43 protein-coding genes (2 of these 43 only partly in view) are annotated in these 57,671 nt (G+C 72.8%); 21 read left to right on the plus strand and 22 right to left on the minus strand.

What is annotated here, in order from left to right; translation table 11 throughout:
* Window positions 1-3,256, minus strand: the 5' portion of a protein-coding gene (locus ACH4TG_RS23465) for a lectin (protein ID WP_398244408.1). It extends 113 nt beyond the left edge of the window; 3,256 of the gene's 3,369 nt are visible here — the first part of the coding sequence; it begins with the start codon at window positions 3,254-3,256; the stop codon falls past the left edge of the window.
* A 411-nt stretch (window positions 3,257-3,667) separates the two neighbouring features.
* Here ACH4TG_RS23465 and ACH4TG_RS23470 point away from each other — a divergent pair, with 411 nt between their 5' ends.
* The 6 genes from ACH4TG_RS23470 (at window position 3,668) to ligD (ending at window position 8,779) form a co-directional block, all read left to right on the plus strand.
* Window positions 3,668-4,204: an NUDIX hydrolase family protein gene (locus tag ACH4TG_RS23470; RefSeq protein WP_398244409.1), complete on the plus strand. Its 537-nt coding sequence runs from the start codon at window positions 3,668-3,670 to the stop codon at window positions 4,202-4,204.
* Window positions 4,201-4,668: a GNAT family N-acetyltransferase gene (locus ACH4TG_RS23475; protein ID WP_398244410.1), complete on the plus strand. Its 468-nt coding sequence runs from the start codon at window positions 4,201-4,203 to the stop codon at window positions 4,666-4,668. Before ACH4TG_RS23470 ends, ACH4TG_RS23475 begins: the two co-directional genes overlap by 4 nt.
* 304 nt (window positions 4,669-4,972) lie before the next feature.
* Window positions 4,973-5,329 carry a YciI family protein gene (locus ACH4TG_RS23480; protein ID WP_398244411.1) on the plus strand — a complete coding sequence of 119 codons (357 nt, stop codon included), beginning with the start codon at window positions 4,973-4,975 and terminating at the stop codon, window positions 5,327-5,329.
* 123 nt (window positions 5,330-5,452) lie between these two features.
* On the plus strand, window positions 5,453-6,685 hold the full coding sequence (locus tag ACH4TG_RS23485) for an RNA polymerase sigma factor (RefSeq protein WP_398244529.1): 1,233 nt from the start codon (window positions 5,453-5,455) through the stop codon (window positions 6,683-6,685).
* A gap of 421 nt (window positions 6,686-7,106) precedes the next feature.
* On the plus strand, window positions 7,107-7,865 hold the full coding sequence (locus ACH4TG_RS23490; RefSeq protein WP_398244412.1) for a DNA polymerase ligase N-terminal domain-containing protein: 759 nt from the start codon (window positions 7,107-7,109) through the stop codon (window positions 7,863-7,865).
* Window positions 7,862-8,779, plus strand: coding sequence for a non-homologous end-joining DNA ligase (gene ligD / locus ACH4TG_RS23495; RefSeq protein WP_398244413.1), 918 nt, complete (start codon window positions 7,862-7,864; stop codon window positions 8,777-8,779). The genes ACH4TG_RS23490 and ligD overlap by 4 nt, the downstream gene beginning before the upstream one ends.
* A gap of 320 nt (window positions 8,780-9,099) precedes the next feature.
* Here ligD and ACH4TG_RS23500 read toward each other — a convergent pair whose 3' ends face one another.
* From ACH4TG_RS23500 to ACH4TG_RS23515, 4 genes are all read right to left on the minus strand, one after another.
* Window positions 9,100-12,096: a beta-galactosidase gene (locus ACH4TG_RS23500; RefSeq protein WP_398244414.1), complete on the minus strand. Its 2,997-nt coding sequence runs from the start codon at window positions 12,094-12,096 to the stop codon at window positions 9,100-9,102.
* Window positions 12,097-12,458: 362 nt separating this feature from the next.
* Complete coding sequence (locus ACH4TG_RS23505; protein WP_398244415.1) at window positions 12,459-12,986, minus strand: DUF1062 domain-containing protein; 528 nt, start codon at window positions 12,984-12,986, stop codon at window positions 12,459-12,461.
* Between the two features lie 257 nt (window positions 12,987-13,243).
* Window positions 13,244-13,678 carry a hypothetical protein gene (locus tag ACH4TG_RS23510; protein ID WP_398244416.1) on the minus strand — a complete coding sequence of 145 codons (435 nt, stop codon included), beginning with the start codon at window positions 13,676-13,678 and terminating at the stop codon, window positions 13,244-13,246.
* Window positions 13,675-14,580, minus strand: a complete 906-nt coding sequence (locus tag ACH4TG_RS23515) for a helix-turn-helix transcriptional regulator (RefSeq protein ID WP_398244418.1) — start codon at window positions 14,578-14,580, stop codon at window positions 13,675-13,677. Before ACH4TG_RS23515 ends, ACH4TG_RS23510 begins: the two co-directional genes overlap by 4 nt.
* Before the next feature lie 58 nt (window positions 14,581-14,638).
* Here ACH4TG_RS23515 and ACH4TG_RS23520 point away from each other — a divergent pair, with 58 nt between their 5' ends.
* Window positions 14,639-15,070 (plus strand): cupin domain-containing protein, encoded by a 432-nt coding sequence (locus tag ACH4TG_RS23520; protein ID WP_398244419.1) that lies wholly within the window; start codon window positions 14,639-14,641, stop codon window positions 15,068-15,070.
* A 154-nt stretch (window positions 15,071-15,224) separates the two neighbouring features.
* Here the strand turns inward: ACH4TG_RS23520 and ACH4TG_RS23525 are convergent, their stop codons facing one another.
* The gene (locus ACH4TG_RS23525) at window positions 15,225-16,370 is read right to left on the minus strand and encodes an RICIN domain-containing protein (RefSeq protein ID WP_398244420.1); all 1,146 of its coding nucleotides are present in this window, start codon (window positions 16,368-16,370) and stop codon (window positions 15,225-15,227) included.
* 87 nt (window positions 16,371-16,457) lie between these two features.
* Window positions 16,458-18,698 carry an RICIN domain-containing protein gene (locus ACH4TG_RS23530; RefSeq protein ID WP_398244421.1) on the minus strand — a complete coding sequence of 747 codons (2,241 nt, stop codon included), beginning with the start codon at window positions 18,696-18,698 and terminating at the stop codon, window positions 16,458-16,460.
* A gap of 306 nt (window positions 18,699-19,004) precedes the next feature.
* On the opposite strand from ACH4TG_RS23530, the gene ACH4TG_RS23535 reads away from it, so the two are divergent.
* Window positions 19,005-19,997, plus strand: coding sequence for a polyprenyl synthetase family protein (locus tag ACH4TG_RS23535; RefSeq protein ID WP_398244422.1), 993 nt, complete (start codon window positions 19,005-19,007; stop codon window positions 19,995-19,997).
* A 137-nt stretch (window positions 19,998-20,134) separates the two neighbouring features.
* Here the strand turns inward: ACH4TG_RS23535 and ACH4TG_RS23540 are convergent, their stop codons facing one another.
* From ACH4TG_RS23540 to ACH4TG_RS23550, 3 genes are all read right to left on the minus strand, one after another.
* A complete protein-coding gene (locus ACH4TG_RS23540) occupies window positions 20,135-21,166 on the minus strand; it encodes a polysaccharide deacetylase family protein (protein ID WP_398244423.1) in 1,032 nt (343 codons plus the stop codon).
* 42 nt (window positions 21,167-21,208) lie between these two features.
* Complete coding sequence (locus tag ACH4TG_RS23545) at window positions 21,209-22,264, minus strand: glycoside hydrolase family 11 protein (RefSeq protein ID WP_398244424.1); 1,056 nt, start codon at window positions 22,262-22,264, stop codon at window positions 21,209-21,211.
* Window positions 22,265-22,686: 422 nt separating this feature from the next.
* Window positions 22,687-23,697, minus strand: coding sequence for an ADP-ribosylglycohydrolase family protein (locus tag ACH4TG_RS23550; RefSeq protein WP_398244425.1), 1,011 nt, complete (start codon window positions 23,695-23,697; stop codon window positions 22,687-22,689).
* Between the two features lie 93 nt (window positions 23,698-23,790).
* Here ACH4TG_RS23550 and ACH4TG_RS23555 point away from each other — a divergent pair, with 93 nt between their 5' ends.
* On the plus strand, window positions 23,791-24,255 hold the full coding sequence (locus ACH4TG_RS23555) for a GNAT family N-acetyltransferase (protein WP_398244426.1): 465 nt from the start codon (window positions 23,791-23,793) through the stop codon (window positions 24,253-24,255).
* A 33-nt stretch (window positions 24,256-24,288) separates the two neighbouring features.
* On the opposite strand, the gene ACH4TG_RS23560 is transcribed toward ACH4TG_RS23555, so the two are convergent.
* From ACH4TG_RS23560 to ACH4TG_RS23590, 7 genes are all read right to left on the minus strand, one after another.
* Window positions 24,289-24,618: a hypothetical protein gene (locus tag ACH4TG_RS23560; protein ID WP_398244427.1), complete on the minus strand. Its 330-nt coding sequence runs from the start codon at window positions 24,616-24,618 to the stop codon at window positions 24,289-24,291.
* Window positions 24,619-24,861: 243 nt separating this feature from the next.
* Window positions 24,862-26,937, minus strand: coding sequence for a beta-galactosidase (locus ACH4TG_RS23565; RefSeq protein WP_398244428.1), 2,076 nt, complete (start codon window positions 26,935-26,937; stop codon window positions 24,862-24,864).
* Window positions 26,934-28,982: a TIM-barrel domain-containing protein gene (locus ACH4TG_RS23570; RefSeq protein ID WP_398244429.1), complete on the minus strand. Its 2,049-nt coding sequence runs from the start codon at window positions 28,980-28,982 to the stop codon at window positions 26,934-26,936. Before ACH4TG_RS23570 ends, ACH4TG_RS23565 begins: the two co-directional genes overlap by 4 nt.
* Before the next feature lie 80 nt (window positions 28,983-29,062).
* On the minus strand, window positions 29,063-30,073 hold the full coding sequence (locus tag ACH4TG_RS23575) for a LacI family DNA-binding transcriptional regulator (RefSeq protein WP_398244530.1): 1,011 nt from the start codon (window positions 30,071-30,073) through the stop codon (window positions 29,063-29,065).
* A gap of 11 nt (window positions 30,074-30,084) precedes the next feature.
* The gene (locus ACH4TG_RS23580; RefSeq protein WP_398244430.1) at window positions 30,085-31,032 is read right to left on the minus strand and encodes a carbohydrate ABC transporter permease; all 948 of its coding nucleotides are present in this window, start codon (window positions 31,030-31,032) and stop codon (window positions 30,085-30,087) included.
* Entirely contained in the window at window positions 31,029-32,030 is a 1,002-nt protein-coding gene (locus ACH4TG_RS23585; RefSeq protein ID WP_398244431.1) for an ABC transporter permease, read from the minus strand. Before ACH4TG_RS23585 ends, ACH4TG_RS23580 begins: the two co-directional genes overlap by 4 nt.
* Before the next feature lie 88 nt (window positions 32,031-32,118).
* Window positions 32,119-33,804, minus strand: a complete 1,686-nt coding sequence (locus ACH4TG_RS23590) for an ABC transporter substrate-binding protein (RefSeq protein WP_398244432.1) — start codon at window positions 33,802-33,804, stop codon at window positions 32,119-32,121.
* A 424-nt stretch (window positions 33,805-34,228) separates the two neighbouring features.
* On the opposite strand from ACH4TG_RS23590, the gene ACH4TG_RS23595 reads away from it, so the two are divergent.
* From ACH4TG_RS23595 to ACH4TG_RS23620, 6 genes are all read left to right on the plus strand, one after another.
* The gene (locus tag ACH4TG_RS23595) at window positions 34,229-37,150 is read left to right on the plus strand and encodes a glycoside hydrolase family 3 C-terminal domain-containing protein (RefSeq protein WP_398244433.1); all 2,922 of its coding nucleotides are present in this window, start codon (window positions 34,229-34,231) and stop codon (window positions 37,148-37,150) included.
* Window positions 37,151-37,768: 618 nt separating this feature from the next.
* Window positions 37,769-38,056, plus strand: coding sequence for an antibiotic biosynthesis monooxygenase family protein (locus tag ACH4TG_RS23600; RefSeq protein ID WP_398244434.1), 288 nt, complete (start codon window positions 37,769-37,771; stop codon window positions 38,054-38,056).
* A gap of 806 nt (window positions 38,057-38,862) precedes the next feature.
* Window positions 38,863-40,146 carry an SH3 domain-containing protein gene (locus ACH4TG_RS23605; protein ID WP_398244435.1) on the plus strand — a complete coding sequence of 428 codons (1,284 nt, stop codon included), beginning with the start codon at window positions 38,863-38,865 and terminating at the stop codon, window positions 40,144-40,146.
* Window positions 40,147-40,213: 67 nt separating this feature from the next.
* On the plus strand, window positions 40,214-41,050 hold the full coding sequence (locus ACH4TG_RS23610) for an alpha/beta hydrolase fold domain-containing protein (RefSeq protein ID WP_398244436.1): 837 nt from the start codon (window positions 40,214-40,216) through the stop codon (window positions 41,048-41,050).
* A gap of 117 nt (window positions 41,051-41,167) precedes the next feature.
* Window positions 41,168-42,310, plus strand: coding sequence for an alpha/beta fold hydrolase (locus ACH4TG_RS23615; protein WP_398244437.1), 1,143 nt, complete (start codon window positions 41,168-41,170; stop codon window positions 42,308-42,310).
* 315 nt (window positions 42,311-42,625) lie between these two features.
* On the plus strand, window positions 42,626-44,884 hold the full coding sequence (locus ACH4TG_RS23620) for an alpha-L-rhamnosidase C-terminal domain-containing protein (RefSeq protein WP_398244438.1): 2,259 nt from the start codon (window positions 42,626-42,628) through the stop codon (window positions 44,882-44,884).
* Window positions 44,885-44,977: 93 nt separating this feature from the next.
* On the opposite strand, the gene ACH4TG_RS23625 is transcribed toward ACH4TG_RS23620, so the two are convergent.
* The 5 genes from ACH4TG_RS23625 to ACH4TG_RS23645 form a co-directional block, all read right to left on the minus strand.
* Window positions 44,978-45,151, minus strand: a complete 174-nt coding sequence (locus tag ACH4TG_RS23625) for a hypothetical protein (RefSeq protein WP_398244439.1) — start codon at window positions 45,149-45,151, stop codon at window positions 44,978-44,980.
* 72 nt (window positions 45,152-45,223) lie between these two features.
* The gene (locus ACH4TG_RS23630) at window positions 45,224-46,492 is read right to left on the minus strand and encodes a glucarate dehydratase family protein (protein WP_398244440.1); all 1,269 of its coding nucleotides are present in this window, start codon (window positions 46,490-46,492) and stop codon (window positions 45,224-45,226) included.
* Window positions 46,489-47,496, minus strand: a complete 1,008-nt coding sequence (locus tag ACH4TG_RS23635) for a 5-dehydro-4-deoxyglucarate dehydratase (RefSeq protein ID WP_398244441.1) — start codon at window positions 47,494-47,496, stop codon at window positions 46,489-46,491. Before ACH4TG_RS23635 ends, ACH4TG_RS23630 begins: the two co-directional genes overlap by 4 nt.
* A gap of 123 nt (window positions 47,497-47,619) precedes the next feature.
* Window positions 47,620-48,648, minus strand: a complete 1,029-nt coding sequence (locus tag ACH4TG_RS23640) for an acetylxylan esterase (protein ID WP_398244442.1) — start codon at window positions 48,646-48,648, stop codon at window positions 47,620-47,622.
* A 78-nt stretch (window positions 48,649-48,726) separates the two neighbouring features.
* Entirely contained in the window at window positions 48,727-49,764 is a 1,038-nt protein-coding gene (locus ACH4TG_RS23645) for a LacI family DNA-binding transcriptional regulator (protein ID WP_398244443.1), read from the minus strand.
* Window positions 49,765-50,068: 304 nt separating this feature from the next.
* Here ACH4TG_RS23645 and ACH4TG_RS23650 point away from each other — a divergent pair, with 304 nt between their 5' ends.
* From ACH4TG_RS23650 to ACH4TG_RS23675, 6 genes are all read left to right on the plus strand, one after another.
* On the plus strand, window positions 50,069-51,052 hold the full coding sequence (locus ACH4TG_RS23650) for an ABC transporter permease (protein ID WP_398244444.1): 984 nt from the start codon (window positions 50,069-50,071) through the stop codon (window positions 51,050-51,052).
* A 35-nt stretch (window positions 51,053-51,087) separates the two neighbouring features.
* Window positions 51,088-51,972 (plus strand): carbohydrate ABC transporter permease, encoded by an 885-nt coding sequence (locus ACH4TG_RS23655; protein ID WP_398244531.1) that lies wholly within the window; start codon window positions 51,088-51,090, stop codon window positions 51,970-51,972.
* A gap of 67 nt (window positions 51,973-52,039) precedes the next feature.
* Entirely contained in the window at window positions 52,040-53,698 is a 1,659-nt protein-coding gene (locus ACH4TG_RS23660; protein ID WP_398244445.1) for an extracellular solute-binding protein, read from the plus strand.
* Window positions 53,699-53,752: 54 nt separating this feature from the next.
* The gene (locus ACH4TG_RS23665; RefSeq protein WP_398244446.1) at window positions 53,753-55,378 is read left to right on the plus strand and encodes a xylan 1,4-beta-xylosidase; all 1,626 of its coding nucleotides are present in this window, start codon (window positions 53,753-53,755) and stop codon (window positions 55,376-55,378) included.
* Window positions 55,375-56,064, plus strand: a complete 690-nt coding sequence (locus tag ACH4TG_RS23670) for a hypothetical protein (protein WP_398244447.1) — start codon at window positions 55,375-55,377, stop codon at window positions 56,062-56,064. Before ACH4TG_RS23665 ends, ACH4TG_RS23670 begins: the two co-directional genes overlap by 4 nt.
* Window positions 56,061-57,671, plus strand: partial view of a beta-galactosidase gene (locus ACH4TG_RS23675; RefSeq protein WP_398244448.1) — the 5' portion only. It continues 423 nt past the right edge of the window; only the first 1,611 of its 2,034 coding nucleotides appear in the window; it begins with the start codon at window positions 56,061-56,063; its stop codon lies beyond the right edge, outside the window. Before ACH4TG_RS23670 ends, ACH4TG_RS23675 begins: the two co-directional genes overlap by 4 nt.

Below are 57,671 nucleotides of genomic sequence, written 5' to 3' on the forward strand. Positions count from 1 at the left end.
CGTACGCCTTGACGGTGTCCCGGCCGCCGCTGCCGGTGTTCCGGTAGCCGGTGGTGACGGCTGCGGTGTTGCCCGCGACCGGCTGGCTGGAACCGCCGTTGAGCGTCCAGTCGGAGAACGTCACCGTCGCCTTGGCGGTGCTGCCGTCGGTGTAGGTGACGGTCAGCTCACCGGGGACGCCGCTGCCGTCCGTCGGGGCGTTGGTCGCCGCGCCCAGCAGGCCGAGGAACGCGCCGGAGCTGCCCGCGGGCTGCGGGAGGGTCTGCCCGGCGACCTCCAGGTTGTCGAACTGCCCCGCGGCCGGCGTGGGCCAGGTGTAGGTGACACCGTCCGCGGTGACGTGGCTGCCGCCGGTGACCCCGGCCGCGCTCAGCGCGTCCTGCGAGTACGCCCAGCCGCCGTCGTCGAAGCCGCCGGAGAAGTGGGTGCCGTCCGGGTAGATGCCCTCGTTCGTCTCGTACGGCCACAGCTCGCCGGGCTTGGCGATCGCCACCCGCAGCGTCGCACCGCCGAGGTCGGTGCCGCCGGCCCGGTTGGTGAGCGAGAACGTCACCGCGTACGAGCCCTCGCTGCCGCCGGCCGTGACCGGCACCTGCGCCTCGGCGCTGCCCTCGGGCGGGACGGTCACCGAACCGGAGGCGGTCCCCACGGTGACCCCGTCGGGCGCGTGCGCGGCCCAGTCGACGGTCACCGCCGAGGAGCCGAGGTTCGTCAGCTTCAGCGTGCCCTGGCTGCTGGTGCCGGGCGGCACGATCAGCCCGTCGCTGGTCGGCCCGGTGGCCGCCAGCACCCGGCCGCCGCCGGTGGTGTCGGACGGCGGGACCGCGTCCGCGGCGGACCCCCACGACGTGTTCGGCGTGGTGCCCAGGGTGAAGTCGAGCGAGCCCGCCTTCTGGAACTGCCCGAACGTCAGCCAGTTGTCGGCGTAGGCCTTGCCGCCCACGTTCAGCGACTGCACGTACGGCGCGTCGGGGGCCGCCTGCGGCGCGTTGATCCGCACCTCCTTGCCGTTGCCCAAGGTGACCTGCGCGACCGGGAAGGCCGGGCTGCCCAGCACCAGGGTGTCGGTGCCCGGCGTCTCCGGGTACATGCCGAGCGAGGACCAGACGTACCAGGAGCTCATCGCGCCCAGGTCGTCGTTGCCGAACGAGCCGACGGGCGCGTTGAAGTAGAGCTTCTGCTGGGCCTGCCGGACCGCCGCCTGCGTCTTCCACGGCTGCCCCAGGTAGTTGTACTCCCAGGGGATCTCCAGGCTCGGCTCGTTGCTCAGGTCCGCGTTGGTGCCGCCCGGGTCGCTGATGTTGCCCAGCAGGCCGTCCAGGTACGAGGAGTAGGCCGCCGCACCGCCGCGGGCGACGATCAGCTGGGAGACGTCGAACGGCACCATGGGCGTGTACTGCGCCGAGGTGCCCTCGACGAAGCCGTTGGACGTGCCCGGGGTGAAGCCGCCCGCGAACTGGCCGTTCTTGTTCTTGCCCTGCATGTAGCCGGTCTGCGGGTTGAAGACGTTCATCCAGTCCTGCGCCCGGGCGGCGAACTTCTGGTAGTCCGCGGCCTTGCCGAGCGACTTGGCGAACGACGCGATCGCATAGTCGGCGGTGTCGTACTCCAGCTGGGTGGACACCGGGCCGTAGAAGTTGCAGCACGGGTAGCCGGACTGGTCCAGCGGCAGGTAGCCGTAGGAGTCGCGCACGGCCTGGCCGGGGCGGTTCTGGTTGGGCGCGGTGGCCTCGTGCTCCATCGCCTCCAGGGCGTGGGCGGTGTCGAAGTCACGGGCGCCGAAGGCGTACGCGTCGGCGATGATGCCGTCGGCCGGGTCGCCGACCATCACGTAGCTCTCGCCGTTGTTCGACGCCCACTTGGGCAGCAGACCGGTCTGGTCGTAGCCGTTGAGCATCGAGGTGACGATGTCGCTGGTCTGCCGCGGCGCGACCATCGCGATGGCCTGCGTCTGCGAGCGGTAGGTGTCCCAGCCGGAGTAGTTGGCGTACTGCGCCAGCTGGCCCTTGGCGAGCTTGTGGACCTGGTCGTCCATGCCCATGTACTCGCCGTTGACGTCGGAGAACGTGTTGGGGTGCAGCAGCGTGTGGTACAGCGCGGTGTAGAACTGCACCTGCTGGTCGTGGCTGCCGCCGCCGATCTTCACCCGGCCCAGGAGCGCGTTCCACGCGTCGTGGTTGGCCTGGCGCATGGCGTCGAAGTTCCAGCCCTTGACCTCGGAGGAGAGGTTGGCCGCGGCGTTGTCGTCGCTGGTGTAGGAGATGGCGACGGCGGCGGTCACCGTCGCGTTCTTCGACGTGTCGAACGTCAGGTACATCCCGTTGGCGCCGGTGACCGGCGCGGCGGCCGCGGCCGCGGTCTGGCTCCCGTGCACGACCGGCGCGGGGTGCGACGGCACGGTGAAGTGCTTCTCGTGCAGCGGGCCGGCGGCGTGCGAGGCGGGCGTCTGCGCGGCGCGCCCCTGGCTCAGCGAGGTCGCGTCCGGGTTGACGGTGCTGCCGACCCAGGTGCCGCTGCCGGTGAAGGACTGGTTGAACTTGATGTCGAAGTGCAGCGTGTAGCGGTTCTTCGCGCCGCAGAAGTGGCCGCTGTCGACCGAGCCGCTGACCTCGTGGTCGCTGACCGTCTTGACCCGGGTGCCGTCCACCGTGGTGGCGCCGCTGCTCAGCTTGAGCAGCAGGTTCGACTGCGCGCCGGCGGGGAACGTGAACCGGCCCAGCCCGGAGCGGGTGGTGTCGGTCAGCTCGGTCTTCACGCCCGAGGCGTCGGTGACGCCGTAGTAGCCGATCCCGGTCTGCTCGTCCTTGTGGCTGAACGAGGCGGAGGTGTCGGACAGGTTGCCCGACAGGGCGCCGCTCACCGGCAGGATCGGCACGTCCCCGGCCACGTCGCAGCCCGGCCCTGAGACGTGAGCGAGGCTGAAGCCGGAGATCTTGCTGTCCTTGTACTCGTACCCGCCGCCCTGGGTGCGGTGCGGGGTGGTGTCCGGACCCCACTGCAGCATGCCGAACGGCATGTCGGGCCCGGGGAAGGTGTTGACCGCGCCCGAGGTGCCGATGATCGGGTTCACCAGGGACGCGGGGTCCTTCACGAAGTCCGGCCCGGAGGCGGCGAAGGCCGAGCCGAGCGAGCCGAGGGACGCAAGCGGCAGAGCCATGATGCCCAGGACGGACACCACGGCAAGGCGCCGGCGGAATCTGCTGCTGGAACCTGGTGCGTTCAAACGCCGTTGTCTGACCACAGATTGCCTCCGCACAGAGATGCCTCGCGCATGGCGGTGCCAGGGGACGGATGGCCTCCCCGATCGACAACGTTGTCATTCGTGCTGATGGAACGGACAACGTTGCCAACCTGCACGAGGGTTGAGTAGAGCGCGGATGGTGAGGGTGTGTCAATGGCGGCGGCAGTGAACCCTGATGACTTCACCCGCGTGGCACGCGGGACCTGCGCCCTTCCGGGTGGCGCCCCACCCGCACCCGACCAACGCCCCCGGGCACCCCAGACACCCAGGACACCCGGACACCCCCGGGCACCCACACCAATCCCCCCGGGTTCGCTTGCAGGGTGCTGAGGTACAAGGGGGCTGAGCACGATCGACCGGCAGACACCGGATTTAAGGGCCCGGAGGCGAGAAGCCGGCAAAAAAAATTGCACGTACGATCACCCAATGGCTGACATGACCCAGACCACGCCCGGTTGGCTCGCGCCCGACGAGCTGGAGATGACACGCGCCCGCATGCCGATCCTGTACGTCGACGCCGTGCCCGTGCGGGTCGACGACAGCGGGGAGGTGACGCACGTCGGGCTGCTGCTGCGCATCGGGCCGGACGGAGCGGTCAGCCGCGCGCTCGTCTCCGGCCGGGTGCTGCACCACGAGCGGGTGCGCGACGCGCTGCTGCGGCACCTGGAGAAGGATCTCGGGCCGGTCGCGCTGCCGCGGATCCCCGCGTCGCTCCAGCCGTTCACCGTCGCCGAGTACTTCCCCACCCAGGGCATCACGCCGTACCACGACCCGCGGCAGCACGCGGTGTCGCTGGCGTACGTCGTGCCGGTGGCGGGCGACTGCATGCCGCGGCAGGACGCGCTGGACCTGGTGTGGTTCACCCCGCAGGAGGCGTCGTCGCCGCAGTTGCAGGCGGAGATGCCGGGCGGGCAGGGCTTCCTGCTCAAGCAGGCGCTGGCCCACGTGGGATGCGCGTCGTGATCGTGCTCCGCGAGGTGCGCGACGAGGACCTGCCGGTCTTCTGGACGCACCAGTCGGACCCGGCGGCTCAGCAGATGGCGGCCGTGACGGGCGCGTACCACTACGACCGGGAGCTGTTCGACCTCCACTGGGCGCGGGTCCGCGCCGACCCCGAGTGTCTGCTGCGCACGGTGCTGGACGGTGACGCGGTGGTCGGCCTCGCCGGCGCGTACGGCCCACCCGGCGAGCGGGAGGTCACGTACTGGATCGACCGTGCCCGGTGGGGCCGCGGCATCGCGACCGCCGCGTTGGCGGCGCTGCTCAGGATCGAGACCGGCCGCCCTCTGTTCGCCCACGCGGTGGCCGACAACACCGGCTCGATCCGCGTCCTGCAGAAGTGCGGTTTCGTCATCGCGGGACGCGAGCGCGGTTTCGCGCAGGCGTGCGGCGGCGAGGTCGACGAGGTGCTCCTGACGCTGACGTGAGGTGACCGCGGTCCCGCGCGATGGGTGGGCCGGCTCGCCACGATGAGCCGGCCACCGGCGGCACGCGGGGCCGACGGGACGGGCGGGTCCGCCCAGTGCGGCGCCCTTCCCCTCGCCGTCCCCTCGCCACGCCGTGCCCCTGCTGCCACTCCCGCTATCGCCCTCCCCCGCAATCGCCCGCCTCACGGATAGGCCGGCCGGCGGTGTCGATCGGGGGGCGGCGGGTTCGTCGTATGGGTGAGAGGGTCCGCAGAGGGGCCCGCAGGAGGGCCCGGCGGCGGGCCCGGACGAGGGGACGGACGCAATGGCGAAGTACCTGATCCTGATCTACGGCGACGAGCAGCGCTGGAACGCGATGTCGGCGGAGGAGCGGGCGCAGATCGACGAGGGCCACCGGGCCTTCCGGGCGCGGGCCGGGGCGGCGGTGCTGGCGGCGGGCGAGTTGGAGACCACGGCGACCGCGACCAGCCTGCGGGCCGGATCCGGCGGGAGTCCGGCGATCACCGACGGTCCGTTCCTGGAGAGCAAGGAGGTGCTGGGCGGCTTCTACCTGCTGGAGGCCCGGGACCTCGACGAGGCGATCGCGCTCTCCAGCGGTCTGGCCGAGGTCGCGCACGACCACAGTGGGGTCGAGGTGCGTCCCCTGGTGCAGCACGGCTGACGCGGGGCGGTGGCTGACGTGACGGTGCCTGCCGGGGACTCCCCCGGACCCGATCCGGCCGGGTCCCCCGCCGCAGACCTCCCCGGGCCCGTCGACGGGGACCTCGGGTCCGTCGCCGAGGCCGTGGCGGAGGCGCACCGCCGGGACTGGGCCGCGGTGCTCGCCTCGACGGTGCGCCTCACCCGCGACCTCGACCTGGCCGAGGAGTGCGCGCAGGACGCCTACACCCGTGCGCTGCAGACCTGGCCGCGCACGGGTGTGCCGGCGCGCCCGGGCGGCTGGCTGACCACCGTCGCCGGGAACCGGGCCCGTGACCTGCTGCGCCGCGAGTCGGCGTGGCGGCGGGCGCTGCCGCTGCTGGTGGTGGACGACCCGGTGCCCGGTCCCGAGGACACCGCCGAGCGGCCGGTGATCGCCGACGACCGCCTGCGCCTGGTCTTCACCTGCTGCCACCCGGCGCTGTCCCGCGAGGCGCAGGTGGCACTGACCCTGCGGCTGGTGTGCGGGCTGTCCACGGCGGAGGTGGCACACGCGTTCCTGGTGCAGGAGTCGACGATGGCCGCGCGGATCACCCGCGCGAAGAAGAAGATCGCCGCGGCGGCGATCCCCTACCGGGTGCCGTCGCGCGCCGAGTTGCCCGAACGGATCGACGCCGTCTGCGAGGTGGTGCACCTGCTGTTCACCACCGGCCACGCGCCGCCGGTCGGTGACCGGCTGGTGCGCGCCGACCTGGTGGACTGCGCGGTCCGGCTGGCGCGGATGCTGCACCGGCTGCTGCCGGGCGCCGCGGACGTCGCCGGGCTGCTCGCGCTGCTGCTGCTCGTCGACGCCCGCCGCGGCGCGCGCGAGTCGGCGTCCGGCGGCCTGGTGCTGCTCGCGGAGCAGGACCGCGGCCGCTGGGATGCCGACGGTATCGCCGAGGGCGTCGACCTGCTCACGCGCGCGCTGTCCGCCGGCCCGCCCCACCGCTATGCGGTGCAGGCGGCGATCGCCGCGGTGCACGCGGAGGCGCCGTCGTGGGAGTCCACCGACTGGGCGGAGATCGTCGCGCTGTACGACGTGCTGCTCCGGCTCTGGCCTTCCCCCGTCGTGGAGTTGAACCGAGCGGTGGCGGTGGGCCTGCGTGACGGGCCGAGGGCCGGGCTGGACGCGCTGACCCCGCTGCTCGACGAGCCGGCGCTCGCCACCTACGGATATCTCAGCGCCGCCCGGGCCGACTTCCTGCGCCGGCTCGGCAAGTGGGCCCAGGCGCTCACCGCGTACGAGGAGGCTCTGGCCCTCACCGACAACGCCGTCGAGCGGGACTTCCTGGTGCGCCGTCTCGACGAGGTGCGGGCGCGGCTGCAGGGGAGTTGAGCGGGACGCGCGAGACGGGGGCCCGGGCCGGACCGCGCAACGACGGCTGCGGATGGGGCGCGTGACGCGAAGTCCATGGGCGCGCGGTGAGGCGCCGACCCCTGCGGGGGGGTGCGGCCCAGCCTGAGCGCGGGGTCCAGGGCCGGGTCCGGGCCTCGGTGCCGGATCCCCGGTGGACGATCCTGGATGGCCGGATCTCGCGCACCGCGTCAGGACCCCGCCCCGGGGGAACGTCGTGCCTTCGAGCCGCTCGGCCCGGCATCGGGCGGCGTCCTGCGGGCACCGAGCGCCGCGCCGCATTCACCCTGAGCCAGGGGAAGGGCAGGTCAGCGGCCCGGGCCCGTGGATAGCCGGGGCGCAAGGGGGTACCCGCAGGCAGAACGGCCGGGCCGCACGGCCGCGCCGCACGAAGGAGGCCGCCATGGCCGAAAGGGGCACGCTGGCCGAGTACCGCCGGCGCAGGGACTTCTCCAGGACCGGCGAACCCCGGGGCGACGCCGCCGGCGCCGCCGCGGACCGGCCCGGGTTCGTGGTGCAGATCCACGACGCGACCACCACGCACTTCGACTTCCGCCTGGAGGTGGACGGCGTGCTGAAGTCGTGGGCGGTGCCGAAGGGGCCGTCCAGCGACCCGCACGACAAGCGGCTGGCCATGCCCACCGAGGACCACCCGCTGGAGTACCGCGACTTCGAAGGCGTCATCGCCAAGGGCGAGTACGGGGCCGGCGCGGTGATCATCTGGGACGAGGGCACCTACCGGAACCTCACCGAGGACCGGCGCCACCGGCCAGTGCCGCTCGCGGAGGCGCTCGACGGCGGCCACGCGTCGTTCTGGCTCGACGGCGTCAAGCTGCACGGCGGCTACTCCCTGACCCGGCTGCGCGGCGACCGCTACGGCGACCGCGAGGCGTGGCTGCTGGTCAAGCGGGGGGACAGCCGGGCGTCCCGCGCCGGAGCACCCGATCCCCGGCGGGCGCGCTCGGCCCGCAGCGGCCACACGCTGGGGCAGGTCGCGGCGGAGGGCGGCCCGACGTGGACCCGCGCGGACGGCATGAGCCAGGACGTTCCGGGCGGCGAAAGCGCGAGCGGGCACGGTCCTGCCGGCGAAAACCAGGGCCGGCGCGCTTCGGGCGGGCACGGTCCTGGCAGGCACGCTCCGAGCGGGGACGGCGCTTCGTGAGCGGCGCCGAGCGGACCATCCGCGCCGGCGGCCGTACCGTCGGGATCCACCGCCCGGCCAAGGTCCTCTTCCCGCAGGACGGCTTCACCAAGGGCGACCTCGCCGAGTACTACCGCGGTGTGGCCCGGCGGATGGTGCCGCAGGTGCGCGGCCGGCCGCTGATGCTGGAACGCCACCCCGGGGGCATCGGCGACCACGGGTTCATGCAGAAGGACGTCCCGCGGCACTTCCCCCGCTGGGTGCACCGGGTGGAGCTGCCGAGGCAGGAGGGCGGCACCGTCACGTACACGCTTTGCGACGACAAGGCCACGCTGCTGTACCTCGCCGACCAGGCGTGCATCACCCCGCACCGCTTCCTGTCGACGGCCGGCCGGCCGGACCGCCCGGACAAGATGGTCTTCGACCTGGACCCGGCGAACGGAGGCTTCGCGCCGGTCCGCACCGCCGCCCTGCTGCTGCGCGATCTGCTGGACGGCCTCGGGCTGCCGTCGTCGGTGATGACCACCGGGTCCCGGGGGCTGCACGTGGTGGTGCCGCTCGACTCCCGGGCCGGGTTCGACGAGACCCGCGCCTTCGCCCGCGACGTGGCCGGCCTGCTCGCCGCTCGCCATCCCAAGGCGCTGACCACCGAGGCGCGCAAGGAGGCCCGCCGCGGGCGGCTGTACCTCGACGTGCAGCGCAACGCCTACGCGCAGACCGCGGTGGCCCCCTACGCCGTCCGCGCCCTGCCCGGTGCGCCGATCGCCGCGCCCCTGGCCTGGGAGGACGTCGAGGACCCGGACCTCAACGCGCAGCGCTGGACGATCGACACCGCCGACCGGCTCCTGACGGCCGATCCCTGGCGCCGCGCCCCGCGCGGACGTTCCCTGCGCCCGGCACGCAAGCGTCTGGACGCGCTGCTCCACGAGGACTGACGGCCGCGGCGCGGCCTGCGGTCATCTCCGCCCGCCGCCCGCCTCCTTCGGGGTGGCGGGCGTGACCGCCAGGTGGGCGGACTCCTGGCGGGGCACGGGGGCGATGAGGCCGAGCAGCGCGTCGCGACCGCGCTCCGCCAGGGCCCGGCGCCGACCACCGCGCGGGCTCCCGACGGCACCTGCGGACGGCCCATCCGGCCGCCGCCGCGGTGCCGCCCCGGGTGCCCGCGTGCGGCAGCCGGGTGGGGCGCCGCAGCGCAGGACGCCGGGTGGTCCGGCCGCGACGGTACGTCGCCGCGGGCCGGCTCAGCCGGCCGGTCTCAGCCGACCGGACGGACGAGCTGGGCGTAACCGGGCGCGTCGACCAGCGTCAGCGGGACACCGCCGGCCGCGCTGCCCAGCAGGGTGAGCGAGACGGCCGCGGGCCCGGCCGGCGTGGTGCCGTCGGACAGGACCGCGAGCGCCAGGGTGTTGCTGCCGCGCGGGCGCAGGATGCCGTTGGGCAGCACGAACGTGTGCTGCGGGCCCGCGTCGTTGATGTACTGGCCCATGTTCCAGCCGTTGAGGAATATCTGCACCCGGTACGCGCGGGCCGGGTCGTCGTCCAGGGTGAGGCCGACGGACGCGTCGGTGCCGCGGTCGACGTCCAGCCGGAACTGGGTGCGGTACCAGGAGACGCCCTGCCGGGGTTCGGCCTGAAGGTCGGCGGCGGGCGCCCAGTCGCGGTCGGGGAAGCCGGGCAGGTGCCAGCCGGCGCGCTCCCCGTACAGGCCGCCGGTGTTGAGCGGGCCGCGCGCGGCGTCGGCGGCGGTTCCGCCCTGGATGCGCCAGGCCAGCGCGGACGCGTCGCCGTCCAGCCGCGCCGAGGTCAGGCCGCGGGCCGACTTGAACGCGTCGTTGGCGCCGCCGTCCTCCTCGTGGGCCATCCTGCGCACCAGCACGGCCACGGTGTGGCGTCCCTCGCCGGCGAGGTCGGCGGGCACGGCGAAGTCCGCGGTGGCCGCCCATGTGCCCTGCGTGTCCTGGGCCTTGGCGGGGACCGGCTGGCGGTGCACGCCCAGCGGGCGGCCGTCCCACCAGGCCATGAGCAGGCCCTGGGTGCCGCTGGCGTACGACAGGCTCAGCGTGCCCGGGGCGGCGGTCGCGTCGACCTCCGCGCGGTACCAGACGTCGCCGTAGTGGAAGCCGTAGTCGTCGGCGAAGAGCACCGGGCCGCCGGCGGGCACCGCGGTGGTGCTGGAGGAGGTGGTCAGGTCGCAGACCCGCCAGGCCGAGTCGTCGAAGGCGGGCTCGGACTCGGGGTTCTCCGGGGACTGCAACCAGCCGGTGAGCGCGGGCAGTTCGACCGGCTGCGGGCCGGCCAGCAGGCTGCCGGCGAGCAGGCTGCCGGAGGCGGTGGGGGCGACCGCGACGCGCCGGGCGTTCCAGAACACCTCCCGCACGGCGGGCTCCGCCCAGACCTCGAGCGGGCAGTCCTGCGTGGTGTCGCCGGTCAGCTTCAGCACGGCGCCCTCGCGTTCCGCGGTCCTGACCAGGGCGGGGCCGCTGACCAGGACCGGCTCGCCGGCCGCCGTCAGCAGGCGGAGCACCGCCGAGGCGTCGTCGTCGGCGAACAGCAGCAGCATCGGGGTGGCGGTGCCGCCGCCCTCGACCAGGACCCGGGTCAGGCCGCCGAGGACGGTGTTGATCCGCAGGGTGCCGGCGGCCGCGTCGTAAACGGTGTCCGCGGCACCGCCCACGACGGTGACCGCGGGCTTCCCGGACACGGCGAGCACGACCTCGGCGGGGTCGCCGGGCCGGCCCGCGAAGGCGGCGACGTCCAGGGCGCCGCCGGTGGTGCGCAGCATCGGCTGGGCGGTGGTGTAGCGCAGGGTGCGGCGGCCCAGGGACAGTTCGGTCGCGACGACCTTCATGTCCTTGGAGGCCACGCGCATGCCGCCGGGCGCGGCGGGCACCGTCGCGGTGCCCGCCGCGGTGGCCACCGGCAGGGTGCAGGTCGCGTCGGCCGAGGTGTCGTTGCGCAGGAAGTAGACGTGGGCGCCGCTCTCGGCCGCGGTCAGGTGGTAGACGCGCACGGCCGTGGAGTCGGCGGCGGTGTCGGCCGCGCGGTCCAGCGCCGCGAACTCCGGGAAGGCTTCGAGCATCGCGCCGGTCTGGTGCATCGGCACCACCTTGGAGGTGGCGTTGCGGGCCTCGTCGATCGCCGCGCCGTAGTCGTACGAGGTGTAGACGACGGGGGCCGGCAGCCAGCCCCAGGAGGTGCCGCCGAACGTCATGTAGACGTTGTGGATCTTGACGCCGTTGGCGAGGTTCGTCAGGTAGAAGCGGCGCTCGTAGGCGGCGTCGCGGGTGCGGCGGGACTCCGCGTAGCCCTTGCCGCCGAACTCCGCGCCGCCCCACGGGTCGAACCAGCCGCCGCCGAACTCGGCCATCAGGCCGGGGGTTCCGGGGCTGGCGGTGGAACCGCCCTTGGCACCGCCGGTACCGAAGTACCCCCAGTCCGGGGGGAGTCCGGTCGGCGACGGGTAGCCGTCGAAGCCGTACAGGTACTGGCCGGTCTCGCCGCCGGTGTCGAAACTCCCCGGGATCCAGTAGCCGTTGCGGCCCTTGTCGTTGTGGAACAGCGGCACGTCGATGCCGTCGGCCCGCACCTTGGCGTACAGGTGCGCCATGTACCCCTGGCCGATCGCGTCCGCGGTGTGCGACGCGTACTCGTTCTCCAACTGGTACAGCACGACGCTGCCGCCGCCGTCGGTGTACAGGTGCCGGGAGATGACCGCGTTCACAGCGGTGAGCCACTCGTCGACGTACCCCAGGTAGGTGGGGTCGTTGCTGCGCGCCCGGCCGGGGGTGGTGGCCAGCCAGCCCGGGTAACCGCCCGCGTCCACCTCGGCGTTGATGTACGGGCCGGGCCGGGCGATGACGTACAGGCCGGCGTCGGCGGCCATCTCCAGGAACAGCCCGAGGTCGCGCACGCCGGTGAAGTCGTAGTGGCCGGGCGCGGGCGAGTGGTAGTTCCAGGAGGCGTAGATGCTGACGGCGTTGTAGCCGTTGCCCCGCATCTTCTGCAGCACGTCCCGCCACAGCGACGGGCTCGGCAGCCGGAAGGGGTGCACCTCGCCGGACCACAGCGGGACCCGGCGGCCGTCGATGATCAGCGAGTACGGGTCGAAGGTGACGGTGCCGCCGGAGCCGGAGCCGGCCCCGGCGGGGCGCGGCGCGGCGCCCGCGGCGGCGGCCGCGGTGCCCACCGGCAGGGCGAGCGAGAGCAGAGCGGAGCCGGTGAGGGCTCCGAAGGCACGACGAGACAGTTCCACAGCGGTCCCCTTGAGCACGTGGGCGGAGCAGCCGGGTGAGGCCGGCGACGAGCGGCCGCTTGCGGCCATGGCGTCCCGGCACACGCCAACACCCAGCCGGGCGTTCGACTTTGTCGAAAAATGTTGGAACGTGAGCGTGTGAACGCTAACGCCGCGATGAGGGCACGTCAATGCCCGTGCACGGACTTCACAGGGGGGCTTTCCGGAAGGGTCCGGCACGGCGGGAACGCCTGGGGAGCAGGGAGTTCGACGGGGGCTCGCGAGGACCCGGGGACGGCCGGGATACGGCGGGCGGCGGGGCCGGCCCCGGGGGGCCTGCCCGGCGGAACGCGCCGGGCAGGGCCCCGAGTCCCGAGGAGGGCTCAGCGCTTGAGCGTGAAGGTGAAGTCGCCGGAGAGCTTGCCGCTCAGCCGGACGGCCGCGACGAGTTTCCCCTCCTCGTTCAGCCGCTCGACCTCGGCCCGTGTCAGGCCGCAGCCGTCGGCGATCAGACGCAGCGGCCGGACGGGGATCCGGGCCGCGAAGCGGACCGAGACGTCGATCACCTCGCGGTCCAGGTGATCCGTTCCACCGGTGTCCAGGCGCCAGGCACCGTCCCAGTCGAGCGCGATGCGGTTGCGGCGCTGCAGAACCGGATCCTGGAGCAACTCGGCTGCCAGAGCGAGGTCGTTGTCGTGCATCCGGTCGAGCAGTTCGGGACGCACGGAGCGCACGTTCACCCGCTCAAGGACCGTGATTTTCGCCGTGTCGCCGCACCCGGTGCAGAGCACGAGGAGCCAGGCGTCCAGGACCTTGTGGTGGGCGTTGACGCGGAACTTGCCGTTCGCGCGGAAGCGTCCGGACGCGCAGGTGTGGCAACGGCGGAGGACGAGCGGCAGGCAGGTGGGCATGACCACCCAGCTTTTGAGCACAGAAGTACACCGGTTTCAGTGAGAAAGTCCGCAGCAGGAAGCAGCGCGGCGCACAGGTGCGACGCGCGACCGATCAGCGCTTGGGAGGTCTCACAGGGTGTACAACGGCTGTCCTTCGTCCGACGGCTGGTTCGGCAGCACGGTAGGGGCGCCCGGCCACGGTGCGCCACTGGTTTTCGCCCGCCCGGCAGCCCACGGCCCCGGCGCTGTCCGCCTCGGCGGCCGGGACATCCGCCTCACTGGGCCAGGAGGACGCAGCCGAGCGCGATCAGCGCCGCCAGCTTCAGGGTCTCCAGGCCCACGTAGTACAGGTGCGCGCGGGAGCGGTGCAGTGCCGGGTCCTCGCCCGCGAGGACGGCGTCGGACCGGCGGTTCAGCGGAGGCCGTACGGCGACCAGTTGCACCAGCAGCAGGACCACCGCGGAGGCGGTGAGCCCTGAGGCGGCCGCAGTCGGGGAGGCCGTCGCCACGACCACGGCCACGACGACCGCGAACACCGCCTCGACGAGGTTGAGCGCCCGGAAGACCAGCCGGCCGATGCCGAGCCCGATCGGGATGGTCACGCCGGGCGCGCGGAACTTCAGCGGCGCCTCCAGGAACGAGATCGCCAGCACCATCCCCACCCAGACGAAGGTGACGGCTCCGGCCACGGCCGCCGAGGCGCTGTTCATCGCCGCGTGGTCTTCCTGTCCGAGGAGGTGCCGCGCCGCGGCGAGCGCCCGGGGCGCGAGGTGACGGACGACAAGTGGGCCAGGCACGCGCCGGGTTCGGCGAACGGCTCCAGGCCGGTGGCGGCGACGGGCGCCCGCAGCTCGTCCAACGCGCCCTGCATCAGGCCGAGATGCAGGGGGCAGACGATCCGGCCGTACTCCTCGGCGAGTTCGAGGAACGGGCAGTGGCGCAGCCGGATCCGGTCGGGAACGGCACCTGCGCCGACCTGCTGCGGGTCGAAGCCGAGGTCGTCGAGCATGGCGGTGAGCCGGCCGACCGCGTCCTCGGCGGTCGGCGGGCCGGACGGCGGCAGCTGCTCGACGAGGTAGCGGCCCCATGCGCGACCGGTCTCGGTGACGGCCGCCGCGGTCCCGGCGTCGATCCCGTCGTCGCCGGCGGCCCGGCCTCCCGCGTCCGCGGCGTCGTCCGTCCCGGCTTCGGCGCCGGAGCCGGTGCCGGGTCCGGCCGACGCGGCCAGCCGGCTGAGCAGCATCCGTGCGAGGAGGCGGTAGCTGCGCGCTCCCCCGCGGTCCATCCCGCGTCGTGCCGCGTAGACGGTGCGGGGCCGTCCCGGTCCCGAGGGGTCCTCCAGCGTCCGCTCGACGTGGCCGTCGGCGACGAGGGCGTCGAGGTGGAAGCGCACCGTGTTGGGGTGCACGGCGAGGCGTTCCGCGACGTCGTTGATGCCCTGCGGGTCGGCGGCCGCACGCAGCGCGTCCAGCACGGCGCGGCGGCGCGGGCTCAGCTCGGCGGCGCCCGGGTCCGGCACCTCGCGGCGCGCGCGGTCGGCGGCCGGTCCCGCGGTGGACGGTCCTGCGGCGGGCGGCCGGGGCGACGGCGCCCGGCCGGCGGATGTGGCCATGGTCCGCTCCTCACCTCCGGGGGAGTTTCTCCAAATACTACCTGTCATAATTGGGGGCATGAACCCGCCCTCCGAGATCCCCGGCGGAGCGACCGGAACCGGGCCCGCTCCGCTCCTGCTGTGCGACGTGCAGGCCCTGGCCGGTGGCGCACCCGCGTCCGCGGGCGCGCTGTGGAAGCTCGCCGAGTCCGGCCGCCATCTGGACGCCAACCTGGTCCACCTGCCGCCGGGCGAGAGCGTGGCGACCCACCGCGAGCCGGACCTCGACGTCCTCCTGCTGGTCGTCGCGGGCGGCGGCACCCTGGGCTCGCCGGTCGGCGTCCAGCCGCTCGGCGCGGGCGGCCTGGTGTGGCTCCCGCACGGCTCGACCCGGCGCATCGACGCGGGCCCCGGCGGCCTGTCCTACCTCACCGTCCACCGCCGGCGGCCCGGCATGCGGATCGGACGTCGCGCCGCGGACGCACCGCCGGCCGGGCCGCCGGGGACCTGAGACCGGACGCCACCCGGGCGGGGGCGCGAAGCGCGCCCCGGCCCGGACAGCGGGCTGCCGCCCGTGGGGCGCGGCGCACCCCACGGGCGGCAGGCCGGGCGTCACCGGGACCGGCTCCGGCCCCGGTCCCTGAGCGGGGCCCGGTGCGGCCGGTTCAGCCGCGGGTCCAGACCTGGCCGGCCCGCCCGTCGCAGGTCTGCAGCTCCGTCCCCGTGCCGTTGCCCGTCGCGTTGCCGGTGAGCCCCAGGCACAGACCGGACTGCACGCCACGGACCGTGCCGTCGCCGGGGAAGGTCCACTGCTGGTTCGTGCCGCCGTGGCAGTCCCAGATCTCCGCCTTGGTGCCGGGGCTGGTGCTGCCGCCGGTGGCGTCCAGGCACATGCCGCTGACGGTCAGCTCATTGCCGCCGGGCGCCGCCCACTGCTGGTTGGCGCCGCCGCTGCAGTCGTAGATGATCACCGGATTGCCCGCGGCGGTACTGGAGTTCGCGTCGTCCAGGCAGCGCCCGGAGGCGGTGTTGACGAGCGGCGCGGCGTTGCTCACGAAGCCGCGGGTGACGTGCGTGCCGCTGCCGACCTGCTGCGCCTGGTAGCCGGACTGGCCGACGCAGTCGCTGTACTCGTAGTTGGCGGTGCTGGTGCCGCTGAGCCCGCCCGCGTCGGTGCTGGTGGGTCCGCCGAACACCGCGTCGGAGCGGGGCATCGTCGCGCAGCTGGGGATCCCCAGGTAGTACTCCACGAACCCGCCTTGCGAGCCCTGGAGGTTGCCGCTGCCCGCGGGCACCGAGTAGGTGCCGATGTGCACCGAGGTGCCGGTCACCGTGTCCCGCGCGGTGCCGCTCCAGGTGTCGGTGCCGGTGCGGGCGACGGTCAGCGCGTACTGGTGGCCGTAGACGCCGTCGAACTCCACCGCGCAGCTGACGCCTGAGCCGCCGTCGGCGCCCGCGTGGCAGTTGGCGTCGCTGGTCGTGGTGCCGTCGCCGAAGACGGAGAAGACGCCGTGCAGCCGCTCGTGCCCGCCGCTGTTCTCGCGCGGTTGCAGACCGGTGTAGCCGGCGACGTTCTGCTGGAAGCTGAACTGCTGGGCGAAGTAGATCCCGTCCTGGTGGGCGGTTGCGGGGTTGACGGTGAGGGGGAAGGTGATGTTGGTGAGCCCGGAGGAGGGGACGTTCGGGATCGACCAGCCGATCGAGACGTTCCCGCCGCCGACCGACGCTTCGGCCTGCTGCGGGGCGACGGCGAGAAGTCCCGCGGCGGCGAGGGCGGTTGCGGCGATACGGAGGTGCCGGTGCTGTGACATGGGCGGTCCGTTCCGTGGGGGGGTGGGGGTGGTGGGGGTTGGCGCACGCGGGTCCTGAACGACCCGCAGGTGAAGGGGACTTGGCGGTTAGCCGATGGTCCAGTGCTGCAGCGCCGATCCGCTGTCGGCCTGCTGGGTCACCAGGGCGCCGTCGGCCGTGGAAGCGGTGGTGAGCAGCAGCCCGGACGTGGCGGAGGCCAGCGTGTAGCCGCCGTCGGGCCGCAAGGTGACCGTCCAGTGCTGGTTTCCGCCGCCGGTGCAGGTCCACTGGCTGACGGCGGCGCCGGCCGCGGTCGATCCGCCGTCGACGTCCGCGCAGAGCCCCGACTGCGCGTTGGCGAGCTGGTAGGTGCCGTCGGCCTGCTGGGTGAACGTCCAGGACTGGTTGCTGCCGCCGTTGGGGCCGTAGGTGATGAGCTGGGTGCCGGCGGTGGTGCTGTGCCCGGGATCGTCGAGCGCCTTGCCGGACGCGGTGAGGGTGTGGGTGCCGTTCAGGGATCCGCCGGTGGCGGTGCCCACGGGGGTGATGCCCAGGGTCTGTTCGGCGGCCGTGCGGCCGCCGCCGACGCCGCTGCCGCCGGTGTCGCTCCAGGCCCGGGTGGGCGTGGTCTCGGCGAGCCGGCCGGTGGCCGCGGACAGGCCGATCACCAGCCCGCTGTACCGGTTGACGAGCCGGTAGGTCCCGGTGGCGCTGCCGTCGGCGGGCGAGGTGCCGGGGAGGACGAACCACTGCTGCCCGACGGCGGGTCCACCGGTGCCGGCCGCTGTCGCGGTGGGCGCGGTGCCCCAGGCGCGGCCGGCGGTGGAGCCGGAGTCGACGCCCAGCAGCTGCCCGGTGGCGGCGTTGGCGATGCGGTAGGAGCCGTCGCCGTTCGCCGTGAACGTCCAGGCGTCCAGGCCGGTTCCGGCCGCCGCGGCCAGCGAGGTGGTGGCCGAACTGCCGGACTGCTGCGCGAGGACGCGCCCGTTGCCGGCGGCGATCCGGTACGTCTTCGCGGGGTCGAACAGTGCGGCCGCGGGTGCGGAGGAGTCGACCGTGACGTTGACGTACTCGGACGAGGAGCTGCCGGAGCAGCCGAACGAGCAGTACGAGCGGAAGGACTTGCCGACGATGGCGGAGCTGGTCCTGTTGGCGCTGTCGAGGAACCAGCGGTACCAGGAGGCGGTGTGGTAGCCGCCGGTGTCGCCGATCAGCGTCCACTTCTGGGTGGCGAGGTCGTCGGTGGCGTAGTACTGCTGCGGGGCGTTGCCGCTCTGGTCCACGGCCTGCGGCTCGCCGATGTACAGCCCGAGGTAGGCGTCGTAGGTGACGTCCATGACGAACAGCGGTGACGTGGGCGGCATCGTGCCGGCGGCGACCTGCTGGTCGGCGGTGCCCGCGTTGGCCGGGTCGTACTCCTTCGCGGTGGGCGTGTAGCCGGTGGTGCTGCTCGCGGTGACCGGGACGACGTTGCTCTCCCTGCCGCCGACACCGGGCTGCGACCAGGCGCCGCCGTACCACTTCTGCCAGGATCCGGTCGCCATCTTCGACGACAGCGGGGCGCGGGCCACGTGCTCGTAGAACGCCTTCCAGCCGCCGTTCTTGTCCACCACGCGCGAGCCGTAATAGACGTAGAAGTAGCCGGAGGCGGTGTCGACGAACAGCCGCTGGTCGCCGTCACCGTAGGAGTAGGTCTGGTTCGGGAAGGCCGCGGAGTCGCCGCGCTTCGTGCTGAACGGGGACGTGATCGCGTGCCCCTTGATGGTCCAGTCCCTGCCCTGGTCGGTCGACACGGCGTAGTCGATGGCGTCGTAGTGGACGCCGTCGCCGAACGGCTGCGGGGTGAACTCGTTGTGCACCAGCCCGTACCAGTTGCCGGTGTCGGGATCGACCCAGACACCCGCCAGGTCGCAGAAGTTGCGCTGGGAGTAGCCGGATCCGGCCGGTGCCGCCGTCGCTTCCAGACCGGTGGGGCTGTTGTTGCAGAACGCGGTGGTGTCGGCATTGGTCCCCGCGTTGCTGATCGCGCCGGAGCGGGTGGCCGAGTCGAAGGTGCTGCCGCTGTAGAAGCTCCACTGGCGGCTGTCGCTCGCGCCGTACAGGGAGTGGGACTGCTGGTAGTAGAAGGTGCCGTCCTTGTCGGTGTAGACGTTGGCCGGCGTGTCGTCGGGGTGGGACCAGGTGCCCTTCGCGCCGACGGTGACGGCGTAGGCGGGGGTGCCGGCGGTGGCGGCCGGAGCCGCCGCGGGGACGGCCACCGCCGAAGCGGTGGCGGCCGGTACGGCGCCCGCGAGGGCGAGCACCGCTGCCGCGACGGTGCCGATGAGCCTTGCCCGAGGAACTGCCACGGATGACTCCTAGCGACCATGGGGGGAATGAGGTCGTCGGAACTATGGCAGACGATGTTATCGATGCCAATAGGTCGGTGAAGGAGGGTGCGGGCCACACCCGGCCCAAACACGGGCGAGAGCACCACCCGGCACGTCGTGCGCGCGCCCGGCGATCGCCCGGTGGGCCTGCTTTGGCATCGATAACATGCCTGGTGGGCAGGGCGGTTCTCCAGCGCGGGCCCGGCGGGACCGGATGACAGCTCGACCAGGGGTCTGGCACGCTTCCGGCGTGGATCACTTCACCGACCTCCGGGAGCACCGCCGATGCCGACCCTGCCCGTCCACATCGACGACGCCGTGCTGGCCGGGACCCTCTCCGAGGGCATGGAGGTGGTCGAGGAGCGGCTGCTGAAGTCCGTCGAGTCCGGCAAGGACCTGCTGGACACCGCGGCCCGGCATCTGGTCGGCGCGGGCGGCAAGCGCCTGCGGCCGTTCATGGTGCTGCTGGCCGCGGAGTTCGGCGGCGGGCGCAACCCGCAGGTCGTGTCGGCGGCCGTGGCCACCGAGTTGACCCACATCGGCACGCTGTACCACGACGACGTGATGGACGGTGCGGCGACGCGGCGCGGGGTGCCGAGCGCGCACTCGGTGTGGGGCTCGCGGGTGGCCGTGCAGACCGGCAACTTCCTCTTCGCCCGGGCCAGTCAGCTGCTGTCGGGGCTGGGCGAGCCGGCGATCCGGATCCACGCGGAGACGTTCGGGGCCCTGGTCGACGGGCAGTCGGCGGAGGTGTGCGGCCCGGAGTCGCCGACCGATGCGCTCGGCCACCATCTGCGGGTGCTCAACGGCAAGACGGCGTCGCTGTTCTCGGCGTCGGGCAAGCTGGGGAGCCTGCTGTCCGGGGCGCCGCCGGAGGTCACCGAGTGCGTCGGCCGCGCCTGCGTGGCGTGGGGGCTGGCCTTCCAGCTCTCCGACGACGTCAGGGACGTGACCAACGAGGAGGTCGTGTCCGGCAAGGAACCCGGCACGGACCTGCGCGAGGGCGTCGCCACCCTGCCGGGGATGTTCGCCCTGCAGTCGGCCCGGCCCGGCGACGGCCGGCTCGTCGAACTGCTCACGGCCGGTGAGCTGACCGACCCCGAACTGCTCGCGGAGGCACTGGAACTGCTGCGCAAGCACCCGGCCATCGACATGGCGCGGGCCGAGGTGCGCAAGTGGTCGGACGTGGCGAGGTACGAGATACGGGCGCTGCCCGAGGTGCCGGCCCGCACGGCCTTCGAGTCGCTCTGCGACTACGTGGTGGAGCTGACGCTCTGAGACGGTCGCGGGCCGTACGGGTTCGTGCGGTGCGGGTTCACGCGGTGCGGGTTCACGCGGTGCGGGTTCACGCGGTGCGGTGCGGGACTCCGGGCGCGCGGGGCGCGCGTGCGCGGTGCGCGCCCGGAGCCGTGTGCTCAGGCGGTGCTGCAGGAGACCGTGGGCCAGGTCCAGGTGCCGTTGGTCTGGACCGTCACGCCCCAGTTGTTGCCGTTGCCGTTCGGCTTGGCCACCAGCACCTGGGCACTGGGCCAGTTGGCGCTGATGTTCCACGTCGCGATGATCTTCTCGGGCGACGGGACGTTCATCGTCACGGTCCAGTTGCTCGAACCCGACACCGAGACGTTCAGGTTGTACCGGTCGCTCCACGACTGGCCGGCCGACAGCGTCGCGGTGCAGCCGCCACCACCGCCACCGCCCGTGGTGCCGCCGGTCGTACCCCCAGTGGTGCCGCCGGTGGTGCCGCCCGTCGTACTGCCGCCGTCGGTGGGGGCGACGGCGCGGCCGGTCTGCGGGGAGATCATGCCGGCGCACAGGCCCTTGCCCGCCAGCGTCTGGGCGATCCGCGGGATCGCGGCCAGCGTGTTCGCCGGCCACTCGTGCATCAGGATGATCTGCCCGTTGGTCAGCCGGGAGTTGGCCTGCACGATCGCGTCGGTGCTGGCGCCGTTCCAGTCCTGAGAGTCGACGTCCCAGATGATCTCGGTCAGCCCGTACTTGGCCTCGACGGACTTCAGCGTCGCGTTGGTCTCACCGTAGGGCGGCCGGAACAGCTTCGGCGTGCCGCCGCCCGCGGTGGCGATGGCCTGCTGGGTCTGGCCGAGTTCGGAGTCGATCTGGGACTGGCTCTCCTGGATGAGGTGCGGATGGGTGTAGCTGTGGTTGCCGACCCACATGCCGGCCGCGATCTCGGCCCGGACCTGGGCCGGGTAGGAGGCCGCGTACTGGCCCTCGTTGAACATCGTGGCCCGCAGGCCGTTCTGCTTGAGGGCGTTGAGCACGGCCGGGGTGTGGTCGTTGGAGGGGCCGTCGTCGAACGTGAGCCCGACGTAGCCGTTGCACCCGGCGGCGTGCGCGGTGGTGCCGTTCGCGCCGAAGGCGAGCGCACCGGCCACCGTGAGCGCGGCGACGGCGAGTCCCGTCGCCAGGGAGTGTAGGGGCCGAATCATCGGCAGTCCTCTGCTTCTTTGAGTCGTGGGGGGATACGGGGCTCAGCCTGCGCTGCAGGAGACCGTGGGCCAGGTCCAGGTGCCGTTGGTCTGGATGGTCACGCCCCAGTTGTTGCCGTTGCCGTTCGGCTTGGCCACCAGCACCTGGGCGCTCGGCCAGTTGGCGCTGATGTTCCACGTCGCGATGATCTTCTCGGGCGACGGGACGTTCATCGTCACGGTCCAGTTGCTCGAACCCGACACCGAGACGTTGAGGTTGTACCGGTCGCTCCACTGCTCGCCCGCGGACAGGGCCGCGGTGCAACTGCCGCTACCGCCACCGCCGGTGGTGCCACCGGTCGTACCCCCGGTCGTGCCGCCGGTGGTGCCGCCGGTGGTGCCGCCCGTCGTGCCGCCGCCGCTGCCGCCCAGCGTGATGTTCGAGTTGCCGCTGCTCTGGTAGCCCTCGGTCGCCAGGATCTGGTAGTTGAACGAGCCCAGGTTCATGCCGTGGCCGGCCCAGGCGTCGAAGTGGTTGCCGGTGGTGATGGAGCCGCCGGTGCGCTTGGACTGGCGGACGCTCCAGTACTGGTTGAAGGTCGCGGTGCCGATGATGGAGGGCGCGTTGACGCGCTGCGTCTCGTAGATGTCGTAGGTGCCGCCGTCACTGGTGACGGTGCCCTTGTACGTGCCCGTCGGCTTGTAGGTGCCGTAGTTGTCGACGATGTAGTACTCGACCAGCGGGTTGGTGGTCCACCCGTAGAGCGACAGGTACGCGTTGCCCGACGGGTTGAAGCTGCCGGAGTAGTTCACCGTCTGGCGGCTGCCGGTGCTCCAGCCCTTGCCGGCGACGAAGTTGCCGACGTTGCTCCACGAGGTGCTGTAACTGCCGCCGGAGCCCAGGGACATGGACGACGAGCCGTTGCCGTCGCTCCAGAACGAGTAGAAGTAGCCGTTGTTGGTGCCGGTCTGGTTCGACGAGATGACCGTGTCGGCGTTGGCGGTCCCCGGCAGGATCATCGCGGCCACGGCGACCAGGGCGGCCGCGCAGACGGTGCTGAGCAGCAGCCGCAGGCGGCCGGCTCTGCGGCCGCCGCGGGGGGTGAGGGTGTCGTTCATGTGCGCGCTTCCTCCTCGTGAGGCGGGTGGGGGGCAGGCGTCATGACCCGGCGGTGCGCGGCTGTCGGTGGGCACTGGGGCGACGGCGACCGCGTTCCGGCTCGGGCAAGGCGCCGATGCGACCGGTCGCCGTGCGCCCGGCGACCGGCCGACGGGTCACCGTGGGGCGTGGTGACCCGCAGTCGACAGGGGTTGAGGTCTGCCGACGGCGCCCAGTGTTGATCTGCGCCCGACCGCTGTCAACAGTTTCGGCAACACTGGCGAAACGATCGCCGCGCCCCGTGCGCGCACTAATTCGGCATTACTCCAGCTCAGTTGGGCAGATGAACCGGTCAACCCGCCCCACATTCGGGGGTGGTCCGGCCGCTCGACCGGCAGTCGGCCGAGAGGGAACGAAACTTTCGGGAAGACTTGACGCCGTCTCAGACGTCCCAGGACCGCCCCAGCCCGAGCAGCCGCTCCCGGTACTCCACGACCCGCACCCACTCCTGCGGCCACGCGTCCGCACCGTGGTGCGCCCCGGCGAACGCCCCCGCCAGCGCGGCGACGGAGTCGGAGTCCCCCGAGGAGTAGGCGGCCCGCCGCACCACGGCCTCCGGGTCGCCGGACAGCATCAGGAAGCAGTACAGGCCGGTGGCCAGCGCTTCCTCGGCCACCCACCCCGCCCCGGTGGCCAGGCACGGATCGGCCTCGGGATCGGGCGCCGCCAGCGCCGCCTCCAGCCGGTCGAGCACGGCCAGGCACTCGTCCCACCCGCGCGCGGCGAAGGCCGCCGCGTCCCGGTCGGGCGCCCGCTCGGCCAGATCCCCCAGCCAGTCGGCCCGGTACGTCTCCCGCCCGGCCCGCGCGCACGCCCGCAGCTCACCGACCAGCTCCGCCGGTGGCAGGCCCCCGGCGAGCAGGTGCACGGCTTCCGCCGTCAGGTCCGCGGCCGCCAGCGCGGTCGGATGCCCGTGGGTCAGCGCCGCCTGCAACTGCGCGGCACCGGACCGCTGCCCGGCGTCCAGCCCCGGCACCAGGCCGAGCGGCGCGACGCGCATGTTCGCCCCGCACCCCTTGGACCCGATCTCGCTCGCGTCCTGCCACCGCCCGCCGCGGCTCAGCGCCTCGCAGGCCCGCAGGCAGGTCCCGCCGGGCGCGCGGTTGTTCTCCGGCGAGAAGCACCACTCGACGAACCGCCGCCGCACCGGCGGCAGCATCCGCCGCGCCGTCAGCGCGCCCGCGTCCAGCGCCTCGGCGAGCCCCTCCCCCAGCGCCAGCGTCATCTGCGTGTCGTCGGTGACGTAGGCCCGTCCTGCCGAGAGCGGCAGCGGCATGGTGCGCCAGGGACCGTACGTCGCCGCGATCCGGGCCATGTCGTTGAACTCCGTCGGGAAACCCATGGCGTCACCGAACGCCAGCCCCAGCAACGCGCCCGTCGCCGCCCTCTTCATGCCGCCCCCTCGTTCCGCCGCCTCGGCCGGACCACAGGTCTACCGCATGGACCTCCGGCGGGGAGCGCGGGAGAGGTGTGATGAGGTGGGGGCATGAGCGAGATCATCATCAGGCCGGCGGTCGCCGGCGACGTGGCCGCCATCGTGGCGCTGCTGGCCGACGACGAGCTGGGACGCCTGCGGGAGTCGCCGGAGGACCTGGGGCCCTACGAGGCGGCGTTCGCCGAGATCGACGGCGACCCGCAGCACGTGCTGGTGGTGGCCGAGGCAGCGGGCGCGGTGATCGGCACCGCCCAACTGACGTATCTGCCGGGCCTGTCCCACAAGGGGGCGACCCGCGCGCAGATCGAGGCGGTGCGGATCGGCAGTGCGGCCCGCGGGACGGGGCTCGGCAGCACGCTCATCCAGTGGTGCGTGGACCGGGCGCGCGAGCGGGGCTGCGCCCTGGTCCAGCTGACGTCGGACGCCACCCGGGCCGACGCCCACCGCTTCTACGAGCGGCTCGGCTTCCGGCCCACCCACGTCGGCTTCAAGCTCGCCCTCGACCCGCCCCGCTGACGGAACCGGCCGGCGGGCGCCGGGCCGGCGGGGTCAGGTCGTCCTGATCCGGCCCCGGGCGTCGACCCGGCTCGTGCCGTGGTTCCCGACCATGTTCTTGCAGCGCCCGCCGTCGGTGTAGTGGACCACCAGCTCGCCCGTGCTGGTGAGCACCCGCTGCCCAGCGGCGTTGTCCAGCGCCACGCGGATGCGGTAGGTGCCCGCGTCCAGGTGGCCCATCTCCCGCACCGCCTGCGTGGCGGTGACCGCCACCCGGCGGTCGGCCGCGAATGCCTCGTCGCACGGGCTCCCGCCGTCCAGGACGCACACCCCCATGCTCGCGGCCTTGCCCGGATGCGCCATCACGTAGGGCAAGGCGTCCACCGTGATCGTCGGAATCCCGCGGTACGCCGGGCACGCCCCGCCCGAGTCGAGGGCCCCGCACCCGGCCAGCATCCCGGCCCCGACCACCCCCACCGCCGCGACGACCGCCGCCCGGTGCCTTCCCCATGTCCTCGTCCCGCCCATGCCGCTTGGACGGAACGGGCGTTGCCCCGGTTCCCCGCGGGCGGCCGCGGATCGCGGCCTGTGCCCTGCGGGTCCCGCCGCCCTCCGTGCGCTGCCGGCTCACCCCTCCTGGCGGATCACCGCGGCGCCCCCCGCGGGGAGGATGAGGCCGTCGGGAGGGACGTCGTGGCCGGTCAGGAGGTCGTGGCCGCCCGGGAGGGCGGACGGTGGGAGGTGGACGGGCTCGGCGGTGTGGTTGAGGAGGAACAGCCAGCTGCGCGCGGTGCCGTCGGCCGCCCGGCGCCGGACGGCCTCGACGCCCGGCCCGTCGCCGCCTACCGTCCGGGCCTGCGGCGCCAGTTCGGGCCGCACCCCGGCCTCGTCGGTGAGGCGGCCGAGCAGCGCCCGGTACGCGTCGTCGTCGAGCTGGGTGGAGACGTACCAGGCGGTGCCCGCGCCGTGGGCGTGGCGGGTGACGGCGGGCTGCCCGGCGAGCATCCCCTCGGTGTAGGCGGCGACGGTCTCGGCGGCGGAACCGCCGTCGCCACCGGCGGGCACGCCGAGCCGCACCGACTCGCTCCACGCCGTCCCGGTGGAGCCGTCGGAGAGCCGTGCCCGCGCCCCGGCCGCGAGCGGCCGCAGCTCCTCCACCCGGATGCCCAGGGCCTCGCGCAGGGGTGCGGCGGGGTAGCCGCCGAGCCGCGCCTGGTGGTGCTCGTCCACGACGCCGCTGAAGCACTGGACGAGCAGCGTCCCGCCCGCCTCCACGTAGCGCCGCAGCGACTCGGCGGTTTCGTCGGACAGCAGGTACAGCGCGGGAGCGACGACCAGCGCGTACCGGGACAGGTCGGGGTCGCGCGGGTGCGCGAAGTCGGTGGTGACGCCGGCCTCCCACAGGGTGCGGTGGGCGCGCCGCAGGGTGCCCAGGTAGTCGGGCTCCGGCGAGGGCCGGCCCTGGGTGTCCTTCGCCCACCAGGCGTCCGCGTCGTGCAGGACGGCGGCCCCGGCGTGCACCCGGGAGCCGGCGACCTCCGCGAGCCGGGCGACGGCCGCTCCGGTCGCGGCGACCTCGCGGAAGATCCGCGAGTCCGGGCCGGCGTGCGGCACCATCGCCGAGTGCCACAGCTCGGCGCCGGCCTTGGACTGCCGCCACTGGAAGAACAGCGCGCCCTCGGACCCGCGGGCGATGTGGCCGAGGGTGTGCCGCAGCATCTCCCCGGGTTCCTTGGGCAGCGTGCGGTCGCCCGTGTAGACCGTGCTGGTGCCCTGCTCGACGAGCAGCCACGGCTTGCCGCCGCCGAAGGAGCGGGCGCGGTCCGCGCCGAACGCGGTGTCGGCGGCGGCGCCGGTGCCCGGAGTGTCGGGGTAGTGGTCGACGCCGACGAAGTCGACCTCGCGGCCGAACGCCCACAGGTCCAGGGTCTGGTACCCGGGCAGCATGAGGTTGGTGGTGATCGGACGCTCGGGCCCGGCCGCGGCACGGATCGCGTCGCGCTGCTCGCGGTAGGCGGCCAGCGCCTCGTCGGACCAGAACCTGCGGTAGTCCAGGGTGAGCCCGGGGTTGCGGTGCCACTGGGTGGCGCGCGGCGGCTGGATCTCCTCCCAGGTTGCGTAGCGCTGGCTCCAGAAGGCCGTCCCCCAGGCGGCGTTGACGGCGTCGAGCGTGCCGTGGCGGGCCCGCAGCCAGCGGCGGAACGCGGCGGCGGCGTGGTCGCACCAGCACACCGTGGCGTACTCGTTGTGGACGTGCCACATGGCCACCGCGGGGTGGCCGGCGTAGCGCTCGGCCAGGGCCGCGGCGAGGGCCCGGGCCGCCCGGCGGTAGGCGGGGGCGGCCAGGCAGTACGTGTCGCGGCTGCCATGGGTCAGCCGCACGCCGTCCGCCGTGACGGGCATCGCGTCGGGGTGGGCGAGGGTGAACCAGGGCGGCGGGGAGGCGGTCGGGGTGGCCAGGTCGACGGCGACTCCCTGCGCGTGCAGCCGGTCCAGTTGGGCGTCCAGCCACCCGAACGCGTAGTGGCCCTCGGCGGGTTCGAGCAGCGCCCAGGAGAACACCCCAACCGTCGCGAGGTTGACCCGCGCGCGGCGCATCAGTTCGTCGTCCTCGCGCCAGACGGCCTCGTCCCACTGCTCGGGGTTGTAGTCGCCGCCGAAGGCCAGCCGGCCGCCGAGGTGCCGGACGAGGCGGGCGGTCACGCCGTCCCCCGTGGTGCGATGGGCAGGACGGCCCCGTCGCGCAGGAACAGCGGGATCCGCTCCAGCGGCGCGGCCACCCGCACCACCGCACCGCCGGTGTGGCCCTGTCCGGTCCACGCGTCGGTCCACTCGGCGCCGGCCGGCAGGTACACCTCGCGCTCGCGGGCGCCGGCCTCCGTCACGGGGGCGACCAGCAGGTCGGGGCCGAGCAGGAACGAGGTCCCGCCCTCGGTCCAACTGCCCGGATCCTGCGGGAAGTCCACGAACAGCGGGCGCATCGGCGGCAGTCCGGTGCCGGCCGCCTCGCGCATCTGCTCCATGACGTACGGGCGCAGCCGCTCCCGCAGGTGCAGGTAGTCCCGCAGGATCGGGTACGCCTCCTCGCCGTACGACCAGACCTCGTTGGGCAGGCCGGTCATGGCCGGTTCGAGTTTCTGCTCGGGGCCGCGGAAGCCGTGCAGGCGGAACAGCGGGCAGAACGCGCCGTACTGGAACCAGCGGACGAGCAGTTCCCGGTAGGCGGGGTCGTCCGGGTCGCCGCCGTGGAAGCCGCCGATGTCGGTGGTCCACCAGGGGATGCCGGAGAGCATGACGTTGAGCCCGGCCTTGATCTGGGCGCGCAGCGAGGCGAACGTGGTGGCGATGTCGCCGGACCACAGGGCCGCGCCGTACCGCTGCGCGCCGGCCCAGGTGGAGCGGTTGAGGGAGACGACCTCCGTCTCCCCCTCGGCCCGCAGTCCCTCCCAGACCATCCGCGCGTTCTCCCGCGGGTACAGGTTGCCGACCTCGAGGCCGGGACCCTCGTGGTAGCGGAGGTTGGCGGGGTGGCCGGGCTTGAGCTCCGGCTCGCAGGCGTCCAGCCAGAAGGTCGTGATGCCGTGCCGGTGGTAGTGGTCCCTGAGCCGGTCCCAGACGAAGGCGCGCCCCTCGGGATGGGTCGCGTCATAGAAGGCGACCTGGGCGGAGTACGCGGCCAGGCCCTTGTCGGGCCAGTCGGCGTGGGCGATCGGGCCGTGTTCGGTGCCGATCAGCAGGCCGTGGTCGGCCATCGTGGCGTAGTTCTCGCTGAGCGGGCTCACCGACGGCCACACCGAGACCATCAACCGGACGCCCATGGAGGCGAGTTCGTCGACCATGGCCTGCGGGTCGGGCCATTCCGCCGGGTCGAACCGCCACTCACCCAGGTGCGTCCAGTGGAAGAAGTCGCAGACGATGACGTCGAGCGGCAGACCGCGCCGCTTGTACTCCCGGGCGACGCCGAGGAGTTCGTCCTGGGTGCGGTAGCGCAGCTTGCACTGCCAGAAGCCTGCTGCCCACTCGGGGAGCACCGGCGGGTGGCCGGTGGCGTCGGCGTAGCGGCGCAGGATGCCGGCGGGCTCTCCCGCGGTCACCCAGTAGTCGATCTGGCGGGCGCTGTCGGCGACCCAGCGGGTGCCGGTCTCGGCGAGCTCGACCCGGCCGATCGCCGGGGAGTTCCACAGCAGGCCGTAGCCGCGGCTGGAGAGCAGGAACGGGATGGTGACCTCGGCGTTGCGCTGCACCAGGTCGATGACCGCGCCCTTCTGGTCGAGCAGGCCGTGGGTGTGCTGGCCGAGCCCGTACATCCGCTCCCCGTCGTAGGCGCGGAAGCGCTGCTCCAGGCGGTGGTAGCCGTTGCCGGTGGAGGTGGCGAGCCGGGCGCCGGGCCACCAGAAGTGGTGCGGCTCCTCGGCGAGCAGCTCGCTTCCGTCGTCGGTCCGCAGGAACGTCACCTGTCCCGCGGACGGCAGCAGTTCGGGGACGGTTTTGCCCTCGGTGCGGGCGTCGATCCGCACCGTCAGCGCGCCGTTGACGAGGGTGGCGGTGTGCTCGCCGATGGTGATGACGGGCTTGTCCCCCGTGGCCGCGGCCTCGGGCAGCAGCGCCCCGGGCAGGTCGTGCAGCAGCGGGCCGCCGGGCGTCGCGCGGACGCGCACGGCGTCGGGGCCCCACGCCTCGACGCGCAGGGTCTCGCCCTTGGCGCGCCACTCCAGGGCGTGGCCGAGGTCGTGGAAGAACGTGGCCATGTGTCAGGACTCCAAAGGGGGTGCGGAGAACGGGCGTTGGAGTGCGGGGGGATGGGGCGGGCGAGGTGGGCGGCCGGCCGTCAGCGGACCGGGGCGGGCCCTGAGCTCTCCCGGCGGGTCAGCTCGGGGGTGAGCAGGGTGACCTCCTGCACGGGGCGGCCGTTGACCCGGTTCATCACCAGGTCGACGGCCTGGCGGCCGAGTTCGCGGGCCGGGCCGGCGACGGCGGTGAGCGCCGGGGAGTACTGCTCGGCCAGCGGGTCGGAGCACAGGGCGACGACGGACGCGTCCTCCGGGACGATCCGGCCGCTGGTGCGCAGCAGGCTCAGCAGCGGCCCGATGGCGCCCTCGTTCTGCACGACGAAGCCGGTGGTGGCCGGCCGGTCGGCGAGGATGCGGGCGAGGGCGCCCGCGGTGCTCTCGTAGGAGCCCTCGCAGGGGCGGTGCAGGATCCGCAGGCCGCGGGCGTCGGCGGCGCGGCGGAAGCCGGTCAGGGTCCGCTCGGCGTAGCCGGCGTGCCGCTGGTAGACGGCCGGGGCGTAGCCGATGAACGCGATGTCGCGGTGGCCGAGGTCCGCCAGGTGCTCGGCGCACAGCGCGCCGGCCTGCGCGAAGTCGTGGTCGACGCAGGCCAGCCGGCTGCTGTCGGCGGGCAGCCCGATGAGGGCGGCGTGGGTGCCGGTGTCGCGCAGCACGGGGATGCGCGCGTCGTCCATCTCGACGTCCATCAGGATGACGCCGTCGGCCAGGCCGCTGGCGGCGACCCGGCGGACCCCGTCGGGGCCCTCGTCGTTGGTGAGCAGCAGCACGTCGTAGCCGTACTCGCGGGCGGCGACGGTGACCGACAGCGCGATCTCCATCATCACCGGCACGTACACGTCGATGCGCAGCGGGACGACCAGGGCGATGATGTGCGAGCGCTTGCCGGCGAGCGCCCGCGCGCCGGCGTGCGGGTGGTAGCCGAGTTCGCTGATCGCCAGCTCGACGCGCTTGCGGGTGGCCGTCGAGATCGAGCGCTTGCCGCTCAGGACGTAGCTGACGGTGCTCGGGGAGACGCCCGCGTGCCGGGCCACCTCGGCCAGTGTCACCATCCTGGTGGACCTCATCCCTTGATCGCCCCGGTGAGCATGCCCTTGGCGAAGTGCTTCTGCATGAACGGGAACACGAGCATGATCGGAAGCAGGGTGAGCACCACGACGGCCATCTGCAGCGACAGCGGTGCGGTCTGCGAGTGCCCGGAGCCGAAGCCGGAGTTGACCTGACCGGGCATGTTCATCCCGAGGTTGACGTACTCGTAGAGCACGTACTGGAGCGGCCACTTGGTGCTCTCGGTGGGCATGTAGAGCATGACGTTGAAGAAGGTGTTCCAGTAGCCGACCGCATAGAACAGGGTGATCACCGCGGTGACCGCGCGGGAGGTCGGCAGCACCACGGACCACAGGATCCGCCACTCGCTCGCGCCGTCCATGCGGGCGGCGTCGATGAGTTCCGCGGCGGTCCCGGAGTAGAAGCTGCGCAGCACCAGGATGTTGAAGACGCTCACCGCGCTCGGCAGGATCAGCGCCCAGTACCTGCCGTAGCCGCCGAGGTCGCTGACCACCAGGAAGGTGGGGATCAGGCCGCCGCTGACGAACATGGTGACCACCAGGACCATCAGCAGGAAGCGGTGGCCGAGCGAACGGGACCGGGACAGGCCGTACGCGCACAGCACGGACACCACCATGGAGATGGCCGTTCCCACCAGGGTGACGCCGAGGGTGACCAGCAGCGCCTGCCGCACCGGCCCGCCGGTGAGCATCGTGGTGTACGCGTCGAAGGTGATGCCGTCGGGCACCAGCACCAGCCCGCCGGCCCGGTTGATGGATCCCGGGGTGGAGATGCTGGTGAGCACCACGCAGTACACCGGGACCAGGATCAGCAGCACCACCACGCCGAGGGTCAGGCCCTTGGCGCTCTGGCCGGCCGCGCTCGGCGGCTCCTCCCACACCGGCCGCCGGGAGGGGCGGCGGGCCGGGCGGGCGGCAGCGGAGGACGTCGTCGCAGTGGTCATTTCCGGTACAGTCCGTCCTCGCCGAAGCGGTGGGCCAGCGTGTTCGCACCCCAGATCAGCAGCAGCGAGATGACGCTCTTGAAGATGCCGGCCGCCGCGCCGTAGCTGTAGTTCTGGGTGCCGATGCCGTAGTAGTAGGCGAACGTGTCGAGGACGTCGGCGGCGTCGTGCCCGACTGCGAAGCGCTGGATGAGCATCTGCTCGAAGCCGACGGACAGCGCGTTGCCCAGGCGCAGCACGAGCATCAGCACGATGATGGCGCGCATGCCGGGCAGGGTGATGTGCCACATCCGCCGCCAGCGCCCCGCGCCGTCCGCGGCCGCGGCCTCGTACAGGTTCTGGTCGATGGCGGACAGCGCGGCGAGGAAGACGATGATGCCCCAGCCGGCGTCCTTCCAGACGACCTGCGAGGTGACCAGCAGCACGAAGGTGTGCGGGTTGGTCATGAAGTCCCAGGTCCCCATGTCGTGCTGGCGCAGGAACTGGTTGAGCAGCCCGGCGCCGCCGATCATCTGCTGGAACAGGGTGACAACCAGCACCCACGAGTAGAAGTGCGGCAGGAAGGTGATGGCCTGGATCACCGAGCGGATCCGCTGGCTCAGCACCGAGTTGAGCAGCAGCGCCAGCAGGATCGGGATCGGGAAGAACAGCACCAACTGGACCGCGCTGATGTAGAGGGTGTTCTCCAGAGCGTGCCAGAACAGCGGATCGCCGAACAGCTGCCGGAAGTTGTCCAGCCCGGCCCACTCGCTGTGGCGCACGCCGTCCAGCGGGTCGTAGTACTGGAACGCGGTGAGCGTGCCCACCATCGGCAGGTAGTTGAACACCACCAGCAGCGCCACCGCGGGCAGCGTCATCAGGATCAGCGACTTGTCCCGGCGCAGCCGGATCCGCCAGTTCAGCCTCCTGGCCGGTGGTCGTTCCGCGGGGGGTTCGCCCGCAACGCCCTCCTCGCCGTTGCGGTGTTCCTTGCCATCTGTGGCGACAGTCGAGGCCACGGTTCCTCCTTCGTGCGGCGCGTGCCGGCCGGGCCGCGCCGCGTGTCCGCCGGGGAGGACGGGCACGCGGCGTCGCGGCTGCCGGTCGTTACTGGCCGGAGCCGAACTTGTCGAGGACGGTGCTCTGGTACCAGGCGACCAGCCGGTCGCCGCCGCCACTTCCCTTCCAGGTGCTGAGCGCGTCCTGGAAGGCGGACACGGGCTTGATGCCGTGGTAGACGTCCTTGATGGTGTCCTCGACCGCCTGCGCCGCGTCGGCGGTGGCGAAGCGGGACGGCACGGTGATGTTCATGTTCCAGAACACCGGCTTGTAGGCGTACTTGGCGGCCTCGGAGTTCCACACGCAGCGGTCCTGGGTCAGCTGCGGGAAGTCCGGGTTGTTGATCACGTTGACCGCGGTGGCCAGGAACGGGAACGTCTGCGCCTGGACCTGCGCCTGGCCGGCCTTGGTGGGCGTCGGGCCGTTGGCGCCGCGGGTGTAGTGGACGCCCTCGACGCCGAAGTTGACCAGGGTGTACTCCGCCGTCCCGAACGGGGCCGCCAGGTAGTTGGCGATGCGCAGGCACTCCTCGATCTGCGCCGGCTTCAGCTTGGCGTTGAGGTAGCTGAACATCCCCGAGGACGGGTTCATGAAGAGCTGCGGCGTGGCCTTGCCGTCCGCGGAGAACGGCGTGAAGGAGGCGCGGCGGTAGTTCTTGTCGGCGGCGGTACCGGACTGCGCGTCGGCCTCGTTCCAGGCGCCCTGGCCGTCGGCGACGATCAGCGTCTTCCCGGCGAAGAACCGGGTCTTGGCGTCGTTGTTGTTGCCGGCCAGCGCGTCGGGGTGCATGAGCCCGGACTTCGCCAGCTTGTAGCACCAGTTGAGCGCCTCGATGAACTCCGGCTGCTCGTACTTGTGCATCAGCTTCCCGCCGCTGATGGTGAACTTCTGCGCGTAGCCGAAGATCTGGTCGGTGTACTGCCACACGTCGTCGAAAGCCCACACCCCGGCCTTCGCGCTGGTCAGCTCCTTGCCGAGGCTCACCAGGTCGTCGGCGGACCTCACGTCCGAGGCGTTGATGCCCTTCGACGCGAACACGTCGCCGCGGTAGTAGTACTGGCCGGGCAGGGCGAACCCGCTGGCGAAGGTGGGGATGCCGTACAGCTTGTCCTGCCACATGCCGGCCTGCCAGGCGCCGGTGGGCTGCGCCGCCAGGTTGGGGTACTTCTTGATCTTGTCGCCGGCCAGGTACGGCGTGAGGTCGGCCAGTTGGGTGCCGGCCAGCTCGCCGACCTTGAACAGCGGGTTCCACCAGCCGGGCAGCTGCACCCAGTCGGGGAGCTTGCGGGCCGCGGTCAGCGTGGGGATCGTCGTGTTGTAGGTGTTGCCGTTGCCGGGCTTCATCGTCAGCGTCGCGCCCAGCGCCTTGTTCATCGCCTCGTAGAAGGCGTTGCCCGGCGCCGGGACGGTGGCCCACAGCGGGGTGATCGCGGTGTAGTGGCCGCCGGCGCCCGGGACTTCGGTGACGGACTTGACCGGGCTCGCCGGGTACTTCAGGAAGCCGGGGTCGGTGAGGGCGTCGTGGGCACCGCTCGTCGAGGCGATGTCGGGGTGGACGGCGGAGCTGGGCATGTACGCCGGCAGCGCCGCGGCGCTGCCGGACTTGCTGTTCGTGCCTCCGTGGCTCTTGCTGCCGCCTCCGCCGCACGCGGCCAGCAGGGGTGCCAGCGCTGCGGTGCCGGCGACGGCGGCCGCGCCGGTCACGAAGGTTCTGCGGTTCAACTCGCTGCTCATGGTGGACGGCCCTTCGCCTGTGAGGTTCCGTGACGAGCGTGATGGGGGGTGCATGCGGATGCGTGGTGCACGCGGAGGACGTGCGGGAAGCGCGCAGCGCCTCGAAGGGGAGGGTGTCGAAGCGCTTCAACGTTGCGGCGAGAGTAATCACGCATGACAGGTTCGACAAGTGGCTGAGCAGAAAATCTTCCGGATGCGGCCTGCGGCGACCCAGCCCGCCATCGTGCCTGATCAGCACGACAATTCCTGATCAGGACGATGAAGCACGACCCGGGGACGACATCGCGGCGGAACATCTGGTTGACACGATCGGCACCCGCATGTCAGCTTCGAAGCGTTTCAACTCGCGTCGGTGGACGGCTCGATCCCTGCTCCCGTCGTGCCTCCGCCGCCAACCTCCGCACCGCGCAAGGGGTTTCCCGCTGTGAGTACTGCCTCCGTGCCCGCCGAGCTGCCCGTGGACCGGCTCCCGTTCCGCGATCCCGCGCTGCCGCTGCGCGAGCGCGTCGACGACCTGCTGGCCCGGCTCACCACCGACGAGCGGATCGCGATGCTGCACCAGTACGCGCCCGCGGTCCCCCGCCTCGGCCTGGCCGCGTTCCGCACCGGCCACGAGGCGCTGCACGGTGTGGCCTGGCTCGGCGAGGCCACCACCTTCCCGCAGGCCGTCGGGCTCGGCGCGACCTGGGACGAGGAGCTGGTCCACCAGGTCGCCACCGCCACCTCGACCGAGCAGCGGGCCTTCCACTACCACCGGCCCCCCGTGGTCGGTGAGGGACGCACCAGTCTGCAGGCGTGGGCGCCGGTGGTGAACCTGCTGCGCGACCCGCGCTGGGGCCGCAACGAGGAGGGCTACTCCGAGGACCCGGTGGCCACCGCCCGCCTCGCGGTGGCCTTCTGCCGCGGGATGACGGGCGACCACCCCGAGTTCCTGCGCACCGCCCCCGTGCTCAAGCACTTCCTCGCCTACAACAACGAGGACGACCGCTGCACCACCTCCTCGGGGGTGCGCGCGCGGGTGCTGCACGAGTACGACCTGGCGGCCTTCCGCCCGGCCGTGGCCTGCGGTGCCGCGACCGGCGCCATGGCCGCGTACAACCTGGTCAACGGCCGCCCCTGCCACGTCAGTCCGCTGATCGAGAACGAGCTGCGGCGCTGGGCCGAGCCGACCGGCCACGAGCTGTTCGTGGTCAGCGACGCCCAGGGGCCGTCGAACCTCGTCGACGAGGAGCACTACTTCGACGACCACGCCGCCGCCCACGCGGCCGCGCTGAAGGCCGGCATCGACAGCTTCACCGACAACGGCGAGGACACCCGCACGACCTTCGAGAGGTTCACCGAGGCCCGCGAGCGCGGCCTGCTCACCGACCCCGACATCGACCGCGCGGTGCGCCGCCAGCTGTCGATCCGCTTCCGCCTCGGCGAGTTCGACCCGCAGCGCGACCCGTACGCGGGCACCGGCTGGGACCTGGTCGACTCCCCCGCGCACCGCGCGCTCGCCCTCCGGGCCGCGACCGAGTCGATCGTGCTGCTCAAGAACACCGCGGACCTGCTGCCGCTGTCCGGGGCCGGGCGCGTGGCGGTCGTCGGACCGCTCGCCGACACCCTGTACGAGGACTGGTACAGCGGCTCGATGCCGTACCGGATCACCGCGGCGGCCGGGCTGGCCGCGGCCGCCGGCGAGCGCGGCGGCCGCGTCGAGACCGTCGAGGGCGTGGACCGCGTCGTGCTGCGCGCCGCCACCACCGGTGCCGCGCTCACCGCGGTCGGCGCCGACGGGCGGCTGACCGCCGCCGCCCCCGCGGACGGCGCCGGGCCGGCCGGCGTCGACGACCCCGCCGCGCAGTTCGACGTCTTCGACTGGGACCTGGGCGTGCTCACCCTGCGCAACGCCGCCACCGGCCGCTATGCCGGCCTCAACGAGGACCGCTCCCTGACCGCCGACCGCCACCAGCCCGGCGGTTGGGACGTCCACGAGACCTTCCGCCTCGAACGCCAGGACGACGCAACCGTGTTGCTGCGCAGCGTCCTCACCGGGCGGTACGCGGTCGTCGACCCGGCCACGGGCGCCGTCGCCGTCGCCGCGGAGGACCCGGCGGACGCGGAGCGCTTCACCCGGTCGGTCGTCCGCGACGGCGTCGCCGAGGCCGTGGCTTCCGCCGCCCGCGCGGACACCGTGGTCGTCGTGCTCGGCAACGACCCGCACATCAACGGGCGCGAGGCGCAGGACCGCGCCGGCCTGGGCCTGCCCCCGGCGCAGGAGCGGCTGCTGCGCGAGGTCGCCGCGGTGCGGCCGGAGACGGTACTGGTCGTGATGAGCAGCTACCCCTACACCGTCGACTGGGCCGACGCGCACCTGCCCGCGGTGCTGTGGACCTCGCACGGCGGCCAGGAGACCGGCCGCGCCCTGGCCTCGGTGCTGCTGGGCGACGCGGAGCCGGCCGGCCGCCTCCCGCAGACCTGGTACCGGGCGGGCGACACCCTGCCGGACCGCCTCGACTACGACATCATCAAGGCCGGCTGGACCTACCAGTACCACCGGGCCGCGCCCCTCTACCCGTTCGGCCACGGACTGTCGTACACCCGCTTCACCCAGGGCGCGCCGGTCCTGTCCCACAGCAGCATCGCCCAGGACGGCACGGTCACCGCCACGGTCACGGTCACCAACTCCGGCTCCCGGCCCGGCACCGAGACCGTCCAGCTGTACGTGCGCGCGCTCGACGCCCGCTACGAGGCGCCGCAGCTGAAGCTCGCCGGCTTCCGCAAGGTGCGGCTGGCGCCGGGCGAGTCCGAGGAGGTGGCGTTCGCCCTCGACGCGGCGGACGCGCTCGCGCACTGGTCGGTCGCGACCGGCGCGTTCACCGTCGACCCCGGCGGCTACGAGGTCCTGGCCGCGCGCTCCGCAGGCGACGTCACCGGGTGCGCGTCCCTGACCGTCACCGGGCCGCCGCCCCGGCCCCGCCCGGCAGTCGACCGCGCCATCGACGCGGCGGACTTCGACGACTACGCGAACGCCGTCCTGGTCGACGCCACCCGCACCGCGGGCGACGCGGTCGCCCCGGCCGACCCCGCCTCCCCCGCGAGGCTGCTCTACCGCGGGCTCGACCTGGCCGGGGCCCGCAGCGTCACCGTCGACGTCTCCCGCACGGAGCCGGGCGAGGCTCGGCTCGAACTCCAGGTGGGCGGCGGCGCCTTGGCTTCGGTGAAGGTGCCGTCCACCGGCAGCCGCTACTCCTGGACGTCCGTCACGGTGCCCCTCGCCTCCCTCCTGCCGGAGGGGCCGCACGACCTGGTGGCCCTCCAGTACGGCGAACAACGCTTGATGCGGCTCCGCTTCACCGCCTGACGTCCAGCCGCAACGTCCTCCGTTGCCCCCTCTCCCAGGCGGGGCCCTGGTCTCCCCCTGACCGGGCCCCGCCCTCCCCGTGCCCCTCGGCAGCCGGGGTGCCCCCGGGTGTGCTTTGCCGTCGTGCGGCGTCGTTGTGGCTGGTGGCGCAGTTCCCCGCGCCCCTGGCGGTGCACGTTCGGTGGGTGGGGTCGGGGCCGCCACGGGAGTGTCTCCTCGGAACTGTGCGTGCGGCCTTCTCCTTTGGCTCACCCGGGAGGATGCACAGTTCCTGCGGGGACACTCCCGCACCGTCCCCTCCCGGCCCGGCCCCCGACTGCGGGAGGAATTTGGACGGCGTCCACCCATAGGGGCGCGGGGAACTGCGCGCCCAGCCACCCACGCACCGGGCACCCGGCAACGGCGGCCCGGGGGCACCCCGAACCCCCGCCCCGCAGGGGCGATGCTCCCAGGAGCGCGGGGAACTCCGCGACCAGCAACGACGGGCACCGCACCCGGCAACGGCGGCCAGGGGCAGCCCAGATGCCGCGACCTCGTCGAAGCCCGCTTCGGTACCATCACCGAAGAAGCCATCCGCCGCAGCTCGTTCGACGCCGTCAAAGAAGGAAGGCGCCTCTCATGTTCGCGCGGGTTCAGACTTTCCATCAGCCGGCCGAAAAGCTCGACGCACTGGCCGCTCTCGTCCAAGAGCAACTCGCGGCGGCGCAACCCCCCGGGCTGAAGGGCTTCCAGTACCTCATCGACCGCGACAACGGGAAAGCGCTGCTGATCTCCTTCTGGGATTCCGAGGAGGACTTGCGCCAGTTGGAGGCCAACAACGCCGCTACGCGTGAGCGTGTCAAAGAAGAGGCCGGAGTCGAGGCTCCGACGGCCGAGGTGTTCGAAGTGACCCTCCAGGATCTCTGAACGCACGCCCCAGCTCTATTTGTTGCTCGGCCTCTTCGGACCGCCCGCGCCCAGCGCCACCGCATCCCTCGGCAACCGGGCTGCCCCGCGAGGTGATTTGCCGTCCGCGACGTGCCCTCTGGCTGGGCGCGGAGTTCCCCGCACTCCTGGAGCATCGCCCCTCCGGGGCGGGGGCCTGGGGTGCCCCCGGGTGTGCGTTGCCGGGTGCGGAGCGGTTGGGGCTGGTCGCGCTGGGGGCACCTCCCAGGCGAAGCCCTGGGGGACCCCGCGCCCCTGCGGGGTGACCCCAGGCTCAATTTCTCCCGCAGTCGGGGGCCGGGCTGGGAGGGGACGGTGCGGGAGTGTCCCCGCAGGAACTGTGCACACACCCGGCCCACTTCGCGGAGGGAGCCGCACGCACAGTTCCGAGGAGACACTCCCGTGGCGGCCCCGACCCCACCCACCGAAGGTGCACCGCCAGGGGCGCGAGGAACTGCGCGACCAGCCGAGACGGCGCGGCAGGCGGCAGAGCACACCCGGGGGCACCCCGGTTGCCGAGGGGGCGCGACGAGACCAGCAGACGGCCACGCGCAGCGCGAGGCGGCCCGGAACACCTCCAGGCGGAGCCGACCCCGCTCGAGGCGGGACGGAGAACGGGTGGCGCGAACTTGCCATGTACCAGACAATCGGTTGCCGCCCACCGCGGCCCCGGTGAGCCTCCCTCCGCTCCCCACAGGAACCGCAGAAGATCCCCACAGGCACCGCAGAGGATCGCCCCCCGCACAGACGACCTGACCGCTCGCCACATCCGTACGCGAGGAGCACACATGCACCAGGCCCGGCGCCGCATCCCCCTCGTCCTGACCGCCCTCGCGGCCCTGCTGGGCTCGCTGTCGCTGCAGGGCGCGGCCCACGCCAGGACGGGGCCCGACCCCGCCGCTCCGGCGTCCGCGAACAGCTGGACGGTGGACCTCGGGGCCGCCACCGCGGACCGGAGCAACACCGTCGTCGCGGACGGGCGGCTGACGGTCCGCAACCTGCGGGCGCACCCGGCCGCGATGCCGGCGGACCGCGCGTACGCCGAGTACACGGCGCCCGCCTCGGCGCTCGGCCGGAGCGTGGGGGCGCTGGCTGTGGAGACCACGGCCACGCGTCCCCGCGGCTCCAGCGTGGAGACCGACGTCCGCGGCCGGGACGCCGCGGGCCGGTGGAGCCAGTGGACGACGGCCACCGCCGGCAGCCCCGTCTCCTTCCCTGCCCCCGTCTCCACCGTGCAGGTGCGCCTCGTGCTGGGGTCGCCCGCGGGCGCGCAGGCCCCCGCCGTCTCGGCCGTGCGGCTGTCGGCCGTGGGGACCCCGCAGGCGGCGCCGCCGCAGGCCGCGCCGATGACGTCCGTCACCTACCGCGTGTTCGCCACCCGCGAGGGCCTGGTCGGCGGGACCACCGCCAACGGCCATGTGATCGCCAGCCGCGACCACTTCGTCGCGCTGCCCTCACGGCGGCTGCTGGACGCGAACGGCAGCACCACGTACCAGGTCCGGGTCTGCCACGGCAGCCGGTGCGAGACCGCGCCGATCTGGGACGTCGGCCCGTGGAACACCACGGACGACTACTGGAACCCGTCCGGGGTGCGCGAGTCGTGGGGCGACCTTCCGCAGGGCACGCCCGAGGCGCAGGCGGCGTACCAGAGCGGGTACAACGGCGGCCACGACCAGTTCGGCCGCGCGGTGGCCAACCCGGCGGGCATCGACCTGGCCGACGGGACGTTCTGGGACGGCCTGGGGATGACGGACAACGACTGGGTGGACGTCACGTTCGACGTCGCCTCGGCGCCGGCCGCCAAGTACTGGGTGGACACGTTCGCCGACGCGGCGGTGTACGCCTCGCCGACCAGCACCGCGCAGACCGGCACGCTGTACGGCGGCACGAACTACGTGTACTGCAAGGCGTGGGGCCGGATGATCGGCACCAGCACCACGTACAACCACTGGTGGCTGAGGACGGACCCGGACGTCGGGCCCGCCGGGCAGTACGTGTCGGCGTACTACCTGTCCCGCTGGGGGAACGACGAGGCGAAGGACAACAACGGCACCGTCATACCCGACTGCTGACCGGCGGCCCTCCCCGCGGGCGTCGCGCCGTCCGCGGGGACGGCCGGCCCGTTCCTAGGATGGGCGCGTGACGAGTGCATCGGGTGCGGCCGGGACGGGCCGCGTCGAACGCGGGCTGGTGTACGCGACCGCGGGCGGGGAGGACCTGCGGCTCGACGTCCACCGCGCCGCGCGGCAGGACGACCCGGTGGTGCTGTACGCGCACGGGGGCGGGTGGAGCAGGGGCGACCGGGGCGAGGACGCGGACCGGCGGCTGGCGCCGCTCGCCGCCCTCGGGGTGACCGTGGTGTCGGTCGACTACCGGCTCGCCCCGGCCACGACGTTCCCCGGCCCGCTGCACGACCTGAAGGGCGCGGTGCGCTGGCTGCGCGCGCACGGCGCGGACCTGGGGCTCGCCACCGAACGCCTCGGCGTCTGGGGCGCGTCCGCCGGGGCCTACCTGGGGTCGCTGCTGGCGCTGTCCGCCGGCGACGCCGCGCTGGAGGGCGAGGTGGGCGGCAACCTCGACCGGTCCAGCGCCGTGCAGGCGGTCGTGCACTGGTTCGGCCAGGCCGACCTCGCCGCCTCCGCCGCGCGGAGCGCGATCGAGGCGCGGCTGCTGCCGTTCCGCTTCGAGGCGGACCTGCTGGGCACCGGCGACCCGGGGGAACTGGCGGAGCGCGCGCGGGGGCTGAGCCTGCTGTCCCGGGTCTCGCCGCAGGCGCCGCCCTTCCTGATCGCCCATGGGGACCGCGACCGGATCGTGCCGCCCGCCCAGGGCTTCGCCCTGCACCAGGCGCTCAGCCATGCGGGGGCGCGCAGCCGCTTCGAGCTGCTGGCCGGTGCGGGCCACGAGGACGCCGCGTTCGACTCCCCCGCCTCGCTGGCCGTCACCGCCGCCTGGCTGCGCGCGGTCCTGGCCTGACAGATGCCGTCGCACCGCAGATACTCCCGCTGTACGGCCGGTACTTCCGCGGGAGTACCGGGGGAGACTTCCGGAGCACGATGCCCCGCGGCCACCGCGCCCGGCATGCTGGCGTCCATGCCCACTCGCCTGCTGAACCGGCCGCTCCTCCCGCGGCGCCATCGTGACGACGCCGACGGCCCGGCCGGAGCAGGGCGCTGGGCCGCACTGCGGGACCGCGTCCCCGGACTGCGCCGCAAGGGGAAGGGCGAGGAGCCGGGGGCCGGCGGGACCGCGCCCCGCCGCCAGCCGCGCCTGAGGCGCTGGCTGCGACGGATCGCGCTGGGCTGCGTGGTGCTGTGGGTGGCCGTCACCGCGGCGTCGTTCGTCTACAACGCGGTTACGGACGGGCGGGCCGCTCCCCCGCGGGGGCTGAGCTACGTGCAGGCCGCGGACATCCGCACCCGGTACCAGGAGTGGGGCACGACGGGCTCGCCCGTGGTGCTGGTGCACGGCGCCTTCGAGGACGTGGACACCTGGTCGCGGCTGGCCCCGCTGCTGGCCCGCGACCACCGGGTGTACGCGCTGGACCTGACCGGCGACGGCTACAGCGAGCGCCGCGGCCCGTACACCGTCGACCACTTCACCCGGCAACTGCTCGGGTTCCTCGACGCGATGCACCTCGGCGGCGCCCACCCGCTGCTCGTCGGGCACTCCAGCGGCGCCGCCGTGGTCACCGACGCGGCCCTGCGGGCGCCCGCGCGGATCGGGGGCGTGATGCTGCTCGACGGCGACGCGCTCGACACGGGTGCGGGGCCGCCGCCGGCCCTGAAGTACGTGCTGCTCCCCCCGTACCGCACCACGCTGCTGCGGATCGGCCTGGGCATCGACGGCGTGATCCGCAGCATCTACAACGCGCAGTGCGGGCCCGCCTGCCCGCGGCTCGACGGTGCGGGCGTCGACCAGTGGCGCCGTCCGCTGCAGGTCGCGGGCGCCGAGGGCGCGCTGTGGAGCATGCTCGGCGAGGGCGTCCCCGGCCTGCCCGCGGACCAGGTGGCCCGGCTGGCCGCGGTGCCGGTGCCCAAGTCGGTGGTGTTCGGCTCCGACGACGACGTCTTCTCGAAGCAGACCCCGCAGGAGACCGCCCGCCGCGTCGGCGCGCCGGCGCCGACGCTCATCCCCGGCGCCCGCCACCTGACCATGGTCTCCAGCCCGGGTGCGGTCGCCGCGGCCGTGGAGCAGCTGGCCGGGCGGATCGCCGCGGCTCCGCCTGCCGGCTGAACCCCGTCCCGCGCACGGGAGATGCCGGGCCAGTGAAACGTTCCGGATGGGTCGTCCCACCCGCCGGCGGACAGCACCCCGGCGCACCGGTCCGACCGGGGCCGGGAGGGACCGCGGGCCGGCTCCCACCGGCCTCGACCGTGGACCTGAAGGCCGCAACACCGTTGCTGAGCTGGGTAGATGAGCAGCCACTCCCTCGGCTGACGATCTTTGGAGAGATCCTGGTTGAAACGTTGATTCAATCCTGGGGCGTGGCTAGCCTCGCCGGGGCGGTGATTGAAACGTACCAATCACTCGCCCCCGGGACAGAGGGAGATGATCAGGATTTCCAGACATCGCACGCGCAAGGTCGCCCTGACCGCGGCCGTCAGCGCGGCACTGGCCACGATTCTGCCCATGGGGCTGGCCTCGCCGTCGGCGCTGGCGGCCGCGCCGGGCGCGCTCCCGTCGAGCCCCTGGTCGGACAGCAACTACCAGCCCCGGCCCGGCGACTGGCAGCCCTACGTGCTCGCTCCCACCAGCCATGACGTGAAGCCGGTCGCGGTGCTCTCCGCCGACCCGCGCGGCGGCGCCATCCAGGGCGACCCGAAGGCCGCGCTCGGCGGCCCTTCGGTGAAACCGGTGCGGCTGGTCAGCAGCGGCGACCGCACGCAGTCGCCGCTGCTGACCCTCGACTTCGGCAAGGAGGTGGGCGGGAAGATCCGCGTCCACGTCGCCGGGGCCTCCTCGACGCCGCCCAAGATCCACGTGTGCTTCAGCGAGTCCCGGCAGTTCGCCGCGACCACGCCGCAGGCCAACAACGGCGAGGCCGCGTACGCGCCCGGCTGCGACACGGCGAACATCTGGACCGGCTACCCCGGCGTCGCGTACACCTACGACGCCGACAGCCACACCCTGGACTTCGACGCGTCGAAGCTGCCCGCCACCGTGACGGACCCCCAGCTCCGCGGCGGATTCCGCTACGCGACGCTCTTCCTGGACGGTGCCGGCTGGGTGGACGTCGACGGCGTCTCGCTGTCCTTCGACGCGGTCCCGAAGCAGGCGAACCCCGCCGACTACCAGGGCTGGTTCCTGTCGAGCGACAACGAGCTCAACAAGATCTGGTACGCGGGCGCGTACACCGTGCAGATGGACACCTGGATGTCCGACACGGCCAAGAGCTGGCCCTACACGGCGGGTGAGCCGGACCACGCCGACTCTCAGGTGCCGTACGCCGACCCCGGTCAGGAGGTCATCTTCGACGGCGCGAAGCGCGACCGCATCGTCTGGCAGGGCGACCTCGCGATCCAGGCCCCCGTCACCTACCTGAGCACCGGCGACCTCGCCGCGGTCGACAACTCGCTGTCCTCCCTGTCGGCGCAGCAGCTCTCCGACGGCTACGTGCCCGGCGAGAGCCTGGTGGGCCAGCACAACGAGGACGAGATCCGCACCTACGGCGAGTACGTGACGTGGTACGTCTACAACCACTACGAGCACTGGCTCTACACCGGGGACAAGGCCTACCTCGACAAGTGGTGGCCGTCGCTGACCAAGGCGATGACCTGGCTGGAGTCGGTGCGCAGCCAGGACCCGCAGGGCCTGATCGCCTTCGGCAACGTCGGCTCCTGCGGCCACTACGGCTACAGCGACTGCGGCCACGAGACGTATGTCAACGCCCTGTACGCCCGCAACCTCGACGAGATGGCCGAGCTGGCGAAGGCCCACGGTGCCGCGTCGGACGCGGCCTCGTACGCGTCGCGGTCGGTGGTGCTGAAGAAGGCGATCAACGACCAGCTGTGGGACGGCGCGACCGGCGCCTACCGGCTCTCCCGCGAGACTCCCGGCGTGTACCCGCAGGACGCCAACGCCACGGCGGTGCTCACCGGGGTCGCCGACGCCGGCCAGGCGCAGCGCGCCATGGACTACCTGCACCAGAACACCTGGAGCACGCACGGCTCCCTCACGGTGTCGCCGAGCGCCGCCCATGCCCCGATGGGGCCGATGTACGAGCCGCTGCCCAGCGGCTTCGAGGCGAGCGCCCGTCTCGCGGTGCCCGACGCGTCCGGGGACACGCAGGCGAGCGGCCTGGAACTGATGCGCGCCTTCTGGGGCTACATGCTCTCCAAGGACCCGGGCAGCGCGTGGTGGGAGAAGGCCAACGCCGCCGGTGATCCGGGCATCAGCCAGTTCACCAGCCTCGCGCACGGCTGGGCCTCCGGCCCGACGGTCACCCTCACCGACCAGGTGCTCGGCGTGACGCCGACGGGAGCCGGCTTCACCTCGTACGCGGTCGTGCCGCACCCGGCGGGCCTGAAGTGGGCGCAGGGCAGCGTGCCGACGCCGCACGGCGACATCGCCGTGTCCTGGCAGGCGCTCACCCAGGGCTTCCAGCTCCACGCGACGACCCCGGCCGGGACGTCGGGCCGGCTCGCCGTGCCGACGCAGGGCAAGCGGGTGAGTGTCCGGCTCGACGGGCGCCTGGTGTGGGACGGTTCGCGGGCGGCAGGCGGCGCGAACGCCACGAGCGACGGCCAGTACGTGTACGTGGACGGCGTGCAGGCCGGCCACCACGTGCTGCACGCGCAGAACCTGTAGGCCGTGCGGCGCGGGGCTCCGGCCGGCGGCCGGGGCCCCGCGTGCACGGCGACTCGGTCCGGGCAGGCCGGACCGAGTGCCGCGGCAGAGTCCTCAGCCGAGGAGGGCCTGGGTGATCTGCCGGGTGGTCTGCCCGGCCACGCAAGGGTTCACGGCCACGCGGGGGTTCACGGCGGCGCAGGAGACGCAGGCGTACGTCGGGTGCCAGGACGGACTCCTGCGGTCGGCCGGCTCGTCCGGCGGGCGCTCGCCGCCATCCCAGTGCACGGTGCCCGCGGTGTCGACCGGTTTTCCGCGCGGGTGGCCGGCGTCACCGGCGCGGCCCGCACGAGGCTGCCGTCACCAGCGCGGTGACTTCTTCTCGTAGGCGGGGTCGATGCGCTGCATGTAGCCGGTGTCGTCGCGGTTGCGCAGGCCGCAGCGCAGGTACTGCTCGTGCAGGCGGGCCAGCGCGTCGCGGTCGAGTTCGACGCCGAGGCCGGGTCCGCGCGGGACGGCGACCGCGCCGCCGTCGAAGTCCAGGGCGCCGGGCACGACCACGTCCTCGGTCTTCCACGGCCAGTGGGTGTCGCAGGCGTAGGTGAGGTTGGGGGTGGCGGCCCCGAGGTGGACCATCGCGGCCAGGCTGATGCCGAGGTGGGAGTTGGAGTGCATGGACAGGCCGAGGCCGAAGGTGTCGCAGATCCCGGCGAGCAGGGTGGAGCGGCGCAGGCCGCCCCAGTAGTGGTGGTCGGAGAGCACCACCTGGACCGCGTCGCGCGCGATCGCCGCGGGCAGTTCGTCGAAGGCGACCACGCACATGTTGGTGGCCAGCGGCATCGGGGCCTCGCGGGCCACGCGCGCCATGCCCTCCTGGCCGGGCGTGGGATCCTCCAGGTATTCGAGGACGCCGTCGAGCGCGCGGGCGACCTTCAGCGAGGTGTCCACCGTCCAGGCGGCGTTGGGGTCCAGGCGCAGCGGCACGCCGGGGAAGGCGGCGCGCAGCGCGAGCACCGCCTCGACCTCCTCCTCGGGGGGCATCACACCGCCCTTGAGCTTGATGGCGGTGAAGCCGTACGCGCCGATCATGCGCCGGGCCTGGGCGACGATGCCGTCCGGGTCGAGCGCGGGACCCCAGCCGTCGGGCTCCGCGCCGGGGTGCCCGTCCCATTTGTAGAAGAGGTAGGCGCTGAACGGCACGTGGTCGCGGACGGAGCCGCCGAGCAGGTCGGCGACCGGCCGTCCGGCGACGCGGCCCTGGATGTCCAGGCAGGCGACCTCGAACGGCGAGAAGACCCGGTCCACCGTGCTGCTGGTGGTGATCATGCCGGTCAGGCCGTGCCCGTCCGCGCCGCTGTCGCCGCCGAGCACCGCGGCGACGCGCCGGTGCATGGCGCCCAGCGCGTGGACGTCCATGCCCGTCAGCGCGTCCGCGGCCGCCCGCAGCCGGCGCAGGTGGCCCTCGTCGGCGTAGGTCTCGCCGAGGCCGCCGACGCCCTGGTCGGTGTGGACCTCGACGACGGCCCGCAGGGCGTAGGGCTCGTGCACGCCGACCGCGTTCAGCAGGGCCGGGTCGGCGAACGCGACGGGCGTGATGTCGATCCGGGTGATGACCGGGCCGGCGCTCATCGCGCCGCCTCCGCGGCCGGCTCCGGCGCGGATCCGGACTGCGCCGCACCCGACTCCCCTGACGCGGTGGCGAGTCGGGACACCAGCGCGCGGCCCGCCTCGGTGATCCGGGAGAGTTCGGCGAGGTCCTCTTCGGTGGGGTCGACCAGCGGCGGCCGCACGCCGCCGACGTCGAGCCCGCTCTGCCGCACGCCCGCCTTGACCAGCGCCACCGCGTACCCGGGCACCCGGTCGCGCAGCGCGACCAGCGGCCGGACGAACGCGGACAGCAGCGCTTCGGCCGCGGCCTCGTCGCCGCCGGTGACCGCGCGGTGGAAGGCCAGCGACACCTCGGGCGCGAAGCAGAAGGCGGCGGAGGAGTACAGCTCGACGCCGATCGCGCGATAGGCGGGCACGAAGGCCTCGGCGGTCGGCATGCCGTTGAAGAACTGGAAGTCACCGCCGCCGGTGCGCTCGTCGGCGCGCACCGCGGTGACGATGCGGGACATCAGGTCGAGGTCGCCGAGACCGTCCTTGAACCCCACCACCTGCGGCATGCGGGCCACTTCGAGGGCCGAGGGCACGTCGAAGCGCGCGGTGCCGCGCTGGTAGACGATCAGCGGGAGGTCGGTGGCGGCAGCGATCCGCCGGACGTAGCCGACCAGTCCGGCGGCGGGTCCCTGTGCGAGGTAGGGCGGCATCAGCAGCAGGCCGTCGGCGCCGGCGTCCCGCGCAGCACGGGCGTACTGGCGGGCCGCCGCCGGGACACCCCCGGCGCCGGCGAACACCGGGACCCGGCCGTCCACCACCTCGACGGCGGTCCGCACCGCGGCCGCGTACTCCTCCGGGCCCAGGGCAGGGAACTCGCCCGTCCCGCAGGCGACGAACACCCCGCCCGCCCCGGCGGCGACGCCCCGACGCACGTGCTCCGCAAGGATCGGAAGATCCACCGATTCTTCCGAGGCGAACGGCGTCACCGGGAAGAACAGCACACCCTCGAACATGGGCCCTCGCTTCGGATTCATTCATATCCATGAACGCACAGCACAAGTGCGAACAGACACGGGACTTTACGGGTGCTTTTTCCCCGCGGTCAAGTCCACCTCGCGGCACGAAACATTCGGATGACCCGGGCCACAGGGCGCGCGTCAGCCCGTCCGCGCGGGCTGGAGCCCGGCCGCATCTCGTCCCAACCGGGCCGTCAGCCACCGCAGTTGGCGGTCGGTGTGCACGCTCTCGCCGCCCTCGTGGTGGTTGAACGGGTAGACGTGCATGGTGCGGTCGGCGGGTGCGGGCAGCCCGGTCGAGGCGCCGTACTGGTTGTACGCGGCGAACACCGTGCTGGGCGGGCACACCGTGTCGCGCAGCCCGGTCCCCATGTGCACCGGCGCCAGGGCGCGCCGGGCGAACGCCACCCCGTCGACGTACGACAGCGTCCGCCGCACCCGCTCCTCCGCGTCCCGGTGGACCGCGAGGTAGCGCACGATCTCCCCGTACGGGTCCGCGTCGGTGAGGTCGACGGCCCGCTGGACGTGGCACAGGAACGGCGCGGAGGCCATCACCGCGGCCAGGTCGGGGACGAGTCCGGCCACGGCCAGCGCGATGCCGCCGCCCTGGCTGTTGCCGAGCGCCGCCACCTGCCCCGGGTCGACGCCCGGCAGCGCGCGCACGGCGGCCACCGCCCGCACGGCGTCGGTGATCAGCCGCCGGTAGTAGTAGTCCTGCGGGACCAGGATGCCCCGGGTCACGGGGCCGGGACCGCCGAGCGTGCCGCCGTACGGGTCCGGGGTGTCGCCGCCGGTGCCGTACTGGTCGCCCTGGCCGCGGCTGTCCATCAGCAGGTGCGCGTAGCCGGCCGCGGACCAGGTCAGCCGCTCGTGCGGCAGGCCGCGGCCGCGCCCGTAGCCGAGGTACTCCACGACGGCGGGCAGCGGCCCGTCCGCGTCGCGGGGGCGGGTGAACCAGGCGCGGACCGGGTCGCCGCCGAAGCCGGCGAAGGTGACGTCCCAGGTGTCGAGCAGGCTCAGCCCGGTGTCCACCGGCCGGACGTCGACCAGCACCGGTACGGCGGCGGCCTGCTGGAGCGTCGCGTGCCAGAAGGCGTCGAAGTCGGCGGGTTCCGGGACGTCGGGGGCGTAGCGCTCCAACTGCTCCAGCGGAAGGTCGAACAGGGCCACGGGTCCTCCGTTGCGGTGGGTGGGGCCGGACCGGGCGGGCGGCGGTCCGGTCCGGCGGCTGCCGGCGTCGGGTGCGGGTCAGCGGGCTTGCGGGGGTGGTGCGGTGCTCTCGCGGACCACCAGTTCGGTCCCGAGGTCGATCCGGGTGGAGGCCGGCTCGACGCCGTCGGACAGGTCGAGCAGCATCCGGGTCGCGGTGCCGGCCATGTCCTGCAGCGGCTGGTGGACCGTGGTGAGCGCCGGGCCGGTCCAGGCCGCGACCGGCAAGTTGTCGTAGCCCACGACGGACAGGTCCTCGGGCAGCCGCAGGCCCAGCTGGCGGGCCGCCTTCAGCACCCCCATCGCCTGGGTGTCGGAGCCCGCGAAGACGGCGGTCGGCCGGGACGTGGAGCGCAGCAGCTCCAGGCCGTGCTCGTAGCCGGCGTCGAGATAGAACGTGCCGTGGCGGACCAGCGCCGCGTCCATCGCCAGGCCCGCCTCGTCGTGGGCGGAGCTGAATCCGGCGACGCGCGCCCTGCTGCACAGCAGGTCCTCGGGACCGGCGATGACGGCGATCCTGCGGTGCCCGAGTTCCAGCAGGTGGCGGGCGGCGATCAGGCCGCCGTTCCAGTTGTTGGAGCCCACGGTGGGCACCGACTCGGGGGTGACGCTGTCGGTGTCGACGGCCACGAACGGGATGTGCCGGCGGCGCAGTTTGGCCTGCTGGGCCCGGGTCAGGCCGCAGGCGACGAAGAGCACACCGAGCGGGGGCCTGGCCACGACGCCGTCGAGCCAGGTGTCGGTCGGGCGGTGCCGGCCGCCGAGTTGGGCCAGCACCAGCTCGATGCCGGACGCGGAGGTGGCGGCCTCGACACCGCGGATGATCTCCATCGCCCACGCCGAGTCGAACTCGTGGAAGACCAGGTGAATCTGACGGTTGGTCACCGGCGCCCGGCGGGTGCGGCGGCGGTAGCGGTGCCGGTCGAGGCTCTCCTCGACGCGGGCCCGGGTGTCGGGTGCGACGTCGTCGCGGCCGTTGAGGACCTTGGAGACCGTGGCCACCGAGACGCCGACATCGAGGGCGATGGTGGCGATCGTGGCGGCGCGAGGCTCGGCTGAGGGATCGGAACTGGTCAAGGGAGCCTCACACTGAGGTTCGAAAGTTTCGACAAACATGCCCCTCAGGGCGGGGCGAAACGGTGGGGTCGGCGCGAATATACGCGACCGGCAAGAGCCCGCCTAGGCCCAGAATCCCAAGGTCCCACCTATTGACACCCGTTCTGGAGCGTCCTTAGAGTGCGCGGCACGTTAAGAAAGAGTTTCGAATGTTTCGACTCCGCCCCGCCTCTCCGTGCTTCCGCAGGTGGGGTCCCGCACGGCCGTCCGCGCCGGTCGCGGCACCGGGCGGCGTCCGCCCGCACCTGTTCCCGGAGGGCAGAGGATGAGCACGACCAAGGCGGTGGACCTGCCGCCCGACACGCGCAGCCGGAGTCGGGCCAGGTCCGATCCGCCGCGCCGGAGCCGTCGTACGTGGCGTCAATCGCTGCGCCGCGACTGGCAGTTGTACTCGCTGGCGGTGCTTCCGCTGCTGTTCTTCGCGGTGTTCCGCTACCTGCCGATGCTCGGCAACGTGATCGCCTTCCGGCGGTACCGGCCCGGCGGCAGCATGTTCGGCGACGAGTGGGTCGGCTGGCGGTACTTCAAGCTGTTCTGGCACGACCCGTCGTTCTGGCACGTCTTCACCAACACCCTGGTGATCGGCGTGCTGACGCTCGTCGTCTGCTTCCCGATGCCGATCATCCTGGCGCTGCTGCTCAACGAGGTGCGCAGCCGGAAGTTCAAGAAGCTGGTCCAGTCGGTCTCGTACCTGCCGCACTTCCTGTCCACGGTGATCGTGGCCGGTGTGGTGATGCAGTTCCTCGCCGCGGACGGCCCGGTGAACCAGGTGCTGCACCACGTCGGGCACAAGCCGATCCTGTTCATCCAGCAGCCCGGCTGGTTCCGCTCGATCTACGTCTCCTCGGAGCTGTGGCAGACCGTGGGCTGGGGCACGATCCTGTACCTCGCCGCGCTGACCTCGATCGACGACAACCTGTACGAGGCGGCCCGGATCGACGGCGCCAACCGGTGGAAGCAGACCTGGCACGTGACGCTGCCGGGCATCCGGCCCACCATGGTGACGCTGCTGATCCTCAACGTCGGCACCTTCATGGCGGTCGGGTTCGAGAAGATCCTGCTGCTCTACAACCCGCTGACGTACCCGACGGCGGACGTGGTTTCCACGTACCTGTACCGGATGGGCGTGATCTCCAACAACTTCAGCTACGCGGCGGCGATCGGGCTGTTCGAGTCGCTGATCGGGCTGGTGCTGATCGTCACCGCCAACCGCATCTCACGTCGCGCAGTGGGGACGAGCCTGTGGTGACCCCGGAGACGACCGCCGTCGAGGACCGGCCGTCGATGCGGGCCGCCGGCATCCGCACCACCAGGGGCCACCGGGCCTTCCAGACGGTCAACACGGTGATCCTGCTGGGCGTCATCGTGGTCACGCTGTACCCGATCGTCAACATCGTCGCGCGTTCCTTCAGCAGCGACGCCTACATCCGCTCCGGCAAGGTCAACCTCTGGCCGCGCGGGTTCAACCTCACGACCTACAAGGCCGTGATGACCAACTCGATGTTCTGGACGGACTACCGCAACACGGTCGTCTACACGGTGGTCGCCACGATCGTCGCGATGTTCCTCACCACCTGCTACGCCTACGTGCTGTCCAAGAAGGACCTGCGCGGGCGCGGGGTGCTGGTCGGCATCGCGGTGTTCACCATGTTCTTCTCCGGCGGCCTGATCCCCAACTACGTCCTGGTCACCACGCTCGGCCTGAAGAACAGCGTGTGGGCGATCGCGCTGCCCAACGCGATCAGCGTCTTCAACCTGCTGGTGATGAAGGCGTTCTTCGAGGGCCTGCCCGCGGAGCTGGAGGAGGCCGCCGCGATCGACGGCCTGAACACCTACGGGATCCTGTGGCGCGTGGTGCTGCCGCTGTCCAAGGCGGTGCTGGCCACCATGGTCCTGTTCTACGCGGTGTCCTTCTGGAACTCGTGGTTCGCCGCGTTCCTGTACATGGACCACTCCGACCTCATGCCGGTGACGGTCTATCTGCGCAACCTCATCGCCGGTGCCACCAACGGGACCTCCGTCGGCTTCACCGAGGCGGACGCGACCGCGGTCGGCGCGAACATCCAGGCCGTGACGATCGTCCTCACCACCCTTCCCATCCTGGTCGTCTACCCCTTCGTCCAGCGGTACTTCGTCTCCGGGGTCACCCTCGGCGCCGTCAAGGGCTGACGGTCTGCGGCATCTGCTTCCCCCACTTCCCAACCCAACTCCCGTACCCGCGGGCTGGAGTCTTCCCATGACCAACATCTCCCGGCGGTCCCTGCTCGTCACGCTGGGCGCGGCCACCCTCGGCCTCGCCGGCTGCACCAGCAGCGGCGGCTCGGACAAGTCCACGGACCTGTCGAAGAACAGAACCGACGCGATGGACAAGTTCGCCGTCGGCCAGCAGTTCAAGGCGACCGCCCCGGTCACCTTCAGCACGCTGCTCAATGACAACCCGGGCTACCCGGAGAAGGGCAACTGGCTGTTCTGGACCGAGCTGGCCAAGCGCACCAACGTCACCCTCAAGCCGACCGTGGTGCCGCTGAGCGACTACGAGAACAAGCGCAGCGTCATCATCGGGGCCGGCGACGCGCCGTTCCTGATCCCGAAGACCTACCCGGGCCAGGAGGCGCCGTTCGTCGCGTCCGGCGCGATCCTCGCGGTCAGCGACTACGTCGACCTGATGCCCAACTACAAGGCCAAGATCGCCCAGTGGAACCTGCAGGGGGACGTCGACACCGTCCTGCAGGACGACGGCAAGTACTACGTGCTGCCGGGCCTGCACGAGGACGTGTGGATCGACTACTCCTTCGCGATCCGCACCGACGTCCTCGACGCGCTGGGCCTGCAGATCCCCAAGACACTGGACGACCTGCACAGCGTGCTCAAGGCGATGAAGGCCGCGCACCCGGACTCGTACCCGATGACCGACCGGTGGAGCCAGCCCACCCCGGGCGGTGCGATGCTGCAGACCTTCGGGCAGGCGTTCGGCGCGGGCTACGGCGGCGGCTGGGGCTACCAGAACGCCACGTACGACGCCGGGTCCGACGCGTTCGTGCTCACCGGCGCCATGGACCAGTACAAGGCGATGATCACCTACGTCCACACGCTGGTCGCGGAGAAGCTGCTCGACCCGGAGTCCTTCACCCAGACCGACGACCAGGCCGAGGCGAAGTTCACCTCCGGCAAGTCGTTCGTGATCAGCACCAACGCGCAGGAGCTGGTCAACACCTACCGTCCCGGCCTCGCCAAGTCGGTGCCCGACGCGAAGATCGTGAAGATCCCGGTGCCGGTCGGCCCGGCGGGCGACGTCAAGGTGGGTCTGCGCCTGGAGAACGGCCTGATGATCTCCAAGAAGGCCCGCGACTCCAAGGACTTCGTCGCGATGATGCAGTTCGTGGACTGGCTGTTCTACTCCGACGAGGGCCAGATCTTCGCCAAGTGGGGTGTCGAGGGGGTCACGTACACCCGTGACGCGTCCGGCGGCTTCCAGCTCGCGAAGGACGTCGATTACGTCGGCCTCAACCCGACGGCGAGCAAGAAGCTGAACGTCGACTTCGGCTTCAGCAACGGCAACTTCGCCTACGGCGGCAGCACCCAGCTGCTGGAGTCGACCTTCTCCGCCGAGGAGAAGGAGTTCCAGAAGGTGATGACCGCCCGCAAGACGCTGGCCGTGCCGCCGCCGCACCCGCTCAACTCCGACGAGCAGGAGCAGTTCGCACTGTGGGAGGCGCCGCTGAAGGACTACGTCCAGCAGCAGACGCTGAAGTTCATCCTCGGCGACCGCCCGCTCAGCCAGTGGGACGCGTTCAAGAGCGAGTTGAAGGGCAAGAACGGCGACCAGTACCTGAAGCTCGTCAACACCGCCTACGACCGCTACAAGAGCAACAAGAACGGCTCCGGCAAGAGCTGACGTCCCCGCCCCGACCGGCCGGCACCCGGCGCACCGAAACGAAGGACCACCACTGTGCGGACATCAGTTCCCGACCAGCCCTCAGAGCGCCTGACGGACGCGTGGCGCTTCTGCGTCGGGACCGGCCGGTTCGACCTCGCGCTGCGGCGCGACTACCAGGACTCGCTCGCCCTCGTCCAGCAGGACATCGGCTTCCGCCACATCAGGGGCCACGGCCTGCTGAGCGACCACACCGGCGTGTACCGCCCGTACGAGCACGGCGGCGAGCGGCACGTCCGGCACGCGTTCACCTACGTCGACCAGGTGGTCGACGCCTATCTCGACCTCGGCGTCCGCCCGTTCGTGGAGCTGGGGTTCATGCCCGGGCAGCTCGCGTCCGGCGCGCAGACGGTGTTCTGGTGGAAGGGCAATGTCACCCCGCCGCGCGACTGGCGGGAGTGGGCCGACCTGGTGGCCGGCACCGTCCGGCACCTGGTCGACCGCTACGGGCTCGACGAGGTGCGCAGCTGGCCGATCGAGGTGTGGAACGAGCCCAACCTGCCGGACTTCTGGGCCGGCGCGGACCAGGACGCCTACCACCGGCTGTACGAGGTGACGGCCGCCGCCGTCAAGGACGTCGATGCCGGACTCCAGGTCGGCGGGCCGTCGCTGGCCCCCGGCTACCAGCCGCACTGGATGACCGGCTTCGCGGAGTTCGCCGAGTCCAGCGGCGCCCCCGTCGACTTCGTCAGCCGCCACGCGTACTCCACCGGGCCCGCCCAGCACGTCCCGTTCGGGGTGCACCAGACGCTCGGCCCGGCGTCGATGCTACTGGAGCAGTTCGCCGCCCCCCGCGAGCAGCTGGCCGGCAGCAAGCTGGCCGGACTGCCCGTCCACATCACGGAGTTCAACTCCTCCTACCGTCCCGACAACCCGATCCACGACACCGCGCTGCACGCCGCGTACCTCGCGCCCGTGCTGGCGGCCGGCGGCGACCTGGTCGACTCGTTCTCCTACTGGACGTTCAGCGACATGTTCGAGGAGACCGGCGTCCCCACCGCCCTCTTCCACGGCGGCTTCGGCCTGCTCACCCACCGGCAGATCAAGAAGCCCACCTACCACCTGTACGCGTTCATGGCGCGGATGGGCGACGCGGTCCTGGCGCGCGGCGCGGACCACCTCGTCACCCGCCACCCGGACGGCCGCGTCACCGTCCTGGCCTGGGCGCCGGTGGACCACACCGGGACCGGCGAGGTCGTGGACGGCCACACCGTGCGGCTGTCGGTCCCGGTGGGCGGTCCCGGCACCGCCGCCGCCTACGCGCACCGCTCCTCGGTGTCCGAGGACGCCGGCAACGCGTGGGCGGCCTGGGCGGAGATGGGCCGGCCGGCGTCGCCCGACCGACGGCAGCTCGCCGCGCTGCGGGAGGCCGCGGAGCCCGCCCGCCGGCACCGCTCGCTGCCGGTCACCGGCGGGCGGGTCGACTGCGACCTGGTGCTCGCCCGGCACGAGGTGACGCTGCTCGAACTGACCCCGGTCAGCGACTCCACTCCGGCCTGGTGGGACGGGCGCCGCCTGCTCGGCCTCACCCCGCAGGACCCGGCGGACGGCACGCCGCGGAGCACGACCCCGCAGACCGCCCCGCCACTGGACACGGCCGGCCGTCCGGCCGGCGGCGACGGAGCAGGAGGCCCGGCATGAGCGCGGCGTCCGCAGTCCGCAAGGAGTTCGGCGAGGGCCCGCTGGCCCGCGCCGCCGCCCTGGTCTACAGCCTGCTGGTGGTCGAGGTGCTGCTGGTGGGGGCGACCGCGCCCGGCCTGCTGCTGATCGGGCTGCTCGACCGCGACGCCGGCAACCTGCCGCTGGCCGCGGTGTGCCTGCTGCCCGCCGGCCCGGCCTGGTCCGCCGCGCTCTACGCCTGGCAGCGCCGCAGCCGCGATCTGACCGAGCTGCGTCCGGCGCGCGCCTACTGGCGCGGCTACCGTGCCAACGCCGTGGACGCGCTGAAGGTGTGGACGCCGTGGCTGGCCGCGATGACCCTGGTCGGCACCACGCTCACCCACCGGGACGCCGCCGGGATCCCCGCGTGGTGGGCCGGACTGCTGGCCGTGCTGGCGGTGCTGTCCGCGCTGTGGGCGGCCAACGCCCTGGTGATCGCGTCGCTGTTCTCCTTCCGCACCGCGGACACGGCCCGGCTGGCCGCGTACTTCCTGGTGCGCTCCCCCAGGGCGACCGCCGGGAACCTGTGCGTGCTGGCCGCCGCGGTCGCGGTCGTCGCGGCCGGCGCCCAGGTGCTGCCCGCCCTGCTGGCGTCGCTGCTCGCCGCCACCGTCGTGTTCAACTGCCGTCCGATGATCGCCCAGATCCGCGAGGAATTCACCGCATGAGCCTGCCCGCGACCCCGAAGATCCCGTTCGGCGGGGACTACAACCCCGAGCAGTGGCCGCCGGAGGTCGGGAAGGACGACCACCGGCTGTTCGACGCCGCGCGCATCGACACCCTCACCGTCGGCGTGTTCACCTGGGCGCTCACCCAACCTGCCGAGGACGTCTACGACTTCACCACCCTGGAGCGGATCGTGGCGGAGGCCGGGGAAAGGGGCCGGCGGATCGTGCTGGCCACCGGGACCGGCGCCCACCCGGCGTGGCTGGCGCGCGCCCACCCGGAGGTGACCCGCACCGACTTCGAGGGCCGCAGGCACCGCTACGGGCAGCGCCACAACTCCTGCCCGAGCTCCCCGGTCTTCCGCCGGCTGTCCGCCGAGGTGGCCGGCCGGATCGCCGAACGCTACGCCGGCCGCCCGCCGGTGATCGCCTGGCACGTCGGCAACGAGTACGGCGGCGCGTGCTACTGCGAGCGGTGCGCGGCCGGCTTCCGTGCCTGGCTGCGGGCCAGGTACCGGACGCTGGACGCCCTCAACTCCGCCTGGTGCACCGCCTTCTGGTCGCACACCTTCTACGACTGGGAGGAGATCGAGCCGCCGTCCGCGCTCACCGAGCACTGGCGCGGCCCCGACCACACCGCCTTCCAGGGCATCACCCTGGACTACCTGCGGTTCATGTCCGACGCGATGCTCGCCAACTTCCGCGACGAGAAGGCCGCCATCCGCCGGTACAGCCCGGACACCCCGGTCACCACCAACTTCATGGGCATGTACCGGCCGATCGACTACCACCGCTGGGCCCCGCACCTGGACTTCGCGTCCTGGGACAACTACCCGCCCGAGGACGCCGGTCCGGCCTGGGCGGCGCTCAGCCACGACCTGATGCGCGGCCTCAAGGACGGCCGCCCCTTCTGGGTCATGGAGCAGGCGCCGACCACGACCGCGTGCCGCGACGTCAACCCGGTCAAGCGGCCCGGGGTGATGCGGCTGTGGAGCTGGCAGGCCGTCGCACACGGCGCCGACGCCGTCCTCTACTTCCAGATGCGCGCGTCGCGCGGTGCCAGCGAGAAGTACTTCGGCGCGGTCATCAACCACGCCGGCCGCGACGACACCCGCGTCTTCCGCGAAGTGGCGGCGCTGGGCGAGGAGTTGGAGCGGTTCGGCGGCGCGGCGCTGGGGGCCCGCACCCCGGCGCGGGTCGCGCTGCTCTTCGACTGGGACAGCTGGTGGACGCTGGAGATCTCCGACGGCCCGTCCAGGCTGGTCCGCTACCAGCAGGTCGTGCTGACCTACTACCGGGCGCTGTGGGAGGCCGGCGTGGACGTGGACGTGGTCGCGGTGACCGCGGACCTGTCCGGGTACGACGTGGTCGTCGCGCCCGCGCTGCACATGCTCAAGGGCGATCTGCCGCAACGCCTGGAGGACGTGGCGCGGCGCGGCGGTTCGGTGCTGGCCACGTATCTGTCGGGCCGGGTGGACGAGAGCGACAACGCCTTCCTGATGGACGTGCCGGGACCGCTGGGGCCGCTGATGGGCATCAGGATCGACGAGTGGGACGCCCGGGGCGCCGACGAGGTCAACCCGGTGCGCCTGGAGGCCGGCGGCGAGGTG

Source organism: Streptomyces sp. NPDC020917, assembly GCF_044333795.1.
Taxonomy (GTDB): domain Bacteria; phylum Actinomycetota; class Actinomycetes; order Streptomycetales; family Streptomycetaceae; genus Actinacidiphila.

Bases quoted from the DNA above. Each gene is read 5' to 3' on its own strand.
- ACH4TG_RS23470 (WP_398244409.1), top strand. From the start codon at position 3,668: ATGGCTGACATGACCCAGACCACGCCCGGTTGGCTCGCGCCCGACGAG.
- ACH4TG_RS23480 (WP_398244411.1), top strand. From the start codon at position 4,973: ATGGCGAAGTACCTGATCCTGATCTACGGCGACGAGCAGCGCTGGAAC.
- ACH4TG_RS23490 (WP_398244412.1), top strand. From the start codon at position 7,107: ATGGCCGAAAGGGGCACGCTGGCCGAGTACCGCCGGCGCAGGGACTTC.
- ACH4TG_RS23505 (WP_398244415.1), bottom strand. From the start codon at position 12,986: ATGCCCACCTGCCTGCCGCTCGTCCTCCGCCGTTGCCACACCTGCGCG.
- ACH4TG_RS23510 (WP_398244416.1), bottom strand. From the start codon at position 13,678: ATGAACAGCGCCTCGGCGGCCGTGGCCGGAGCCGTCACCTTCGTCTGG.
- ACH4TG_RS23515 (WP_398244418.1), bottom strand. From the start codon at position 14,580: ATGGCCACATCCGCCGGCCGGGCGCCGTCGCCCCGGCCGCCCGCCGCA.
- ACH4TG_RS23520 (WP_398244419.1), top strand. From the start codon at position 14,639: ATGAACCCGCCCTCCGAGATCCCCGGCGGAGCGACCGGAACCGGGCCC.
- ACH4TG_RS23525 (WP_398244420.1), bottom strand. From the start codon at position 16,370: ATGTCACAGCACCGGCACCTCCGTATCGCCGCAACCGCCCTCGCCGCC.
- ACH4TG_RS23535 (WP_398244422.1), top strand. From the start codon at position 19,005: ATGCCGACCCTGCCCGTCCACATCGACGACGCCGTGCTGGCCGGGACC.
- ACH4TG_RS23540 (WP_398244423.1), bottom strand. From the start codon at position 21,166: ATGATTCGGCCCCTACACTCCCTGGCGACGGGACTCGCCGTCGCCGCG.
- ACH4TG_RS23545 (WP_398244424.1), bottom strand. From the start codon at position 22,264: ATGAACGACACCCTCACCCCCCGCGGCGGCCGCAGAGCCGGCCGCCTG.
- ACH4TG_RS23550 (WP_398244425.1), bottom strand. From the start codon at position 23,697: ATGAAGAGGGCGGCGACGGGCGCGTTGCTGGGGCTGGCGTTCGGTGAC.
- ACH4TG_RS23555 (WP_398244426.1), top strand. From the start codon at position 23,791: ATGAGCGAGATCATCATCAGGCCGGCGGTCGCCGGCGACGTGGCCGCC.
- ACH4TG_RS23570 (WP_398244429.1), bottom strand. From the start codon at position 28,982: ATGGCCACGTTCTTCCACGACCTCGGCCACGCCCTGGAGTGGCGCGCC.
- ACH4TG_RS23575 (WP_398244530.1), bottom strand. From the start codon at position 30,073: ATGGTGACACTGGCCGAGGTGGCCCGGCACGCGGGCGTCTCCCCGAGC.
- ACH4TG_RS23580 (WP_398244430.1), bottom strand. From the start codon at position 31,032: ATGACCACTGCGACGACGTCCTCCGCTGCCGCCCGCCCGGCCCGCCGC.
- ACH4TG_RS23590 (WP_398244432.1), bottom strand. From the start codon at position 33,804: ATGAGCAGCGAGTTGAACCGCAGAACCTTCGTGACCGGCGCGGCCGCC.
- ACH4TG_RS23600 (WP_398244434.1), top strand. From the start codon at position 37,769: ATGTTCGCGCGGGTTCAGACTTTCCATCAGCCGGCCGAAAAGCTCGAC.
- ACH4TG_RS23605 (WP_398244435.1), top strand. From the start codon at position 38,863: ATGCACCAGGCCCGGCGCCGCATCCCCCTCGTCCTGACCGCCCTCGCG.
- ACH4TG_RS23615 (WP_398244437.1), top strand. From the start codon at position 41,168: ATGCCCACTCGCCTGCTGAACCGGCCGCTCCTCCCGCGGCGCCATCGT.
- ACH4TG_RS23620 (WP_398244438.1), top strand. From the start codon at position 42,626: ATGATCAGGATTTCCAGACATCGCACGCGCAAGGTCGCCCTGACCGCG.
- ACH4TG_RS23630 (WP_398244440.1), bottom strand. From the start codon at position 46,492: ATGAGCGCCGGCCCGGTCATCACCCGGATCGACATCACGCCCGTCGCG.
- ACH4TG_RS23635 (WP_398244441.1), bottom strand. From the start codon at position 47,496: ATGAATCCGAAGCGAGGGCCCATGTTCGAGGGTGTGCTGTTCTTCCCG.
- ACH4TG_RS23650 (WP_398244444.1), top strand. From the start codon at position 50,069: ATGAGCACGACCAAGGCGGTGGACCTGCCGCCCGACACGCGCAGCCGG.
- ACH4TG_RS23655 (WP_398244531.1), top strand. From the start codon at position 51,088: ATGCGGGCCGCCGGCATCCGCACCACCAGGGGCCACCGGGCCTTCCAG.
- ACH4TG_RS23660 (WP_398244445.1), top strand. From the start codon at position 52,040: ATGACCAACATCTCCCGGCGGTCCCTGCTCGTCACGCTGGGCGCGGCC.
- ACH4TG_RS23670 (WP_398244447.1), top strand. From the start codon at position 55,375: ATGAGCGCGGCGTCCGCAGTCCGCAAGGAGTTCGGCGAGGGCCCGCTG.